Raw genomic sequence first — 57671 nt, 5'->3', positions numbered from 1 at the left:
CGCAAGCTGCCGGTGCTGGTCACGGTCAGCGTGCTGGCCGGCTGCTGGATCATGCGCTTCCACCTCGCCGCCGAGATGTTCCCGGACAAGCTGGTCCGCTACTGGCCGCGCACCACGTCGGTGATCATCTACTGCTTCCTGATCCTGGCGGTCTTCGCAGTGATCGCCGCTTCGGAGAAGCTCCAGGAGTTGTACGCCACGCTGGTCGCGCGGGCACAGCCCGCGACGGCGGCCTCGGAGTCGGAATCGGTCTCACAGGACGACGGTGAAGCCCCGAAGGGCCCGAACGTCCCGGCCGCCGCGGGTCCTGTGCGTGCCATGGGCACTGCGGGCACCGTGGGCACCGTGGGCACCGGCCTGGTCGCCGCGGGCTTCGCGCTGACCCTGTTCGCGGGCATGGCGGGCTCGGCGAACGCCGACAAGTTCATGCCGAAGAACGACGGCTCCCCGGGCCAGCTGGCCTTCAACGCCCACCACGACAGTCCGCACAACCTCCGGCTCGGCGCGACCCTGGTGAACGGCAAATGACCCGATGCCGATGAATCCGACAGGTAATATGATCGCCGCTCCCGGCGCCCGCCCCCGGCCCGACCAGGCCGCGCGGCCGTCCATCCACCGAAAGTGACACCATGTCCGCAGACAAAGTCGACATATTCGTGCCCTTCTACGGTGATCCGGGGCTTCTCAAGCAAACCGTGCAGAGCGTACTGAAACAGGACAATCCGAACTGGCGGCTCACCGTCGTCGACGACGGGTACCCGGACGAGACCATCCCCGGCTACTTCGCCGACCTGGCCGCGCAGGACCCCCGGGTGCGGTACGAGCGCAACGAGAAGAACCTCGGCGCCAACGGGAACTTCCGCCGCTGCCTGGAGATGGCCGAGTTCGACCTGGTCGCCATCATGGGCGCCGACGACCTGTACCGGTCCGACTACGTCGACGTCGTGCTGCGCGCCTACCGGACGTTCCCCGACGCCGCGGTCGTGCAGCCCGGCGTCCAGGTCATCGACGAGCACAACGCCCCGGTGCGGCCCCTGGTGGACACCGCCAAGCAGCGCATCTACATGCCGAAGGTCAGCAAGCCCACCCGGCTGTCCGGCGAGCAGCTGGCGGCCAGCCTGCTGGCCAGCAACTGGACCTACTTCCCCTCGCTGTGCTTCAGCCGCGAGCGGGTCACCGCCATCGGCTTCCGGCAGGGGCTGAACGTGGTGCAGGACCTGGCGCTGCTGCTGGACCTGGTGAAGTCCGGCGGATCGATGGTGGTGGACCCTCAGGTCTGCTTCGAATACCGGCGGCACAGCGCCAGCGACTCCTCGTGGCGCGCGCTGGAGGGCACCCGGTTCGTCGAGGAGCGGGACTACTTCCTCACCATGGCCGGCGAGATGGAGGACCTCGGCTGGCACAAGGCGGCCAGGGCCGGACGCCGGCACTTCTCCTCGCGGCTGAACGCCGCCACCTTCCTGCCGGCCGCGATCAAGAAGAAGCACACCGCCGGCATCAAGAACCTGGCCCGCCACGCCTTCGGCCCGGCGAAGCCCTCGACCGGCAAGGAGCGCCCGTGAGCGCCGCGATCGGGGCCGAGCTGGTGGCGGCTGATCTGGCGGAGACCGAGCTGGCAAAGGCCGACCTGGTGGTCGTCGGCTCCGGGTTCTTCGGGCTGACCGTCGCCGAACGGGTGGCCTCGCAGCTCGGCAAGCGCGTGGTGGTGCTGGACCGGCGCGACCACCTCGGCGGCAACGCCTACTCCGAGCGCGAGCCGGAGACCGGGATCGAGGTGCACCGCTACGGCGCGCACCTGTTCCACACCTCCAACAAGCGGGTGTGGGACTACGCGAACGAGTTCACCGCGTTCACCGGCTACCGGCACACGGTGTGGTCGGTCTTCGCCGGGCGGGTCTACCCGATGCCGGTGAACCTGGGCACCATCAGCGCGTACTTCGGCCGGGTGCTGACCCCGGACGAGGCGCGCGAGCTGATCGCCGACGAGGCCAAGGAGATCGACTCGGCGAACGCGGCGAACCTGGAGGAGAAGGCGATCTCGCTGATCGGCCGCTCCCTGTACGAGGCGTTCATCCGCGGCTACACCAAGAAGCAGTGGCAGACCGACCCCACCGAGCTGCCGGCCGAGGTGATCACCCGGCTGCCGGTCCGCTACACGTACGACAACCGGTATTTCAACGACGCCTATGAGGGGCTGCCGGTCGACGGCTACACCGCGTGGCTGTCCCGGATGGCCGACCACCCGAACATCGAGGTGCGGCTGAACACCGACTTCTTCGAGGTCCGCGACCGGATCCCGGCCGGGACCCCGATCGTCTACACCGGCCCGCTGGACCGCTACTTCGGCCACTCCGAGGGCGAGCTGGGCTGGCGCACGCTGGACTTCGTCCAGGAGGTGCTGCCGGTCGGGAACTTCCAGGGCACGCCGGTGATGAACTACGCCGACGAGGACGTCCCCTACACCCGGATCCACGAGTTCAAGCACTTCCACCCGGAGCGCGAGAGCCCGGACGACCGGACGGTGATCGTCCGCGAGTACTCCCGCGCCGCCGGCCCCGGGGACGAGCCGTACTACCCGATCAACACCCCCGAGGACCGGCGCAAGCTGCTGGCCTACCGCGAGCTGGCGGCCCGCGAGGCCGACGTGCTGTTCGGCGGCCGCCTGGGCACCTATCAGTACCTCGACATGCACATGGCGATCGGCTCGGCGCTGAGCCTGGTGGACAACCGGCTGACGCCGTACTTCACCGAGGGCGCTCCGCTGAAGGCCGGCCTGGCGGACTAGGCGGACCCCCAGCGTGAACCTCACCGCACTGCGCCGGCTGCTGCTGAGCTCCTCGGTGGCCATGAGCGGCTCGCTGGTCATGGTCGCCGTGGCCGGCTACGCGTTCCTGTCCCTGGCCGGCCAGCTCCCGGACAGCCGCGACAAGGCCGCCATGGCCTCCTTCTACGTGGTCGTGAACACCCTGGGACAAGGCGTGTTCATCGGCCTGGAGCAGGAGGTCAGCCGATCGGTCAGCCACGCGACGGCCACCGGCGGCCGGCTCGGACCGGTGGTGCGCCGTGCCTTCCGACAGGCCGGCCTGCTGCTGGCGGTCTGCCTACTGCTGATCGGCGCCATCTCCCCCCTGCTGGTGGCCGGCCCGCTCCACGGCGCCTGGCCACTGATCGGCGCGGTGATCCTGGGCACCTGCACCGCGACACTGTCCTACTGCGCCCGCGGCCTCCTCGGCGGCACCCAGCGGTTCGGCGGCTACGCCCTGACCCTGCTGGCCGAGGGCGGGACCCGACTGCTGCCCTGCCTGGCGCTGGCGGCGCTCGGCGCGGGGTCGATGCTCGCGTACAGCTACATCTACGCGGTCGGCCTGCTGTTCGCCGCCTCGGTCGGCTTCTGGCAGCTGCGGCCGTTCCTGCGCGCGGCGCTCGGGGAGGCGGGGGACCGAGTCGACGCCGAAGCAGCGAGCCGGGTCGCGGATGGCGGGCTGAACGGTCGGCTCGGGCAGGCCGACCTCGGTGCTGGTGTGGTTGATGCCGATGGTGTTCGTGCGGACACGGTCCACGCCGACACTGTTCGTGCCCAAGCTGCCCACTCGGAAGCCGCACCGGCCGCCCCGGACCCCGGCCACCGCTGGATCTCCGCCGGGCTGCTGTTCCTGGTCGGCGCCGGGCTGCTGACCCAGCTGGTGGCCAACCTGCCGGCGCTGGCTGCCAGCGCCCGGCTCAGCCACGCCACCACCACCGCCGCCGCGTTCGTCCAGGCCGCGAGTCTGTCCCGGATCCCGGTGCTGCTCACCCTCCCGGTGACCGCGCTGCTGCTCCCCCGGTTGACCTCGGCCGCCGCCCGGGGCGCTATCCACCAGGTGCGGACCACCGTCCTGGTCGGGGTGGCGGCGATGCTGGGCCTGGGCGCGGCGACCGCGGCCGGGCTCGCGGTGCTGGGCCCGTGGGTGCTGTCGACCTTCTTCAACGCGCACGGCATCTCCGCCTGGTCGCTGGCCCTGATGGGCATCGGCACCGGCGGCATGATGGCGGTCAGCGTGCTGCAGCCGGCCCTGGTGGGCCTGGGCCGGCAGCGGCTGGTGCCGATCGCCTGGGGCGCCGGGGCGGCGGTGATGACGGCCGCCGTGGTGTGGCCGTCCGACCCGGTCGCCGCGGCCGTCGCCGGATCGCTGATCGGCCCCGCGGTGGTGGCCGCGGCGATGGGCGTGGGGGTGGTGCGCGGGGTGTCCGCCCCGGTCGTCCCCACCGACTCCGCCGCCAACCCCACCGATTCCCCCGCCGTCTCCCCCACCCTCGCTGTCGATGCGTGACCGGGACGCGCCCCACGGTGACAGGATGCTCATGCCTGCCGCGCTGTCCGGCCGGGTCATGGGATCCTCCCGCTTGACGACGGGGTAAGGTCTACTGTCGCGTTTTCCTCCTCGCCGGTGACGGCGCCCCGCATCCGCCCCCATATAACTGATCTGCGCAGCCCCGAAGAGGTTCTTTTGTCCACTGCGAGTCAGGAGACGGCCGGTCCCTCGACCACGGAGGCAGTCCCTCCGGGTCGACCCGGCCGAATACGAGCCCTGCTGTCCCGGCGGGTCGTGGAGCCGGTGTCCGTGGCGGTCGGCGCGGCCGTGCTGCTGTTCGCCCGGTTGATGCTCCCGACCCCGGTCGGCGTCGCGGACAACTACGACGGCAGCCGGCTGCTGTGCCACCTGAGCCTGAAGTCGATCGACTCCTCCGACATCATGCGGCGGTGGGTCACCTGGCAGTACGTGTCCAAGGCCGGGAACACCTGCAGGACCACGCCGTACTTCGGGGCCGACCTGCCGCAGCCGCCGTACTCCTCCAGCCAGCTGGTGCTGATCCACATCGCGCACCAGCTGACCATGGCGCTGGGCCTGACCAACAGGAACGGCGCCTCCGCCCTGGACCTGCGGGTCCTGGGCGCGGTCGGCTGTGTGTTCATCGGCGTGGCGATCGGCCTGCTGTTCGCGGTGCTGCGCACCCGCCGGCTGTTCCGCTACCTGCTGTGCGGCGCCGTGCTCGCGGTGGTCGCCGACGCCAGCTTCATCGACTTCGCCGCCTCGCCGCTGAGCGAGATCTCGGCGGTCATCGGCCTGCTGTTCCTGCTGCCGGCCGTCCTGCTGCTGTTCCGGGGCGGCCGGGCGCGCTGGGCCGGGCTGGCCCTGGCGGTCACGGCCGGGCTGTTCCTGACCACGTCCAAGGCGCAGATGATAGTGCTGCTCGCGCCGCTGACGCTGCTGGTGCTGGCCTTCCCGGTCGCGGTGGGACCGCTGCGGGGCCGGATCGGCTCCCGGGTGCTGCCGATCGGCGCGGCCGCCGTGCTGCTGGCCGGCTCCTCCGCGCTCACCCCGCAGCAGGACCCGCACTTCACGCTGCAGACCAAGGCCGACTTCCTGTTCAACGAGCTGCTCTACGTCAGCCCGGACCCGGCCGGGGACATGAAGGCGCTGGGCGTCCCGTTCTACTACATCGACCAGGTCGGGCACGCCGCGTGGTGTCCGCCCTACCTGGTCAGCCTGCGCGACACCGGCACCTACGACCCCAAGACCGACAACGACAAGCTCGTGGCCCGGGACAAGGCGGCCGAGCCGGCCCTGGACAACGCGATGGACTTCGGGAACACCACCAAGTTCCTGCTGACCCACCCGGACCGGGCGGTCCGGGTCGCGAACGACGCCGCGAACTCGTTCTTCTACGTGCGGCCGACCTACACCGGCTCCTGCTACACCGGCAAGACCGCCACCCCGCACGACCAGCAGGCGATCCCGCTGGCCAACTACGACCGGTACGGCTCGCGCGCCGCCCGGCCCAACCTGGTGGACAAGCGCTTCACCCCGGTGACCAGCACCCTGGGCCTGTTCCGGAACACCGGCCTGATCCCGCTGGTGCTGCTGTGGCTGCTGCCGGCCGCGGTCGCGGCCCGGCTGCTGGCCCGCCGCCGGGACCGGGCCGCCGGCGAGCGCAAGGCCCTGGCCTGGACCACGCTGTTCCTCACGTCGGTGGCGCTGCTGCAGTTCTGCGCGGCGGCCTACTTCGACGGGATCGACACCAGCAAGCACATGAACCTGAGCATCTTCGCGTCGGTGGTGGCCGTGGTCACCGCCGTGGCGGCCGCCCGGCTCCGTCCCGAGCCGGTCACCGTCGCCGAGCCGGGCGCGGGCACCGTCCCCCTCCACACCAGAAAGAGCGAAGCCGACGTGGAATCTGCGGCCAAGGACCTGAGCGTCCTGGTGATCATTCCGACCTACAACGAGGCGGAGAACCTGGAGAAGATCGTCAGCCGGGTGCACGCCGCGAACCCGCAGGTCCACATCCTGGTCGCGGACGACAACTCCCCGGACGGCACCGGCAAGCTGGCCGACAAGCTGGCCGAGAAGGACGAGCGCGTCAAGGTCCTGCACCGGGCCGGCAAGGAGGGCCTGGGCAAGGCCTACCTGGCCGGGTTCGCCTGGGGCATCGAGCACGACTACGACGTGATCTGCGAGATGGACGCCGACGGCTCGCACCGGCCCGAGGACTTCCCGGCGCTGCTGGCGGCCCTGGTCGCCGAGGACGCCGACCTGGTCCTGGGCTCGCGCTACGTGCCCGGCGGCAAGACGGTCGGCTGGCCCAAGCGCCGCGAGGTGCTCTCCCGCGGCGGCAACACCTGGGTGCGGATGGTGACCGGGATGCGCCTGAAGGACGCGACCGGCGGCTACCGCCTGTTCCGCCGCGCCACGCTGGAGAAGATCGACCTCGCCAGCGTGTCCTCGGCCGGCTACACGTTCCAGGTCGACCTGGCCTGGCGCACCAACCGGGCCGGGCTGAAGATCGTCGAGGTGCCGATCACGTTCGTGGAGCGCGAACTCGGCGCGTCGAAGATGAGCGGCAACATAGTGGCCGAGGCGCTGTGGCGGACCACGGTCTGGGGTACGAAGTACCGGCTGGGACGCCTGGTCGGGAAGAAGTAGCGCGGCGCGGGAGCGGCTCCGGGGGTCGCTCCGGAGTGGTTCCGATCCGGAGTGGTTCCGACCCGGAGGGTTCCGGTCAGTGAGTCGCGGCGGTGGCCGGTGGCGGGCGAGTGTCGTCCGCCACCGGCCACCGGCCGTTTCCGCCCCGGGCAGGTCGATCCGTACGATGAACAGCCCTACACTGGCCTGATGCCGTCCGCCGCCCCGCTCCGCCCCGTCCTGCGCCTGCTGCCGCGGTCCACGGGGGCCCGGGCCTTCCTGGTGGCCTTCCTCGGCTTCTTCCTGCTCGGCGCGGCCTGGTCGGTCGCGCTGCCCTACGACGGCTCGCCGGACGAGTTCCGGCACGTCGTGCGCGCCTACGGCGTGGTCGACGGGCAGATCGCGGCCCGGGCCGACGCCCAGGTGACCGTGCCCAAGAGCCTGGTGCCCCCGGGCGCCGGCGACGCCGACGAGGACTCCTGCACGCGCTGGAAGCTCGACGTCTCAGCGGCCTGCCTCGGCTCTCCCGCCCCCGGCGACGAGTCCCGGCGGGTGGTCACCACCAGCGGCGCGGCCAACTACAACCCGCTCTACTACGCGGTGATCGGCTGGCCCCTCAAGCTCTCCCCGACGTTCGGCGGCGTGATCGCCGCCCGGCTGCTGACCTGCCTGCTGACCAGCGCGCTGCTGGCCGGCGCGGCGGCGGTGGCGGTGCGGCTGGCGCGCGGCCGGGGGCCGCTGGTGCTCGGCGGCGTGCTGCTGGCGGTGACGCCGGTGGTGCTGAACCTGGCCGGCGCCGTGAACCCGGCCGGACCGGAGATCGCCGCCGGGGTGGCGGTGTGGACCGCGCTGATCGCGATCCTGCTGGCCGGCGACGACTCGAAGTGGACGCTGGCGCTGTTCGGTCTGGGCGCCGGGGCGCTGGTGGTGCTGCGCGAACTCGGCATCGGCTGGCTGGTGGCCGCGCTGGTGGTGGTCGCCTTCGGTGCACGGCGGGAGCGGCTCGCGGAGCTGGCCCGGCGGCCGGCGGTCCGGCTCTGGGCGGCGCTCGTGGCGGCGGCCGCGGTGTTCGGCGCGGCCTGGATACTGCTGTCCACGCAGGGCGGCATCCCGACGGCCGGCAAGACCACCACCGCGATCCCGCAGGGCACGGCGCTGCTCGTCAAGGAGCTGACGCACCGGGTGCCGTTCTACACCTCCGGCCTGGTCGGGCTGACCTCCTACGGCGACGTCGCGATCCCGTTCCCGCTCACCCTGGCCTGGTTCGCCGCGGTCGGCGCGCTGCTGATCGCGGTGGCCCGCCGCGCCGGATGGCGGGTGCTGCTCCAGCTGGCGGCGATCGTCGGCGGCGGCTACGTGTTCCTGGTCGGCGCGGATCTGCAGGCCGCGGCCGGCGGCTGGTGGTTCTCGCAGGGCCGCTACGCGCTCCCGCTGCTGGTCGGGGCCCCGATCCTGGCCGGATACGTGGCCGCCGACCGGGGCCTGGTCACCGTCCCGCGCCAGGTCAGCACCATGCGCTGGGCCGTCTGGGTCCTGATCCCGACCCAGGCCGTCGCATTGTGGATCACGATGCTGCGCTACGAGCACGCGTTCACCTCACGGCATCCGAATCTTTTCTTCCTCTTCAGCCAGACGCCCTCGGTCAACCCCTTCTCCGGACCCTGGACGCCGCCGGGCGCGGCGGTCCCGGCGGTGCTCCTGGGAGTGGCCGGGACCGTGGCCTTGCTCACGTTCGCACTGCGCGCGACCGGCCCAGGTCCCATATCAGACGTCGATTCGGTCACAATCCGTGAACGGTACATAAGGATTTCCTGAGCGGCGGCGCCCGGGCCCGGAACAGGTCGGTAGCATGGGGGGACGCCCAGGGCCAGCGGGGGAGCGGCCGGTTTCGTCGCGGGGCGGAACACGGACGAAGGAGTACGGATGCGTCGGCGGCTGGCTGCGGGGTTGACGCCCGGCACCTGGAGCCCCCTCCGCGTCTGGCTCACCGCCTTCCTGGCCTTCTTCGCCCTCTCCGCCGCCTGGGCCCTGGCCTCGCCGCTGACCTCGGTCCCGGACGAGCCCGCGCACATCGTCAAGGCCGCCGCGACCGTCCGCGGCCAGCTGCACGGCACCCCGATCGCCGTCACCACGCACAGCTGGAACCAGACGCACGTGGTCCCGATGACCGGCTACCGCCTGCCCAGCGCCTACGCCGCGCTGAACAACCTCCACGAGTGCTACTTCGCCAACGCGCACATCCCCGCCTCCTGCGCCCAGGGTCCGGGCAACCAGCCCGGCACCGCGATCGCGGGCACGACCGCCGGCGCCAACAACCCCCTGTACTACCTGGCCGTCGGCTGGCCCAGCCTGCTGTCCGGCGGCACGGTCGGCATGTACGCGATGCGCCTGGTCTCCGCCGCCCTGTGCGCGGCGATGCTGGCCAGCGCCGTGGTGACGGCGTTCCAGTGGAGTCGGCGCCGCCGCTACCCGCTGGCGGCCGTCCTGGCCGCGGCCACGCCGATGGTGATGTTCCTGAACGGGTCGGTGAACCCGAACTCGCTGGAGGCCAGCGCCGCGATCCTGCTGTGGACAGCGGTCCTGAGCCTGCTGACCGACCCAAGACCGGAACTGGCACCCCGGCTCCTGACCCGCGCCGGACTCGCGACACTGGCCTTGGTGTCGGTGCGCCAGCTGGGTCCCGCCTGGGCGCTGGTCATCATCACTTGCGCGGTCCTGGCCGGCCAGCGCCGCGCACTGCGCGACGTGCTCAAGCGGCCCGCGGTGTGGCTGTGGGGCGCGGCCATTGGAACTGTTGGACTCGGAGCGTTCGCGTGGACGGCACGGTTCAGCGTGCTGGGCAGCACTGCTTCGACCTTCCCGTACCTGACGTTCTCGGTCGCGGCCAAGCACACGCTCGGCGCGAGCGTCGAGTACCTGCGGCAGATGGCCGGGTTCTTCGGCTGGCTGGACGTGCGGCCGCCGTACCACCTTGAGGAGCTGTGGTTCGTCCCGGTCCTGGCCCTGGTCGGCGCGGCCTGCGCGGTCGGCAAGGTACGGGAGGTCCTGGCGATGGTGCTGCTGGCGATCTCGGTGGTCGCGATCCCGGTACTGGCACAGGGCCGCCAGGCACAGACGCTGGGCTATATCTGGCAGGGCCGCTACATGCTGGCGGTGGCAGTCGGCCTGCCGCTGCTGGCCGCGGCGATCCTGACCAAGCGCGAGCCGGGACCGGAGCGGCTGGGCCGCGCAATCCGGCGACTGCCGGTAGCCGTGACGGTGACGACGCTGGTGTTCGGGTTCTTGATGTTCTATACGACGCTGCGGCGATATGCAGTCGGCGCTTATGGGGCGTGGATTCCGCTGCATCCGGATTGGTCGCCGCCGGGGTCGCTGGTTTTGGTGGTGGTGTTGTATTTGGTGGGGGCGGGGTTGGCGGGGCTGGTTGTGCTTGGGGGGCGGGGGCCGTATTTGGTGGAGGTTGTTGATGAGGGTGGTGTTGGTGGAGATGAGCCGGTGGCGGTGCCGGACGGGCCTGACGAGGTTGGGGTGCCGGAGCCGGTCAGTGTGACGACGGCGGCGAATGGCGGGTTGGGGGCTGTTTAGGGATCGGGGCTGTGGAAGCACAGTCCCTGCTGACTTGCTGTGGTTCAGCGAGGTCTACGGGCCGGGGTCGGTCGCGGAGTAATTGAGCATCCTGCCTCCGCTGCCGGCCTCCGAGGTCGGCAGGGCCCCCGGCCGTGGCACCGATGTCCGCCGAAGCTTAGATCTCGGCCCCGGGCGGCAGGTAGCGCCGACTGGTCCGGCCCCGAAAGCCGTCGCGGAAACCACGCAACATCGCCAACGCGCGTGGGCCGCGCGGCGCTTCGATCAAGGTCCGCAGCAAGAACCACCAGACCAGATAGGCACCGGTGTTGCGACTCCACGCCGGGGCATCCTTGCGGTGCTCGCGGATGAGGATGGTGCCGTTGCGGGCGATCCAGTAGAGACGCCAGGTGGGGTGCCGCGAGGAGGCCACCGAGACACCGGGAAGCTTGTGCTGATTGCGCTGGCCGAGGCTGTGCGCGAGCTTGTGGCGCTTGTCGCGGAGGATGCGGAAGCCGGCGGCGCGGACGCGGAGGCAGAAGTCGTTGTCGACGTGGTCGACGAAGAAGTCGGTGCGGAAGGGGCCGACCTGGTCCAGGACTGTGCGACGGACCAGCATTCCGGAGGTGATGACCGCGTCGCGGTCGGCCACGTCGGGGCCGGCTTCGGTGCCGGGTTCGTAGAAGCGGCCCTGTTGCTCGTCCCAGGGGGCCGGGGCTGCGATGCCCACTGTGGGGGTGGTGAAGTGGGCCGCGAGGCCTTGGACGAGGTCCTCGGGGAGGACTGAGTCCTGGTCCAGGAAGAGGATCAGGTCGGGGAGGGTGGGGAGGTCGGGGAGAGCCGCGGTGTCGGCTTCGGCTTCGCCGTTGATGCCGGTGTGGGCTTCGCCGTTGGTGCCGGTGTGGGCTTCGCCGTTGGTGTTGCGGTCAGCGGGCTTACAGAGTTCGGCGACACCGGCGTTGAGGGCACCGGCCAGGCCACGGTTGCGACCGTCGCGGAGCACGGTGACCCCGGGCAAGTCGGACAGCGTCTTCACCAGTGCCTCGGCGTCGGCGGAACCATTGTCGGGAGCGCCGTCGGGAGTGTTGTCCACTACTACTACGCGCGAGCAGCTCTTAAGCGCCGCCTCCACAACCGCGGTCAGACGCTCGTCGGGGTGAAAGGCCGTGGCTACCGCGGCAATAGTCGGCATTCCGTCATCCTAAACGAGCGCCCTCGGAGCCCGGCGCCGCTGCGGTAGCCTCAACCGTCAAGCACCGTTCACCCGGGGGCGGAACCGGGGTGGAAAACGTGGGAGCGGTCTGTGGACCGCTGAGGGGGCTTCGAACGTGGCAGTTGTCGCCGACCGCATTCAGATGCCGTCTTTCGCGGCGTTAAGGGCGCTGCGGGCGCGGGTCGATAGTCAGGTGATGAGTCAGGCTGCTGTGGTGCTCGCAGTGGTGGCGACAGGTGCTGTGGCGTTTCTGTCGCTGCGGCGTACCGGGGGTTATGGGGCGCCGGACACCATATGGGCTGAGGACGGGCGTCAGTTCTACCAGGGATCGTTGCAGCTCAACTTCTTCGATGCGCTGTTCACGCCCTATAACGGCTACCTGCACTTCGTGCCGCGCGTCCTTATAGAGATCGTCCGTATCTTCCCGCTGGCGTGGGCCTCTACGGTGATCGCCACTATGGGAGCGCTGGTGACGAGCTCCTGTGCGTTGCTCATCTATAGGGCCAGCGCCAAGCACCTCCACTCCCCCGCTCTGCGGATCGCTGTAGCGGCGCCGGTTGCGTTGCCGTACGTCGGACAGTTAGAGCTCGCTAATAACTTCGCGTGCTTGCACTTCTTGTTACTGTATGTGGCGTTCTGGCTGGTCATCTGGAATCCGGCGCGCGGGTCGTTGAGGATCCTCGCGGCGTGTGTGCTGTTCGCGACGGTGGGGAGCGATCCCGTTGCGGGGATCTTTCTGCCGTTGGCGCTGTTGCGGTTCTATGCGGTGCGGGGGTGGCGTGGGGCGTTGCCCGCGGTTGGTATTGGGGTGGGGCTGGCGTTCCAGGCTGTGGGCATTGTGTTCCGCAACGCTTTGCATGGACGCGGGATATCGCCGCACTATGACATCTGGTGGGCGACTGACCAGTACTTTCAGACGGTGCTCGGACAGGGGCTCTATACCGAACAGCTGAACGAGCGGCTTGGGTTCATCATGCCGGCGGGTGATGCGCACTACTTGGCGTGGGCGGCGGCCGGGGTGGTGTTGGTGCTGGCTGTTGTGCGGGTGACGCGGCCGAACTGGCCGGTGGTTGTTATGGGGGTTCTGCATAGCGTGCTGTTGTTCGATGGGCTTGCGATGCAGGGTGGTAGTGATGCGCCGCGGTACGAGATGCCGGCGATCTGTTTGTTGTTGGCTGCTGTGGGTGGGGCGTTGACGTCGGGTGAGGGCTTGCGAGCCGGGGTGGAGCGGGAGTCGACGCGTGGCTCGTCGAGCGTGGTTTGGAGCGCGGTCTGGAGCAGGGTCTGGAGCACGGTCTGGAGCGTGCTGAGGGCTGTGCCGGGGGTGGTGGCGCTCGGGTTTGTGGTGGGATGCATCTTCGGCGGCTATACGCAGCCTACGAACGTTGACTGGCGGTCGAAGGGGCCGTCGTTCGATGCGCAGCTGTCGCAGGCTGCGGCGGTCTGTGCGGACAAAGCGCGTTCCGACGTGCAGATCGCTATGGCCCCGTCGTTCGCTTCGTGGACTATGACGGTACCCTGTGACCTTGTGCGGAATCGGGATGACTTCTTCCAGCTGAGCCCGTGATGACGCCCACGACGACGCCAGAGGTGACGCCTGAGATGGCGCCGGCGAAGACGTTTGCGGGTGTGCGGTTCAAGTATGCGGTCCACGTTGTCCTGGGCATGTGCGCGGTCACGTTCGCGGTGCTGCTGGTTGCGGGGCGCAAGCTGGACTTCTTCTATGACGAGTGGGACTTCGTCGACAAGGCTGAGCGGTGGCGGTTCGGCGACTACTTCGTTCCGCATCAGGAGCATTGGTCCACGGTGCCGATGGTGATCTACCGCGTGCTGTTGGGGTTGAACGGGATGCATAGCTATTTGCCGTTCATTGGTACGTTGTTGGTGTTGCACTGTGCGAATGCGTTTTTGATGTTTTTGCTGGTGCGGCGGCGGGGTGGGGATGCGTTGGGGGTTGCGGCGGCTGGGGTGCTGTTGGTATTGGGGCGGGGGTCGGATGACTTTATTTGGGCGTTTCAGATTGGGTTTTCGTGTTCGGTGTTTTTTGGGTTGATGGCGTTGTGGTTGTTGGATGGGGGTACGGGTCCGGGTCCGGGTCCGGGTCCAGTTCCGGTCGCGGATTCTGAAGTCGACGCCGATGCTGGCGTCCATGCTGGAGTCGATGCCGATGCCGATGCCGATGTCGATGCCGACGCTGATGCTGATAGCGATGCCGATGCCCGTATCGGAGTCGGCGCCAAAGCCGAGCGGCCTTCGCGGCGCGCATTGGTGGGTGGGTCTGCGGCGCTGGTGTTGTCGCTGGCGTCGTCTGGTGAGGGACTCTTCTTCGTGGCTGCGGCGGCGGCACTGTTGGTGGTGCGCGCTCCGGGCACTGGGTGGTCACCCGCGCGGTTCCGAGTCGCGGGTGCGACGTTGGTGGCGCCGATCCTTGCGTATGCGGTCTGGTACGCGCTCTACGGTGCGAAGCATGCCGATGTCGCGCAGTCGCCGATGTCGCTGCATGCGGTCCGCGGGCTGTTGACCTTCGTGCCGGTCGGGATCGGGGCCGGGGTCGTGGGGATGGTGGGGCTGGACTGGCATCAGGCTTGGTTCGGGTTCGTGGTCTTCGTGGCGATGTTCGTCTACGTCTGCCGGCGAGGGCGGAGCGCCGCGTTGGCGATCGCGATGGGGGTTGGGGTGGTGGCGCAGTTCAGCGCTACCGGGTTGGTGCGGGCGCAGTTCGGCCTCCACTTGGCGGGGGCGTCGCGCTACGTCTACATCGCGGCGGTGTTCACGCTGCCGATAGTGGGCGAGGCGCTGCGGGAGATCGCGTGGAAGCCACGAGCGCGGGCGGTGTTCGCCGGGGCTGTGGCGGTGAGCTGTGTTTGTGGGGCGTTGGTGCTCAGCAGCGCGATCAGTCAGCGGACGCGGCAGTTCGAGCGGCAGAAGGCGATGTTGCAGACGGTGTGGTTCCACCGCGATGATCCGCGCTTGGATCTCGATGCGGTGATCGATCCGGAGGATGCGCCGACGTTGACAGTGCGGCTGTATTTGCAGACGCGGAGGGAGTTGGGGAGTCCGTTGCCGGAGGTCGACGCTCGGGGGTTGGGGTTGATGGATGCGGGGGCGGTGGCGCGGGCGCAGGGGAATGTTTTGCGGGTGGGGAGGTGAGGGCTGGGAGGGTGTGTGCGGTTTGGGTGTAAGTGCGGTTTGGAGGGTGGGTGCGGTTTGAGGGTGAGGTGCGGTTTGGGGGGTGTGGGTTTTGGTGGTGGTGCGGTTTGGGGTTAGGTGCGGTTTGGGGGGTGTGGGTTTTGGTGGTGGTGCGGTTTGGGGTTAGGTGCGGTTTGGGGGCGGGGTTAAAGGCTTTTTTGACGACCTTCGGCCACGGTGCTGACTGGTCAGCTGCGGTCCTTGGGTGGGTGGTGCTGTCGATCTCCGAGAGCTGTTGCGGGGGTGGGGAAAGGCCAGGTCAAAGGCCAGATCAAGGTCAACTGCGCCTCCGGCGGCCCCTCCGGGGAGGGCCTCGCTCTGGAAAGAGTGGGCCGGGCGGCTACCTTGCCTTAGCGCTGTGGTTCCGGTTTCGGTCCCGGTCTTTCCGTCGCATCGTCGCCTGAAGGAATCACACCGCCCAGGCGGTATCAAGGCGACCCTTCAGGCTTGTGCCCCGGCTGATGCGAGCCTTGACACCGCCTGGGCGGCGCGATTGGCTGCGCCCGCCGAAGCGACGGAAAGACCGGAACCGAAGACCTAACTTTGGGGCAAAGCAAAAAGCGAGGCAATCGGTTGCGATGACCACCGGTCCTACTGGCCGCCGCCGGTTGAGGTGGTGGCGGGGCGATCGGTCGCGATGGTGTCCGGTCCTGCTGGCCGCCGCCGGTTGAGGTGGTGGCGGGGCGATCAGTCACGATGGTGTCCGGTCCTGCTGGCCGCCGCCGGTTGAGGTGGTGGCGAGGCAGCCTGCGCACCATCCGGGCCGGCGAGCGTGCGGCCTGGGATGCTCGCCGTGTCGACCCGCTGCCCACCATCGCCTTCGGCGGCGATGTCGTCCTGCTCTCCCCGGAGCTGGCGGGGATCACGGATGCGCACTACGGCGACTTCATCGCGGGCAACGTCCTGGAGGAGGGTCTCGGACCGATCCTGGCCCGGGCCTGGCAGCTGCTCTATGTCACCGAGTTCATCGACGGCCTGGCCGCCTGCCGCGCTACCTGCCGCTTCTTCGACTTCTGCCGGGGAGCCGCAGCCGGGAACCGCTACTCCGAGAACGGCGCCTTCGACTCCACCGAGACCAACTGCTGCCGGGTCCCTCGCTAAGGGCAGGTCAATGCCCTGATTGACACCACACGCAAGGAGTAACCATGAGCTTGCTGGTCGCACTCACCGAATCCGCGTGACCGCAGCGTCTGCCCCAGCTCCGCCAAGCAAGGCAGAGCAGACGCCGATCCGCCGAGACGATCAGCCCTCGACCATAAAGTGAGTCCATGGACACCCTGACCATCCGTGCCACCACCGCCGAGCTGCCGGTTCTCGATGCCGACGAGCTCACAGCCGTCCGCTCACTGGGCGACGACGGTGGGCGGCTGTCATTGTTCGAGTTCGCCGACGTAAGCCTGCGGACGCTGGAGTTGGCCGACGCCCAGCTGTTCGACGGCCGGATCAGTGCGGTCATCGCCGAGCGCGGCCATCTGCGTGACCTGCACCTGTCCTCGGTGGAGTTCATCGGCTGCGACCTGTCCCAGCTGCGCTGGGAGAACAGCAGGCTCCACCGGGTGCGGTTCGCCAACTGCAAGCTGCTCGGCGCCGCTCTGACCGGGCTGAGCCTGGACGATGTCGTCTTCGAGCGCTGCCGCCTGGACTTCGCCGAGTTCGCGGCGGCCCAGGCCAAGGGGGCGGTCATCTTCTCTGGCTGCTCTCTGCCCGAGGCCACCTTCGAGGGCTGCGACCTGTCCGGGGCCGCTTTCGATGACTGCAATCTGCGGGCCACCACCTTCGGCTCGGGCACCTACAAGGCCACCGACCTGCGCGGCAACGACCTGTCCGGCCTTTCCGGAGCGGTCAACCTGCGCAAGGTCGTGATCGACCGGCACCAGCTGACCGACCTGGCTGCCGCCTGGGCCGAGGACCTCGGCATCGCCTTCGGCGACGAGCGCTGACCCCGCACCATCGGCCAGTAGGAGAGCAGCCATGGCAACCCGCATCGCGTTCATCGACCCCGAAGCCCTCGTCGAGCGTTGCGACGTCGCCACGGGCGTCCGCCTCACCGCCGATGACGCCGGCTGGGAGGACGGCGCGGTCGTTCCCCTCGACGACTGGCAGCCCCTGACCACTGAGCAAGCCGCGCAGCTGCGGGCCGACTCCACGACGGATCCGAACACGGTCGTGGAGGTCGTCCGAGTGCCGATAGACCGCGCCGCCGCACACGTTAGTTGGGCTGAATAGGGGCCTGGCAGCCCCTCACCGCTTCCGCGCCGTCACCATCGCGAATCCCAGCAGTTCGCCGCCATCGGCCTCCAGCATCTCGACCACTGCCTGCTGCTCCTGGGCCTGCTCCGGGCGGTGTTCCGCCAGGGCTCGGGTCCATAGCAGCCAGTCGTGCCAGCCTTCGGGGTGGGGGCGGGCTGTGGTTACTGTCACCAGGTCGGTGATCTCCCAGTGGAAGCGCCACCAGTCCGGGGTGTGCCAGGCTGCTGCTTCCCAGCCGACCACTGCTTTGATGTGGGCGGGGATCGTGCCGAGGTCGCGGGGTTCGCGGTTGAGGGCTGGGGTCGCTATGCCGAGTTGGCCTTTGGGGCGGAGGAAGCGGGTCAGGTAGGGCAGGTAGCTGTCGGCTGTGCCGAAGTATTCGTAGGCGTCGATGCAGAGGATTGCGTCGAAGGCTTCGTCGGGGAAGGGGAGGGTGTGGGCCTCGGTGTGGACTGCTGTTACCTGGTCGGCGACGCCTGCTGCGGTGAAGATCTCTTCGGCGGTGCCTTCGGGGAGCCACCAGTCGGTGGACACGACCTCGGCGTCGTATTCGCGGGCGAGGAAGACTGAGGTGGCGCCTTTGCCGGCGCCCAGGTCGAGGATGCGCATGCCGGGGCGGAGGTCGAGGTCCTGGAGGAGGTCTTCGAGGAGCCAGAGGGGGTGCGGGCCCATGTCGAGGGTGAGGAGCCAGTGGGGGTCGTAGCGGGAGGAGCGGGGGTAGCGGTCGGGGCGGGTGAGGGCGGCTATGGCGCTGTCAGCGGTTGCCACGGCGGGTCTTTCCCGCGCGGCGGGTGGGTGTCAGTTCGGCGCCGGTGGGGAGGTAGCGGAGGGTGTGTTGGCGGGTCACCGCGTCGCGGACGCCGCGGAGTACGGCTCGGGCGTGGGCCGGGCGGTTGTCTTCGAAGACGACGGCCTGTACGGCGGCGCGGCCCAGGTACAGCACCGCCGTCACGGCCCAGGCGGGTGAGAAGCGGCCCTGTTCGCGGATGGTGATCAGGCCGTTGCGGACCTGCCAGTAGTCGCGCCACGGCGCTTTGTGGGTCACGGCCACGCGCATGCCGAGGAAGGTGTGGGTGCGCCGCTCGCCGATGGAGTGGGGCAGCTTCAGGCGCTTGTCCTGGATGATGCGGGCTCCGGTGCGGCGGACGCGCAGGGAGTACTCCAGGTCGGCGTAGTCGACGAAGAAGTCCTCGCGGAACTCACCCACGCGTTCCAGGAGGGAGCGGCGGATGAGCATGCCGGAGGTGATGGAGATGGCCCGGTCGGAGACGTCGCCGTGGCGGCCGGAGAAGGTCTCGTAGAAGCGCTCGTGGACCGTGTCCCAGGGGGCCGGGGTGGCGATGCCGATGCCGGGGTCGGCGAGGTGTTCGGCCAGGCGCGGGACGACGTCGGGGGCCAGGACGGAGTCCTGGTCGAGGAAGACGACGGCCTCGGTGTCGCGGGCCAGGCGGGAGATGCCGAGGTTGAGGGCGTGGGCCAGGCCGCGGTTCACACCGGGGCGCAGGACGGTGGCGGTGTCGGAGGTGATCCCGTCGGTGATGGACGGCACGCCTTCGGGGGTGTTGTCCACCACGAGCGTCTGGGCGCAGGCGTCCCGCACCGACTCGACCACGGCGAGCAGGCGCTCGTCGGGGTGGTAGGCCGTCACTACGGCGGCGATTCTCACTGCGTGTCCTCTCAGACGGCCGGAGCCGCTGCCGGTTCGCTGCCGGGTTCGGGGACGCGCCCGGCCGGCACGGCGAGCGCCGGCACGGGCGTGGTCCGGAGGCGCGCCGGGCGGTGCGGCGTCCAGTTCTTGAGTTTCAGGAAGTGTTTCTCGACCAGGTGCCAGGACAGGAAGGCGGCGGTCCAGGCGAGCCCGACCGACAGGGCCAGGTAGGGCCAGTAGCCCCAGCGGTTCCATCCGAAGCTGGCCAGTACCTGCTGGCCGACGAGGCCGTATATGTAGATGCCGTACGAGTAGTCGTTCTTGCGCCCGATCCAGTGCACTTGGCGCGGGAGGCGGCAGGCGGCAGGCGGCCCAGACGATCAGGTAGGTCAGGACCGGGTAGCCGATGGCGAACCAGCCGCCGAGGATCAGCGTGCCCAGGCATATCAGGAGCGCGGCTATGCCAAGGCCGTCGTGGATCGGGATGCGTTCGCGGTAGAGCTCAAGGCTGGCGGCGGCGAGGAACAAGAAGCCGAGGTAGACGACCCAGCGCACGTCGATGCTGCCGAACAGGATGGTGTCGAACCGGGTATAGGTGGCGACCACGCCCCCGCCCCAGCCGTGGGTGAGGCGGAAGTCCAGCAGGATCCGGGCATAGAGGAGAACAGCGAGCAGGGGCACAAGGCGGCGAGCGGTGCGCAGGACGCCGGAGATCAGGAGGGCGCCGACGACCATGTAGCAGAGCAGCTCGTAACACAGCGACCAGAGGGCGCCGTCGAAGGCGCTGGCCTTGGTCAGCCGCCCCCAGGGGGTGCTGCTGGCCAGCAGGTCGTGGATGCCGGACTGGCGGACGCCGGTCCACATGTTGTTGCGGACGTAGCCGAAGGGGCCGCCGTCGGGGCCGGGGCCCCAGAAGCCGCGCAGGGTGCCCCACTCGTGGTAGGCGATCAGCGGCGCGACACCGAAGGCGGTCACGACCAGGCACACCCAGAGGCCGGGGAAGATGCGCAGGACGCGGTGCCAGCAGTAGCGGCCGAAGCCGGTGCGGCGGGCGCTGCGGGTGATGAGCATGCCGGACAGGATGAAGAAGCCCGCGACGGCCAGCCCGCCGAGCGCCTGCTGGTTGCGGAACTGCTCGCCGAGCAGGTCGGTGCGCCCGAAGCCGAGTATCCCGCTGTGGGAGACGACCACGGACATCGCCATCGCGAAGCGCAGGAAGCCGACACCGTTCTCGCGGCCGGAGAAGGTCTCGTCCAGGGTGCCGCGGTAGCCGCGGCGGGTCCAGGCCGGGAAGTGGGCGATCAGGGCCGTCACGGCCCGGGAGGCGGCCGTGCCGGGGGTCCGGTCCGCGGGGTCCGCCGGGACGGGGCCGGACGCCGCCGAGCCCCCCGCCGTCGTCATCGTTACCGGCCCGGGTCGGCCGCGACCGCCGCCGTCCACAGCTCGGCGATCGCGTCGGCGAGCGTGCGGCGCGGGGTCCAGCCCAGCAGGTCGGCGGCCTTGGCGATGCCCATCTGCTGCCAGTCGGTCTCCGGGCCGGGCGCCTCGGACTCGGTCAGGGTGGTCGGCACGCCGCTGGCCTCGATCAGCATGGTGACGAGCTGGCGGGCGTTGTGGGCGTGCCCGGTGCCGATGTTGACGACCTCGCCGCCGGCCGCCGGGGCGGTCACGGCGGCGGCCACGGCCTCGGCGGCGTCGCTCAGCGGCAGGAAGTCGCGCAGCGAGACCAGGGCGCCGAGGGTGAGGTCGGCGTGCCCGGCGGCGCGCGCCGCCAGCAGCCGGTCGGCGACCACGCCGAGCAGGCTGTGGCCGGGCTGGCCGGCGCCGACGACGTTGCCGACGCGCAGCACCACGGCGTCGGCCTCGCCGCGGGCCGCGGCGTCGAGGACGAGGTTGGAGCACTCCAGCTTGAGCTTGCCGTAGGGCATCACGGGCTCGGGCACGTAGGTCTCGGTCATCGAGGTGCCGAGCGGGGCCAGGCCGTACTCGTGGACGCTGCCGAGCTGCACCACGCGGACCCGGCCGGGCAGCGCGGCGACGGCTTCCAGCAGGTGCGCGACCAGGGTGACGTTGGCGTCGACCATCTGCGCCTCGGTCAGTCCCCACATCCCGCCGGCGGCGTTCACCACGGCGCCGACGCTGTGCTCGCGCAGCAGCGCGGCCAGGTCGGCGGGGCGGGCGGCGGCCAGGTCCAGGGCGGCGAAGACGGCGCCGTCGGCGACCGGCCGCGCGGTGCGGGCGACGGCGACGACGGGGTGGCCGCGCTCGATCAGGGCTTTGCTGACGGCTTTGCCGACGAAGCCGGTGCCGCCGAGGACGGCGACGGTGACCGGGGGCGCGTCCGGAGCGGGCGCCGACGCCGAGTTCGGGGCCGACCCCGGAACCGCCGCCGATTCCGGCGCCGGAATCGCGGCCGAAGGCGAGTTCGGGACCGTCATCGCTGCTGCTCCGCGCCCACCTGCTCCGTACCCACCTGCTCCGTACCCGCCCGCTCCGCGCCGGCCCGCTCAGGACGCGGCGCCGGCAGGAACGCATGCCGTGCCAGGTTCCTGACCCCGGGCATCGAGCGCGCCTTGAGCGCCGAAGGCAGCAGGGTCACCGCGTGCAGCCGCGAGGCGGTGTAGCGGCGGGCCGCCTTGGCCGCGCGCGGCCAGCCCATCGCCTCCATCTGCGCGGCGGCGCCGACGAAGTAGCGGCGGGCCTCGGCGAACCGCTTGCCGGCCATCGCCTCGGCGGCGCTGTAGCTGGCGGCGTGCCGGCGGTACTGGAACACCAGCTCGTCGGACAGCGCCATGGTCTCCCCGGCCTCGATGAGGTCGATGACCAGGGCCAGGTCCTGGATGATGTCGAGGTCGTCGCGGAAGCTGGCGTTCTTGATGGCCTCGGAGCGCCAGCACAGCGACGGGAAGTAGAACCAGCAGCCGCGCAGCAGGCTGGCGGCCAGCTCCTCGCCGGCCATCAGCGTGGTGCCGGTGAAGCGCGGCAGGTAGATCCGGGCCTTGGCCTGGTCCGCGACGGTGTTCACGACCTGCCCGGCGCCGTCGATGACCTGCACGCCGGGCTGGATGACGCCGACGCCCGGGTGCTCCTTGACGATGCGGCGGATCAGCGCGATGTAGCCGGGCAGCATGATGTCGTCGGTGCCCATCATGACCATGTACTCGGCCTCGACCAGGCTCAGGCACTTCTTGTAGTTGCCGGTGGCGCCGAGGTTGCGCTCGTTGCGCTGGTAGCTCACCCGCGGGTCGTCCAGCGCGGCGAACCACTCCGGGACGCCGGGCTCCTTGCCGTCGTCGACGACCGTCAGCCGCCAGTCCGGGTCGGACTGCGCGATGACGCTCCGGACCGCGGTCTGCATCAGAGCCACGTCGCCGTAGTACGGGAGCATGATGTCGATGGTCGTCATGGGTCTGTCGTTGGCCTCACGAATAGGGGAACGTCAAGCTATCAATATAAGGACGCCGCTCACCGGCGATTCACCGCCAGGAGCAAGGTGATCATGGCGCGACCGAGGTAGATCATCGCCTTGACCGGCGAATTGCTGGGCATTCCGGCCGTGCGCGGACGCATCGCGACCGGGATCTGCGCCACCGGGTGCCCCAGGCGGATCACCCGCACCAGGGTCTCGACGGTGTCGCCGAGGTACTCCACCGGGTACCACTGCGCGAACAGCCGGATGATCTCGCGGTCGCAGGCGCGGAAGCCCGACGTGGTGTCGTTGAGCGGGGTCTTCGCCATCCGGGAGAGCACCCGCGACAGCAGGCCCATGGCCCAGCGCCGGGGGCCGCGCACCTGGTAGTCGCCCTCGCCGGCGAAGCGCGCGCCGATCACCAGGCGGTACTCGTCGAGGGCGTCGATCAGCTTGGGGACGTAGCGCGGGTCGTGCTGGCCGTCGGCGTCGATCTGGATGGCGACGTCGTAGTCGTTCTCGTCGGCGTAGCGGTAGCCCAGGCGCATGGCCCCGCCGACGCCCAGGTTGTAGGGGAGCGACACCACCCGGGCGCCGGCGGCCAGCGCCACCCGCTCGGTGTCGTCGGTCGAGCCGTCGTTGACGACCAGGACGTCGTAGGCGGGCAGCTCGTCGCGCACCTCGGCGATGACGGCCGCTATCGACGCGGCCTCGTTCCAGGCCGGGATGATGATCAGGACCCGCTTCTCAGCGTTCACCGACGACCGCCTTCCCGTCGCGCTGGGCGACGATCGGGACGGCGTGCCCGTTCGCGGTCCCGGCCGCGAGCTCGGCCCGCAGGCCGGCCTGTTCCGCCTTGACGTCCCGCAGCTCGGCGCGGATGAGCGCCACCTCCTCGGCCAGGGCCCGGGTCTCGTCCTCCAGCCGGGACGCCTCCCAGCTCAGATGGATGCACACGAGCAGCAGGAACACCACGGCCAGGAACAGCACCAGGCTGGCCCCGCTGGCGACGCCCAGCCAGCTGGAGACGTTGTCCAGGGACCAGGGGATGAAGCCGAGCGGCAGCGTCACCAGTCCGACGACGAGCCACAGCACGGCGTACTTCTCACGCAGTTGGCGGCGGCGCAGCAGCTCGAAGATGAGTGCCAGGAGCAGGAGCGCGACGACACCGGTCATTATGGCCAGCTTCATGCGGATCCACTCCCGCCACTGTGGCTTGTCCCGAGCCGGCGGCTGGTTCGGGCGGGCCCCGGCGCGTCGGTAGTCGGCTGATCCCGATGGGTGAACCAGGGAAGTCTATCGGGTCGTATTCCGGGATCGGCGCGCCACGGTCCATCCCGCCAGGGCATAGCGCTCATGAGCGCACCCCCTCCGCGACGGCTGCAGGGCGCGTCGCCGCGCCGTCACCCGGTTCGACGACCGGTCCGGCGGGTCCGGCCGACCCGACACGGCCCGCGGGTCCGGCCGCCCCGGCGGCCCCGGACCGGGTCACCAACGTCACATCGACGGCCGCGACCACGGTCACCACGAGCGGCCCGGCGATCCCGGCCCAGCCGGCGGCGTCCAGCGGCGCGAGCGGCAGGGCGAAGACGACGCCCATCGCGACCAGGCCGACCAGCCACGAGCCGAAGACGACCCGGTGCCGGTCCAGCGCGACCTGCGCGGACTGCAGGACGAACGCGGTCATCAGGAACGCGGTGCTCAGCGCCAGGGCCGACAGGAAGGTGCGGGACAGCGGCGCCTCGGTGGCGAAGTAGGTCTTCAGCAGCCACGGCCCGGCGGCGACGACCGCGGCGATCCCGGCCGCGCCGGCGGCGAGGCAGGCCCCGACCAGGAAGCCGGTCTTGCGGCGCACCTCCCGGAAGTCGCCCCGGACGGCGGCGGCGGCCAGCAGCGGGAGCAGCGGCGCCTGGAGCGGGAAGAGGCAGAGCAGGGCGAGCCGGGACAGGCCCATCGACGAGCTGAGGGACTTGTTCAGCTGGTGGCTGAGCTCGTCGCCCCCGGCCAGGCGCGGACCGATGATCAGCGGCACCGCGTTGATCAGGAGCTGGCTGACCAGGGTGGCGAGGGTGAGCAGGACGAGTTTCTGGCGCGGGCTGCCGCCGGGCTCCGGCTCGGCCTCGGGCTCCGTCGTGGTCGTGGCCTCGGTCGTGGCCTCGGTCGTGGCCTCGGTCGCGGTCGTGGTAGCGGTTGGGGCCGAGGCCGTGTCGGCGGAAGGTGCGGCGACAGAAGCAGCGCTCGGCGAAAGCTCCAGTGCGGCCAGGTCGGGCTGAGTCCCAGCCAGCGCCGCGGCGGCCTTCGCGGCCTCGTCGTCCGCGGCCTGGCCGTCGGCGCCGGACTCGCTGGAAAAGCCAGAAGCACTGGAAGAACCGGGAGAAGCAGAGGAACCAGCGACCGCCGCCGTCGCCCGCCACGAGTGCCGCAGCGCCGGCGAGACCAGCCCGCTCGCGGCGGCGACCACCGGCGCGAGCGCGAAGACGAAGGCGTACCCGAGCAGGTGCCCGGACCCGGCCAGCGTCAGCACCAGGCTCGGCACGATCGTGGCCACGCCCTGCACCACCAGCGTGCCGCTGTAGAACCGGAAGTCCTGGCAGCCCGCCAGCACCCCCCGGACCAGGAACGAGGCCCAGGTCGCGGCCAGGCCGGCGAACAGCGCCAGCAGCAGCGGCCAGCTGCCGCCGAGCCAGTGCGAGACCAGCAGCGGCGAGGCCGCCACCAGGATCACGACGGTCACCGCGGCCAGCCCGGCGGCCTGCCGCAGCTGTCCGCGCACCGCGGCCCCGACCGGCCGGCCGGCCGCGTGGGTGCGTGCGACGGTGCGGGTCATCTCCTGCTCCAGGCCCGCCAGCACACCGGTGCCGATGGTCCCGACCAGGAAGTAGAAGGCATAGAGGGCGTTGGTCGCCTCGACGCTCAGGCCGCGGTTGGCCGTGGCGATCCAGACCGAGGCGGCGACCGTGGTCACGCCGAGCCCCACCGCCAGCAGCGGGCCGGGCGCGGTCAGTCGGCTCAGGACAGAGCGGACGGCGCTCGGGCGCGCGGCACTGTGAGGGGACACGAGATTCGATGGTAGTCGATGCCAATCGGCACAATATACGCTTGTAGATTCCGTCACTGAAAGGTGGGCTTCCCGCAATGGACGAGTCCGGCGAACCCGGCGCCCCGCGCGTCGTGGCCGTGTTCACGGCGTACCACCCGGACCACCGCCTGGCCGCGGCGGTGGAGTCCGCACTGCTGAGCTGCTCGTCGGTGATCGTGGTGGACAACACACCCGGCGGCGGGTCGACCGCGCCGGAGCTGGCCGGGCCGCGTGTGACGGTGCTCGCGCACGGCCGCAACGTCGGCCTCGGCGCCGCGCTGAACCTCGCGGTCCGGGAACTCCCGTCCGACGCCGAGGCCGTGCTCTTTCTGGACCAGGACTCCGAGCTCCCGCCGGAGATCGTCCCCGGCCTGGTCGCCGACCTCGCCGATCCGGCCGTCGGGATCGCGGCGCCGAGCCCCTGGGACCCGAGGCACCAGCGCTACTACTGCTCGGACGCGCGCCGGAACGACTCCGTCTCCGACGAGGAGGCGGTCATCACCTCGGGCATGCTGGTCCGCCGCGAGGTCCTGGAGAAGGTCCCGTTCGACGAGGACATGTTCATCGACTGGGTCGACGTCGCGTTCTGCCTGGCGGTGAAGCGCGCCGGCTGGCGCATCGTGATCGACTGGCGCCTGCGCCTGCCGCACGAGATCGGCGCCTGCGAGGTGCACACCCGGTTCGGCCGCACCGTCCACTACAGCCACTACCCGGCCTGGCGCCTGTATTGGATCGGGCGCAACGTCTCGATCCTGCACCGCGGCCACTTCGCCGGGCGCCCGCGGGCCCTGGCCTCCAGCCTGGTGTTCCTGGCCGAGCGCCTGACCAACACACTGCTGTTCGAGCCGAAGCGCCGGACGCACGTGCCGGCCTTGCTGCGCGGGTTCCGCGACGGCTTCTCCGGCCGCGTCAGTCCGCGGTATCTGCCGCCGGGCGCCGAGCACCCGAAGGTCTGAAACGCCCCGGCCGGAAACCTACTGGCCGGAAACACACCGCCCGGCGGCGCCCCGCCGCGCATCGCGGACGGGGCACCGCCGGGCGGCGGGTGAAGCGTCAGACCGTCGCGTGCCGGCCGGAGCCGACGTGCTTCACCTTGTTGCGCAGGCTGAAGGCGTGGATCACCTCGACCAGGCCGATCGCGATCAGCCAGATGCCGGTGAACACCGCCAGCGTCACGATGGACCCGATCGGCCAGGAGATGACGATGATCCCGCCGACCGTGGTCAGCACGCCGAGGAACACGCCCCAGCCCTTGCCGGAGACCCCGCGCGGGGCCGAGGCGCTGGTCACGATGGTGGCGATGCCCCACATCAGGAACCCGATGCCGATCCACAGGCTGAGCAGCAGCACCGAGTTGGCCAGCGAGTTCCGGAAGCAGAACACGCCCAGCAGGATGGACAGCGCGCCGACGATCACGTTCAGCACACGCATCCCGGCGCTGATGTGGTCGCCGAACGCCGCCACGATCTCCATCACGCCGCTGATCAGCAGGTAGACGCCGAACAGCACGCCCAGCACCAGCAGCGTCTGCCCGGGCCACACCAGCGCGATCACGCCCACCGCGATGGCGGCCAGCCCGAGCAGCAGCAGCGCCTGCCACGCGGCCTGGCCGAGCATCCGCAGCGGATTGTCGACATCTCCCCGGTCGGGGTCGTCCGCGTTGTACATGTCGGTCATATGACCAGTATGTCCCTTTTTGGGACAAAGGATGCGGTGACCGACGCGGGGATTCGGCTGAAGGAGGGAGCTACACCGCCGAGGCCGCCGCCACCCCGCTCGCCGCCAGCATCGCCCGCCAGTCCTCCTGCTCCGGGATCCCGGCCTCGGCCCACCGCTCGTGCCCGAGCACGCTGTACTTCGGGCGCTCGGCCGGCCGCACGAACTTGTCCGACGTCGTCGGCCGCACCCGCTCGGGGTCCAGGCCGGCCTCCTCGAACACCGCGCGGGCCAGGCCGTACCAGGTCGTCTGCCCGGCGGCGGTGCCGTGGTAGATGCCGGACGGCGCCTCGGGGGCCTGCCCCAGGGCGATGAGCTGCGCGGCCAGGGCGCCGGTCCAGGTCGGCTGGCCGTTCTGGTCGTCGACCACCTCGACCGTCTCGCGGTCGGCGGACAGCCGCAGCATGGTCCGCACGAAGTTCTTGCCGGAGGCGCCGTAGAGCCAGGCGGTGCGGACCACGTACCCGGACTCCGGGAGCACCGCCAGCACTGCCTGCTCGCCGACCAGCTTGGTGCGGCCGTAGGCGTTGATCGGGTCGGTGGCGGCGTGCTCGGGGTAGGGCTCGGCGCCCTTGCCGTCGAAGACGTAGTCGGTCGACAGCTGGATCAGGCGGGCGCCGGTCGCGGCGCAGGCCGTGGCCATGTTGGTGACGCCGCCGCCGTTCACCGCCGTGGCCTCGGCCTCGTGGGTCTCGGCGCCGTCGACGTCGGTCCACGCCGCGGTGTTGATCACCACGTCGTGCCCGGCCACCGCGGCGTTGACCGCGATGCTGTCGGTGACGTCGAGGTCGGCCCGGGTCAGCGCCGTGACCTCGGCGCCGGGCGTCGCGCGCAGCAGCGCCACCAGGTCCGAGCCGAGCATCCCGGCGGCGCCGGTCACCAGCCAGCGCCGGGGGGCCTGCCGGCCGGGGACGATCACCACGGGGCGGCTCATCGGTCGGCGCCCCGGCCCGGGTCCGCGCCGTCGGTCGCGGCGGTCGCGACGTCGGCGGCGGGCGCGGCAGACGCGGTGCCGGCAGCGGCCGCCTCGGCGACGGCGGCGGCGACGCCCGCCGCTTCCAGAGCGGCGCGGCCCTTCAGCGGCTCCCACCAGTCCCGGTTGTTCTTGTACCAGTCGATCGTGCGGGCCATGCCCTCCTGGAACCCGACCTGCGGCTCGTAGCCGAGCTCCTGCCGGATCTTGTCGATCGACAGGCTGTAGCGGCGGTCGTGGCCCTTGCGGTCCTCGACCATGCGCACCGACGACCAGTCCGTGCCGGTGCCCTCCAGCATCAGCTGGACCAGGTCGCGGTTGGTCATCTCGGTGCCGCCGCCGATGTTGTAGACCTCGCCGGCCCGGCCGGAGCGCAGCGCCAGGTCGATGCCCCGGCAGTGGTCGGAGACGTGCAGCCAGTCCCGCACGTTCGACCCGTCCCCGTACAGCGCGACCGTGCCGCCGTCCAGCAGGTTGGTCACCGACAGCGGGATCATCTTCTCCGGGAACTGGTAGTGCCCGTAGTTGTTGGAGCAGCGCGTCACCACGACGTCCATGCCGTGGGTGCGGTGGTAGGCCAGCACCAGCAGGTCCGAGCCGGCCTTGGACGCCGAGTACGCCGAGTTCGGCGCCAGCGGCCACTCCTCGGTCCAGGAGCCCTCGTCGATCGAGCCGTAGACCTCGTCGGTGGACACGTGGACGAAGCGCCCCACGCCGTGCTTGCGGGCCGCGTCCAGCAGCACCTGGGTCCCGACCACGTTGGTGGTCACGAACGGCCCGGCGCCCAGGATGGAGCGGTCCACATGGGACTCGGCGGCGAAGTGCACCACCGCGTCCTGGCCGGCCATCACCGAGTCCACGACTTCCGCGTCGCGGATGTCGCCGCGGCGGAACACGAAGCCGGGGTTATCCCTGACCGGCTCCAGGTTGGCTTCGACGCCTGAATAGGTCAGCGCGTCCAGCACCGTCACCGAATCGGCGGCGTTCGGCCGCGTCAGCAGCTGGCGTACGTACTCCGAGCCGATGAACCCGGCACCGCCGGTCACGAGAATCCTCACGGCCGCGAGCTTACCGGCAGCGAATGGACGTCTCTCCTTATGTCTGGCCATTCTGCCGACTATTAGAGTGGTGGCCATGCGAGGCATCATCTTGGCCGGCGGCACCGGCTCCCGACTGTGGCCGATCACCAAGGGCGTCTCCAAGCAGCTCATGCCGGTGTTCGACAAGCCGATGATCTACTATCCGCTTTCCACGCTGGTCATGGCCGGTATCTACGAGATTCTCGTGATCACCACGCCCGAGGACCAGGAGCAGTTCAAACGGCTGCTCGGCGACGGCTCCCAATGGGGCCTGGACCTGGCCTACGTGGCCCAGGAGCGGCCCGACGGGCTGGCCCAGGCGTTCATCATCGGCGAGGAGTTCATCGCCGGCGACTCGGTGGCGCTGGTGCTGGGTGACAACATCTTCCACGGCGTGGGCCTGGGCCGGCAGCTACGCACGCTGACCGAGCCGCGCGGCGGGGTGGTGTTCGCCTACGAGGTGGCCAACCCGCGCGACTACGGGGTCGTCGAGTTCGACGACGCCGGGCGGGCGGTGTCGATCGAGGAGAAGCCGGACAAGCCCAAGTCCCGGTTCGCCGTGCCCGGGCTGTACTTCTACGACAACCAGGTCGTGGACATCGCCAAGAACCTCAAGCCGAGCGCGCGCGGCGAGCTGGAGATCACCGGCGTCAACGCCGAGTACCTGTCCCGCGGCGAGCTGACCGTTCAGGTGCTGGAGCGCGGCACGGCGTGGCTGGACACCGGGACCTTCGACTCGCTGGTGCAGGCCGCCGAGTACGTGCGCGTCATCGAGCAGCGGCAGGGCTACAAGGTGGGCTGCGTGGAGGAGGTGGCCTGGCGTTCCGGGTTCATCGACGACGTGCGGCTGGCCGAGCTCGCCGAGCCGTTGCGCAAGAGCGGATACGGGGACTACCTGCTCCACCTGCTCGATCCCGCGATCTGAGCCTGGGCCAGTCCGTACTTCCGCCCGTACTCCCGCCCGTACTCCCGCCCGCACTTCCGTCCGCCCGATCCACACGAAACGAGAGCCACCCGAACATGGACATCACGCCCCTGTCTATCGACGGCGCCTGGGAGATCACCCCGAAGCTGCACGGCGATCCGCGCGGTTTGTTCACCGAGTGGTACCGCTTCGATCTCCTGGCTGACGCCGTCGGGCATCCGTTGGATCTCCGGCAGGGAAACCTCTCGGTCTCCGCGGCCGGCGTGGTGCGCGGCATCCACTTCGCCGATGTGCCGCCCGGGCAGGCGAAGTACGTCACGTGCACGCGCGGGGCGGTGCTGGACGTGATCGTCGACATCCGCGTCGGCTCGCCGACCTTCGGCCAGTGGCAGGGTGTGCAGCTGGACGAGGACACGCGCAAGGCCGTCTACATCGCCGAAGGGCTGGGGCACGGGTTCTGCGCGCTCTCGGACGACGCCACGCTGACGTATCTGTGCTCGGCGACGTACAACCCAGGACACGAGCACGGCGTGCATCCGCTGGACGCGGAGCTGGCGATCGAGTGGCCGGCCGAGGTCCCGCAGCTGTCGGACCGGGATGCCAAGTCGCCCTCGTTCGCGGAGGCGAAGGACAGCGGGCTGCTGCCGGTCTACGGGACTTGCGTGGAGTACACGCGAGGACTGCGGACCGACAGCTGAGCCCCTGAGCGGACTGTCAGCGGACTGCGACCACGATCACCGCGGCCACCACCAGCACCAGGAACACCCCGCCGAGAACGGCCAGGACCCCGAGCCCGGACCCGTCCTTCTTCCCCGGCTTGGCGTACCCGCGGATGTTGTACGCGGGTTTCTCCGGCGCCTTGTGCTGCGACACCAGATAGGCGTGCGGCGTCATGCGCGCGCCGACCGTCTTGGCGACCTTCTCGGCCGCGGCCACGTCGGCGTCGTCGTGGGTGTACCCGCCACGATCGAGGATGATGGCGAGCAGGGCGTCGACGTGGTCGGCCTGGGGGTCGCCGGCGCCGGCCAGTTCGGTGAGGCGGGCGACCGGGTAGCCCCAGTCCTCCAGGCGTTGGCGTTTCGCGCCGGCGAGGTTCTTCAGGCGGCGTTGGACCTCGGCCGTGCCGGCCGTGGACCGTGTCGGGTTCGGCGCCTGGCTCATGAACTCACCCTTCCGGGACCTTCCACTGGAAGCCGCCGCCGATGCCGTTGGCGCCGACCACCGGGATGTGGTGCTTGGCCCAGTCCAGGCCGTTCCAGGTGCTGGCGGTGGACAGCGGATTGTGGTCGCTGTCGATCGCGCCCAGGTTGGACCACCCCAGGGCCACTGGCACTGTAGCCCATGCGAAGTAGCCCGCCTTGCCGCCCCGGGTCATCAACGAGGTCGGATAGCCGGCGATGCCGTCCTTCAGCGCGCCCTTGAAACCGAGCTTGCCGAAGGCCTCGGCGCCGTCCTTCATGCCGTTCCAGTAAGCACTCGGATTCACCGCGGTCTTGCCCATCGCCCAGTAGCGGCCCATGCCGCTCTTGGGCAGGTCGGCGATGAACTTGTTGGCGGTGGCCAGTTTGGCGGCCTTGCCGCCGGTGATGCCCGCGGCCTCGCCGGCCTTGGCGAAGCGCATGGCGCGGGTGACGCCGCGCATGCCCTTCATGCCGTTGAGCACCTCGATGAACTTCGCGCCCTTGGCGGCGTTGCCCAGCAGCCGGCCGGAGCCGCAGGAGACCACGCCCAGGACGTCGATGCCGACGTCGAGCCAGGTCCCGCGGCCGTCCAGGGCGTTGATCACGTCGCAGACCAGGGCCACCACCGAGGCGATCGCGGCCAGCGCCCCGAGGACCTCGCCGACCACCGGCACCCAGCTCAGGGCCAGCGCCAGGACGCCGAGGATGGAGGCGGCCAGGCCGGCCCAGTGGCCGACGACCTGGGCGATGTCCTCGACGGCGGCGCCGACCTTGGTCCAGAAGCCGTCCTTGAGGCCGTCGTTGTTGTAGGCGCCGACGATCGCGTCGGCGAACTTGTTCGCCTGCTGGTCCCGGACGTCGCGGGCGTGCTGGAGGTCCTTCTCGGCCTGCGCCAGGTCCGCGTCGTAGCCGGACTTGGTGTCGTTCAGCTTGCCCAGCACGTGGTCCGGGCCGGCCGGCGGAGCGCCCGGCGGCGGGGGCGGCAGGTCGGCCTGCTGCTGGTTGTGCTGGTCGATCTGGTGCTGCGCGGTGCGGCTGTTGGCCTGTGCCTCCTGGCCGCGCCGGATCGCGTCCTTGGCCAGCTGCTGCGCGTACGCCAGCGACATGGCCCAGGTCGCGGTGGACGGCGGGTAGGCCACGCCGGTGCCCAGTGCGTTGGCCGCGGCGTCGTAGCGGCTGTGGGCCTTCTCCAGCTTGTCGGCGGTCTCGCCGGAGGTCTTCTGGAACTCCCGGCCGGAGTCGGAGTCCCAGCCCTGGCCGTTGACCAGGTTGCGGATCGCCGCCGCCTGCTTGCGGATGGCGTCGGCGGTGTCCCGGTAGTCCCGGCCCAGCGCCGCCACCTGCTCGGGGTCGCCGGGGATGTTGTCGCCGGAGTTGTAGACCTCGTGGTCCCAGTCGATGGCCACGGCCCCTACCCCTCCTTCTTGCTCGCGTCGGTGAGCGCCTTGGCCAGGTCCTGGTCCAGGCCGTCCCAGGTCTTCGCGCTCTGGTCGGCGGCGCTCTGCAAGGTCTGCAACTGCTCCAGCAGCTTCTTCTTGTGCACGTCCCAGTTGGTCGCGAACTCGTGCAGCGTGTCCGCCATCCGGCCGGAGCCCATGGCCCCGGAGTAGTGGTCGACGGTCTTGCCCGCGTCCTGGAACTCCCCGATCAGCCGGGTCAGCGTGGTGGCGATGTTCTCCAGATCACTGGTCTTGATGGCGATGTGGTCGGCCATGGGCCCTCCCCAATTTCCCCTGTGGGTGAAGCTGTTCGCGCTGTAGAGCTGTTAGCGCTGTGAAGCTGTTCGCGCTGTAGAGTTGTTCGCACCCCGGCGCCGCTAGTGCGCCGGGAGCACCTGCACCGTCTGCGCCAGGGCGTCTGCCATCTCCAGCAGCTCCTCGGCCAGCAGGACCGCCGACCAGGTCACGGAGAGCACGACCGCGAAGTCGGTACCGGGCGGGCGCACGGCGTAGACGACGCTGTGCACCAGCAGCCCGTCGCCGAACTCGTCGACGTCGGTGAGCACCTGGCGCACCACCCGGATCGCCGGTCCGGCCGGCAGCTCGCCGCGCCAGACGTCCACCGGCGCGACCAGTTCCGCGCCCGGGACGCTGTAGACCTGCTCCAGCCAGTCCAGCGTCACCGCCGGAACGGTCTGGTCCGGGTTGACGTCGACGACCTCGATCCGGGCCATCTCCACCGGCGAGACCTCGTCCGGGAGCAGGTAGGCCATCGCCACCTCGCGCTTGGAGGAGTCGGCGGCGGCGGCCAGGATCGCCTCGGCGAACCGGACCACGTCGGCCTCCGGCGCGTCATAGCCCTGATGCGCGCGGGCGGTCATCTCCGCCCACGTCGACAGGTCCCCGTCCTCGCCGATCGGCAGCCGGATCGCGATCTCCGGCCGCGCCATGGTGATGCGGTAGTCCCCGCGCAAGGCCATCACGGCCTCCAGACCAGGGACAGCGCCACCGATTCGAACAGCTCGGTGAGCACGTCGGCGAGCGGCGCCACGGGAGTGCTGAACGACAGCAGCAGCTGCGAGTTCGTGTTCGGGACGTCGAACAGCGCGTCGTAGTGCGTGTCCGGATACGTGCTGCCGTCCCCGGGCTGCGGCGGCGTCTTGTAGCGCTGCACCAGCGCCTTGCCGGCCGGCATCTTCTCGACCCGGGCGTCCCGGCCCTCGACGGCCAGCCCCTGGGCCATCGCCTCCAGGCTCGGCTTGACCTGCCCCTCCGGGCGCGGGATCAACGTCACCAGGAGCGAGGCGGCCACCGGTATCCCGCGGATGTCCATGGACACCAGATACAGCTCGACGCCACCGCCCTCCCAGGCGCTCCGGCAGCGGCGGTCCAGATCGGCGCGCATCTCGGCCTTGAGGTGCGGGGCGTTGTCGACACCGCGGAACTGCCGCTCCACGAGCGCCGCGATCCGGCGCGGCCAGACCTCGGGGTCCAGGGCGATGCGGTCCCAGCCCTCGGCCGGGACCAGCAGCCGGTAGTCGCGCGGCGCCGGTGCGGACGCCGTTCCGGGCCGCGCGCCCGGTGCGCCTGGTGCGCCTGGTGCGCCGGACGCTCCGGGTTCGCCGGGTCCGGCGGAGTCCTCGACTCCGATGTGGGGCGGAGTGTTCACGGTGGGTTTTCCTCCGGTGGAGGGCGGGTGGTGCTTCGCGGTCTTCCGAAGCGCTCCAGCTCTTGTCCTGCCCTGGACATGCCCCGGAAAAGAAAAGGGCTCCCTCCGGGTACCCGGAGGGAGCCCGCGTGGACTCGCTGCCCGCCGTGGCGGGCGGGAAATCCTTAGTGGCCGCCGCCGATGGACTGCGCCAGGTTGGAGTCCGTCTCCTGCATGCGGTCCGCAGCGGTGTTCAGGTACTGGTTCATCTGGGTCAGGGCGCTGATCGTCTTGGTCGCGCCCTGGGTGAAGTCGGAGTAGGCCTGGTCGAAGGCCTTCGACGCGGCGTCGGTGACGAAGCCGCTGTGCACCAGGTTCGAGATCAGGTTCTGGGCCTGCTTCAGCTGGTCCTGGATCTGGCCCTCGACGGTGGTCAGCTGGCGGCCAGCGTCCCGCATGTCCTGATATGTGACCGAAAGGTTGCCTGCCATGCTGGCACTCTCCCCTAAGTAGCCGAACGCCCCGTCCCGGAGCGCGGTCTCGGCCGGACAGCTTTTGCTCCCAGCCCCGTGTGTCACTCGCAGACTGCCAGCAAGTACCTGAGGTTTGCAACCAACACGTGGATATCCACCGGGCCAGGCCCGGAATGTTCGCCCCCTTATGTCCGGATCCTGCGAGCCTCCGGAACCGGTTCCGGGGAGCGGTCCCCAGCCGTGCTGAGCTGCCCGGAAGGGCGATTCCGGGCCAAAGCGCCGCCCGGGGCGCGATCTTGGCGGCTCCGGCCGCCGGTCCGCGCGGATTTGTCAGTGCTCTGCACCCGCCGCTGCCCGGTACCCCGGTGCCGCCCGCGCCCCGCCCGGGGAATCCACACGGCGTTCATCGGAGCCGGGCCGAGACAGGGGTCACAGGCCATCCAAGGGCCCGGACACCCGCGCTGACAAGCTCGTCCATCCGACGTTGAGCAAATGGTGAGCCGGGCGGCGGACAGTGGGTCCATGCGAGTTCTCATCACCGGACTGGGTCGGCGGCGCAGCCGGACGCTCAACGGCGGCCTGGCCGCGCTGGGCTTCGACGTGCTGGACGCCGCCGACGTCACCGGGGCCGGACCGCTGCGCAGGCTGCCGGACGTGGTGCTGCTGGAATGCGGCATCGTCGACCGGGAGGTGCTGGCGTTCTGCCGCCGGCTGCGCTCGGAGCTCCAGACCCCGATCATCGCCGTCACCCACCGCGTGGACCTCGGCGCGTGGCTGCGCGGCCACGACCACGGGATCGACGACTACGTGGTCCAGCCCTTCGGCCTGCAGGAGCTGGCCGCCCGTCTGCGCCTGGCCGTGGCCCCACCGCGACCGCCGCTGACCCCGGGGCCGCCGCGCCGGATCACCGCCGGGCCGCTGGTGATCTCCGAGGACTCCCGGACCGTCACCGTGCACGGGCAGCGGGTGGCGCTGCGCCCGAAGGAGTACCAGCTGCTGGTGGTACTGGCCCGGCAGGCCGGCACGGTGCTGGCCCGGGACCAGCTGATCGCCCGGCTGTGGCCGGCCGGCTGGGACGGCGCGGAGCGCTCGCTGGAGGTGCACGTCGCCTCGCTGCGCTCGAAGCTGGCGCTGCCCGGGACGATCGCCACGGTGCGCGGCGTCGGGTACCGGCTGGTGGCCCCGGAGCCGTATCCGCGGTTGGACGCCGAGACCGTGCGGCAGTTGCGCGAAGACGCCCTGGACCGGGAGCGGGAGGCCGCCGCCGCCTGAGGAGGTGTGAACCAGGGATGAACAGCACAGCACTGATCAGGTAAAGATCACGAAGCGCCCCTCCCCCGGTCCTTGCAAAGACGGTTACGATAGCCGCTCGCAGGGGGAAGCGAACCGTTCACCGCCGCCTCGCCGGCCGGGTTCCGAACACCCGGTATCAGGGTTCTGACGAGGCGGCCTGACGCGTAAGCGGGGCAGACAGCAGTGAGCAAGGACCGTACGACGCCGGGTGCGACCGCGACGGCGGGCCCGGGCACGTTCGCCGGTGCGCGCGGGGCCGGTGCCAGCCGCCTGCCCTCGGCCCCGCGCGAGCGCAAACCGGCGCTGGCCGCGCTGGCGGTGCTGCTGATCCTGGCCGGCGCGCTGGCCACGATGCTGCTGGTGAACAAGTCCGGGAACCGGATCTCGGTGGTGAAGGTCGGCCACAGCTCGATCGCGGCCGGCTCCAAGCTGAGCGCCGGCCAGTTCGTCGAGGCGAGCGTGGCGGCCGACGCCGGCATCAACTACGTGCTCTGGAGCCAGGTCGGCGACCTGGAAGGGCGGATCACGTACAACACGCTGGTCCACGACGCGCCGATCACCCGCGACATGCTCGGCGACCAGGCCGGCGGCAAGACCGACTTCCCGCCCGGGACCTCGCTGATGGGGATCCAGGTGAAGCAGGGCCGGTATCCCAACGGCCAGATGGCCGTCGGCGACAAGTACACCCTGTACACGGACACCGTGACGGCCGCCGGCAGCGGCCAGAGCAGCACCTCCACCGGCTGGCAGCCGCAGGGCACGGTCACGCTGGTCAGCGGGGACAACTCCGGGACCGCGACGCTGACCGTGGCCGTGCCCACCGACAAGGTGCTGACCATCGCGAACGCCACCGAGCTGATGCTCACCAAGACCTACGGGTGAGGCAGCCGACCGCATGTCCCTGATCGTTCTGGCCTCCGACAAGGGCTCCCCCGGCGTGACCACCACCGCGGTGGCGCTGGCCGGCGTCTGGCCGCGCCGCGCCATCCTGGCCGAGTGCGACCCGTCCGGCGGCGACCTGGTCTACCGCACGCCGTCCGAGAGCGGCGCGCCGCTGAACCCGAACATCGGCATGCTGTCGCTGGCCACCACGGCCCGCCACGGCCTGTCCGCGCACCAGCTCGAAGCCCATCTGCAGCGCATGCACGGCGGCCTGGAAGTGGTCGCCGGCCTGGCCACCGGCGACCAGTCGGCGGGCCTGGCCGGCCTGTGGACCGCACTGGGCCGGGCCTTCGACAGCCTGCCGGAGGCCGACGTGATCGCCGACTGCGGCCGGGTCGACGCCGCCGGTCCGGCGCTGGACCTGATGGCCGGCGCGGCGCTGGTGGTGCTGGTGGCCCGGACCTCCGCCGAGCAGATGGCGCACGTCCGCGACCGCGCGCTGTCCCTGGTGCAGCGCGTCGGCGGCGGCACCGCCACCGCGGGCGGCGGCCTCGGGGTGCCGATCGGCGTGGTGCTGATCGTCGACCCCAAGCAGCGCACCCGGGCCACCGCGCAGGTCGACGAACTGCTGCGGAACAGCGGCCTGCCGGTGAAGGTGATCGGCACCATCGCCGACGACCCGGACGGCGCCGACCTGATCAACGGCCGCGGCCGGGGCCGCCTGGACCGCACACTGCTGATCCGCTCCACCCGCGAAGTCGCGCTGGAACTGTTCCGGAACCACTCGCGCGGTTCGCAGGGTCCTGCGGCGCCGGGCGGGCAGATACCGCCGCAGCAGGTCCAAGCGCCGAGCCAAGCGCCGACTCAAGTGCCGCCGCAAGGCCCGCCGCCAGGAGCCTGGCAGGGACCGCCGCCGCCACAGACCGCTCCCGGCACCGGATACACGCCGCCGCCGAGCCGACCGAACCAGCCGACCGCCGCACCCCGGCCGCCGCGCCCGAGCCGCCCGGCTGAGCCCACCGTGTGGCCGAGCGAACAGCCGCATCCGGGCGAGGCTTTGCCGCCGCCCGCGCAGTCGGCTCCCGCCTACAGCCAGAACGGCTATCCGGTGCCGGGCGAGCCGCATCCGGGCGAGGCCCTCTCGCCGCCCGCACAGCCAGCTCCCGCCTACAGCCAGAACGGCTATCCGGTGCCGAGCGAGCCGCATCCGGGCGAGGCTTTGCCACCGCCCGCTTCTGCTCACAACCAGAACAGTTACCCGGCGCCGCACCACCAGCCGTCGGCCCACGAGACCTTCACCTCCGTCACCCTCGGCGGCGGCCCCGACCCGCGGCCCGCCCCGAGCGCGCCGCCCGGCGCCGAGCGCGATCCGCGTGATCCGCGCGATCCCCGCAATGCGCGGGAGAACCGCGACCCGCGTTCCCACGGCGAGATACCGCCCGGCACCGGCAGCCGTCGGGCCGGTCCGCCGAACGACGGGGGGCGCCCGTGACCGCCGTCGACCACGGCCTCGTCAAGCGCCTGCGGCAGGACGTCGGCGACCGCCTCGCCGAGCAGCGGCGCCTGGACCAGGCTTCCGGCCTGCCCGCGATGACCGGCGAGGACGAGCGGCAGTTCGCGCGGGCGCTGGTGGCTCAGGCGCTGGAGGACCACGCGCGCGCCGAGATCACCTACGGGCGCACGCCGCCCAACGCTATGGAGGAGGAGGCGCTCGCCGCGGCGGTGCACGCCGCCCTCTACGGCGTGGGCCGGTTGCAGCCGCTGCTGGACGACCCGGACATCGAGAACATCGACATCAACGGGTGCGACCGCGTCTTCCTCGGCTTCGCCGACGGCCGCGAGGTCGCCGGGGAGCCGGTCGCGGACAACGACGAGGAGCTCATCGAGCTGATCCAGGTGCTGGGCGCCTACTCCGGCCTGTCCTCGCGGCCCTTCGACACCGCGAACCCGCAGCTGGACCTGCGGCTGCCGGACGGCTCCCGGCTCTCCGCGGTCATGGACGTCACCCGGCGCCCGGCGCTGTCCATCCGCCGGGCGCGGCTGGGCAAGGTGTTCCTGCGCGACCTGGAGCACAACGGCACGGTGCTGCCGGATCTGGCGGCGTTCCTGCGCGCGGCGGTGGGGGCGCGCAAGAACATCATGATCGCCGGGTCCACCAACGCCGGGAAGACCACGCTGCTGCGGGCGCTGGCCAACGAGATCGCGCCGCACGAGCGGCTGATCACCGTGGAGCGCGCGCTGGAGCTGGGGCTGGACCAGTTCCCCGACCTGCACCCGAACGCCGTCGCGTTCGAGGAGCGGCTGCCGAACTCCGAGGGCCACGGCGCGGTCTCGATGGCCGAGCTGGTGCGCCGGTCGCTGCGCATGAACCCCTCGCGGGTGATCGTCGGCGAGGTGCTGGGCGACGAGATCGTCACCATGCTGAACGCCATGTCGCAGGGCAACGACGGTTCGCTGAGCACCATCCACGCGAACTCCTCGCTGGAGGTGTTCAACCGCATCTCCACCTATGCGCTGCAATCCCGGGAGCGGCTGCCGGTGGAGGCCAGCCAGATGCTGATCGCCGGCGCGGTCAACTTCGTGGTCTTCATCACCCGCCGCAACGCCTGGCACCACGGCGGCACGCTCCAGCGGATGGTGACCTCGGTGCGCGAGGTGAACGGCATCGACGGCCGGGTGCTGTCCTCGGAGGTCTTCGCCGAGGGCCCCGACGGCCGGGCCGTCGCGCACGCCCCGATCGCCTGCCTCGACGAGCTCGCCCAGTACGGCTATCAAGGACCGACCCAGCTGCACCACGCCCCGGGATGGAGGTGAGGCCGTGGAATCCGCGCTCTACAACCTCTCGACGCTGGAAGCCCTCGGCGTCGGGGCGGGCATCGGCGGCGGCGCCGCGCTGCTGATCGCGGCGATCCGGGGCTTCCCGGCCAAGGCCGAGCCGGCCGCGCGCCGCGACGCCGGCGACCTCATCAGGTTCCTGTCGACCCGGGCCGCGGCCGCCACCGTGGCCGGCGCGCTGGTGCTGGCCGCCACCCGCTGGCCGACCGCGGCCGTGGCGGCCGGCGTGCTGATCTTCTTCTGGAACCAGCTGTTCGGCGGCCTGGGCGCCGAGCGCGCCGCGCTGGCCCGGGTGGAGGCGCTGGCGAGCTGGACCGAGAGCCTGCGCGACACCATCGCCGGCGCGGTCGGCCTGGAGCAGGCGATCCCGGCCACCGCGCGGGCCGCCGCCCCGGCGATCCGCGAGCACCTGCACACCATGGTGGACCGGCTGCGCGCCCGCATGCCGCTGCCGCAGGCCCTGGAGTATTTCGCCGACGACATGGACGACGCCTCGGCCGACCTGGTGATCGCCGCGCTGATCCTGAACGCCCGGCTGCGCGGCCCCGGCCTGCGCGAGGTCCTCGGCGCGCTGGCGCAGTCCTCGCGCGAGGAGGTGGACATGCGGCAGCGGGTGATGGCCCAGCGCAGCTCCACCCGGCGCAGCGTGCAGATCGTGGTCGCGGTCTCGGTGGCGGTGGTGCTGGGCCTGGCGATCTTCAACAAGTCCTTCGTCGAGCCCTACGGCACGGTCACCGGCCAGCTGGTGCTGGTGCTGGTGATCGCGCTGTTCGCGGCCGGCTTCTTCTGGCTGCGCCGGCTGTCCTCGATCGAGACCCCGGCCCGGTTCCTGCAACGGGCCCGCGGCCCGGTGGTGCCCGAGCAGCGGGGCGGTGAGCCGCGATGACCTATCAGGTACTGGCCGGGGCGCTGGTCGGGCTGGGGCTGTTCCTGTTCATCAGGGCACTGATCCCGAGCAAGCCGGACCCGATGCAGGCCGTGGCCCGCATCGACGCGCTGCGGCAGCAGACCACGTTCGCCCCGCACACCGCGGCCGAGCCGCCCCGGGGCCTGGCCAAGATGCGCCAGGACCTGGGCGTCTCGGTCAACGAGTTCTACCTCCGCCAGGGCTGGCAGATCCGCTCGATCCGCGCCGACCTGGCGATCCTGGACCGCTCGGTGGAGCAGTTCCTGGCCACCAAGCTGCTGCTGGCGGCGCTGGGTGTGGTCTTCGGCCCCTTCGTCTTCGCCGCCTTCTACCTCATCGGCCTGCACCTGACGCCGACCATCCCGGTCTGGCTGGCGCTGCTGTTCGGCGCGGTGTTCTTCCTGCTGCCGGACATGGAGGTGAAGGGCCAGGCCGCGGACAAGCGCCGGGACTTCCGCCGGGTGCTGGGCGCGTACCTGGACCTGGTGGCGATGAACCTGGCCGGCGGCCGCGGGCTGCCGGAGGCGCTGATGTCGGCGGCCGAGGTGTCCGACGGCTGGGCGCTGCGCCGGATCCGCGACGCCCTCACCGACGCCCGGGTCACCGGGATCACGCAGTGGAACGCGCTGTCCCAGCTCGGCGACGAGCTGGACGTCGACGAGCTCAAGGACCTGGGCGCGGCCCTGGCCCTGGTGGCCGAGGACGGCGCGAAGGTGCGCGAGTCGCTGGCCGCGCGCGCCGAGACGATGCGGCACCGCGAGCTGTCCGAGATCGAGGGCGCGGCCGGCGCGAAGTCGCAGTCCATGCTCGTGGCGCAGATGCTGCTGTGCGCGGGCTTCATGGTTTTCCTCCTGTACCCGGCCATGGCGCGGGTCATGGGTTCTATCTAGGAGAGACGCGAAAGATGAAAGCTCAGGTCGTCACCACCGAGTACGCGGACCTGTTCCCGCTCCAGCCGTGGCAGCACGTCGTCCGGAGCGCCGCGCAGGCCCCGGCCGCCGGCACCGTCCCGGTCTCTGTCTCCGTCGACGGCGGTTCGGGGTCGGCCGCGGCCGACGCCGCGCCGCGCAAGGCCTCCGACCGCGGCGCGTCCGCGGTCGAGTGGGTCGTCATCACCGGCATCGTGGTCGCGATCGTCGCCGGCGTCGGCTGGGGCATCAGCCAGGCCATCAGCAAGAAGGCCGACCAAGCCTGCAACAAGATCAACAATGCCGGGAGCCTGAACGCCTCAGGCGGCACTGTCTCGACCGACGGCGACGGCTGCGCGAAGTAGCCGGCGGCGGGGAGCGGACGAGCGGCGAGGAGCGGCGGCAGTCGGATGGCCGACGACGCGGTGGAGACGGAGACGGAGACGGGGTCGCGCGGCGAGGGCCGGCTGCGCGACGACCGCGGCATGACCGCGATCGAGTTCGTCCTGCTCACCCCGCTGCTGTTCCTGCTGCTGATGCTGACCGTGCAGTTCGCGCTGTATCTGTTCGCGAAGCAGGCCGCGACCGCGGCGGTCCAGAACGGCGCGCGCACCGCGCGCGAGGAGGCCGCGGCGAACGGCTGCGAACAGGCCACGGCCGCCTGGCCGCAGCACGCGATCGAAGCGGTCACCGGCCGGGCCAAGGACCTCGGCGGCCAACTGGTGGTCGATCCGGTGGTGAAGACCGCGTTCACCCTGGATCCGCAGCTGAACGCGGACTGCAAGATCTCGCTCGTGACAGTGTCGCTGCACTCGAACGTGCCGTCGGTGTTCCCGGGTTTCGGGCTGACGATCGACGTGCACTCCGGAGGTCCGCTGGAGCAGCCGGTGAGGCACCCGTGACGGCGCGGCGGGCCACGGACGCGGGCGTCTCCTCCGTCGAGGTCGTGCTGCTGACCCCGCTGATCGTCATGATGATCCTGCTCATCGTCTCGCTCGGCGTGATGGTGAACGTCCGCAGCGAGGTCGCGGGCGCCGCCCGGGACGCCGCCCGTGCCGGATCGTTGCAGGGCAACGGCACGGACGCGGAGCAGCAGGCGCGCAGCGCGGTGCTGGCCGACCTCGGATCCCGCTGTGCGGGCCAGCCGACCGTGACCAGCGCCTATGTGCCGCCGAACGGCACCGGCGGGGGCTACTACCAGGTGACCGTGTCGTGCACCGTCGACATGTCAGGGTTCGGTGTCTTCGGCGCGCATCAGACCTATACCAAGACCTTCTCCTCGCCGATCGACCCGTTGCAGCACTTCGAGCCGGGTCCGGTGCCGACCACCACGTACGCCCCGCCGACCGACCAGCCGGCTCCGACGAACACCCAGTTCACCACCGCGACCTGGGACTCGCCGACCCCGCCGCCGTCGACTCCCACGACTTCCACGACGTCGTCGGCTCCGACGACGCCCGCCTCCACGGCCGGTGTCCCCACTCCGACCACCCCTGCGGGGCAGTGATGAGTACCCGGCGGGAGCGACTGCGCGCGGCCCTGCGCGACGATCAGGGCTCGCTGAGCATGGCCGTGGTGATCTGGGCCCCGGTGGTCGTGGTGCTGATGGCGTTCCTGGTGGACGTCGGACTGCTGATCTCGGACCGCACCGACGCCTCGGACCTGGCCGACCAGGCGGCCCGCAAGGTCGCGCAGAACGTCGACCAGGGCTGGCTGAAGACGCACAACGTCCGGAGCCTGAAAGGCGAGAACCCCGGGATCATGGTGGACGTCGATCCGACGACCGGGGACTGCGTACCGATCGCCCGGCAGTATCTGGTCGACAACGGGATTCAGGACGCGACGATAACGGCCTGCCGGGTCGACGGGAACCCGACCGAGCAAGACCTTTACGTCAATCCACGGATAACAGTCACACTACGAATGCAGTACAAGCCGCTGTTCGTCGGGTTCGCCCTCAAAGGGGACAGTACTGTCACCGCGACGGGCACGGCCACACCTGTGATACCGAAGTAGGGAAGGGGGCGCGATCACATATGGCACGCAACGATTCGGACCGACAGTACCTCGCGCCGCAGGGTCAGCCGCAGGGCGGCCCGCAGCAGGCACCGCTCGTCCTGAAACGCCGCCGCAGCCTCGGCGACGTCTTAACCGGCCTGGCCGCACTGTTGGCACTGCTGGTCCTGGTGATCGGGGTCCCGCTGGCCCTGGCCTACTTCATCGGCTGGCCGCTGCCGCACTCGATGCCCAAGGGCAACCTGCTGAACGCGAAGATCGACACCAAGACCTTCACCAACGTGCTGGCGGTGCTGGTCTGGCTGGCGTGGGCGCAGTTCACCGCGTGCGTCGTCGTCGAGGCGGTGGCCGCCGCGCGCGGCATCGGCATGCCCGGCCACGTCCCGCTGAGCGGCGGCAGCCAGCTGCTGGCCCGCCAGCTGGTGGCGGCAGTGCTGCTGATCACCGCCTCCGCGGCGTCCTTCGCCCCCGGCCTGTCCGCGCTGGGACGCACCCACGACGACGCTCCCGCGAAGGCCACGACCGTCGCGACCCAGGTGATCCAGCACGGCACCCGCGCCGACCGCCCGGCCCCGCCCGGGGGCGCCCACGCCGGCGCCCACCGCTCGGCGGCGTCCATCGACACGCGGGCGGCGGCGAACACCGCCTCGACCGCGAGCAAGGGCGCGACGAAGTTCTACCGCGTGCAGCCGCCGGCCGGCCGGCACCACGACTCGTTGTGGGAGATCGCGCAGCGGCACCTCGGCGACGGCCGCCGCTACCAGGAGATCTACGACCTCAACAAGGACCGGGTGCAGCCGGACGGCTCGACGCTGACCAAGGCCTCGCTGATCCGGCCCGGCTGGATCCTTGAGATGCCGGGCGACGCGGTCGGCGGCGAACTGGTCGGCGACCCCGCGCAGACTCCGGCGGACTCCGGCGCGCCGTCGCACGGCGGCGCGGCGGTGCAGCAGACGACGCAGAACACCCAGACCCCGCTGCTGGCCTCGGCACCGACCGGACCGCACGGCGCGCCGGCGGGCGCGTTGGACGCGGGGCCGGGCGGATCCGGGGGCTCCGGCGGTTCCGGCCCGCTCGGCAGCACGACCGGCGGCACGACCGGCGGGGGGATCGGCAGCACGACCGGCGGCGGGACGGCCGTGGCAGCCGCCTTCACCGGCGCGCACGGAGCCCACGGCGCTCACGGCGCTCACGGCGCCCCGGCCGGCGCACTGGACGCCGCCGACGGCCAGTCCGGCGGCTCGGGCGACGGATCCGACGTATCGCAGACCACGAACCTGGCGGCGCCGCTCAGCGCGGCCGGCGCCTCGCTCAGCCACATCGCCGACGACCTGGCGAACCTGGCCGGGGGCCCGGGCGGGCGCGCGGACGCGGCGACCATCATGGTCGGCTCGATCGGTCAGAGCCCGCACACGTTCCAGCAGGCACCGGGCGCGCCGAACGCACCCAGCACACCGAACACCGTCAGCATCCCGCTGGGGAGCCAGGTCGCGGCCGCCCCGGACGCCCAGGCGCCCACCGGCGACCAGTCGCCGTTCCGACTGCCCTACGAGCTGGTCACCGCACCGCTGCTGGCCGCCGGCCTGCTCGGCGCGCTGGGCCGCGGCCGGCGCCGGCAGCTGTGGAACCGGGCCCTGGGCCGCCGGCTCAGCGGTCCGGACGCGGCGGCGGCCGGCGCCGAGGAGGCCATCCGGCTCGGCGCGGGGACGGGCGAGGTGCGGTTCCTGAACCGCGCACTGCGCGAACTGTCGGCGACGTTGCAGGCCGCCGACCGTCCGCTGCCGCCGGTGCAGGCCGCGAACCTGACCGCCTCCGGGCTCGAACTCCGGATGGCCGCCCCGGCCTTCGAGGCGCCGGCGCCCTGGCACACCCGCCCCGACGGGCTGGCCTGGTTCGTCGGGCGCTCCGCGGTGGGCAAGCTGGACGACGCCGCGGCCGAGGCCGCGGTGGCGCCGTTCCCGGGCCTGGTGACGGCCGGCCTGCACACCGGACCGGTCGGCCCGAACGGCCCGGTCCGGGCACTGGTGGACCTGGAGGCGGCCGGCGGCGTGATCGCGGTCGGCGGCGACCCGGCGGCCCGGCGCGCGGTGCTGGCGGCGATGGCCGTGGAACTGCTCACCAACACCTGGTCGGACCGGATGACGGTGACCCTGGTCGGCTTCGCCGGCGACCTGTCCGCGCTGGCCCCGGGCCGCGTGCACCAGACCGCGACCCTGGAGGAGGTGCTGCCCGGGCTGGCCACCGAGCTGGCCGAGCGGCGGCGCGGCCTGCGGGAGGCCGGACTGGACTCGGTGCTGAGCGGCCGGCTGGGCATGGTCGGCGGCGCCGGCTGGCCCCCGCACTTCATCATCAGCGCGGCGCCGACCGCCCCGGAGACCCTGGCCCGGCTGGCCGAGGTGATCGGGCAGCCGGCCCGGCTCGGCATCGGCTACCTGATCGCCGGGGAGGTGCCCGGCGCGGCCTGGCAGGCCGCGGTCGAGGCCGCCGGCCGGCTCCGGATCCCGGCGCTGGAGCTGGAGGTCGAGGCGCAGCGGCTGCCCGACGACCAGTACCAGGCGGTGCTGAACCTGTTCACCGCCACGCAGGACCTGCTGGGCGAGCCGATCGAGCCGCTGACCGCCGAGGCCGCGGAGCTGGAGGCGCGGCTGCGCCTGACCCCGACGGTGTCGGTGCGGGTGCTCGGCGACCTGGAGGTCACCGGCGCCTACGGCGAGCTCGACGCCGACCGCGTCGGCCCGGTGGCCGAGGCGCTGACCTTCCTGATGCTGCACCGCGACGGCGTGCATCCCCGGGTCCTGACCTCGGCGCTGTTCCCGCGCGGCGCGGCCGGCGACGTCGCGGACCAGGTGCTGCACCGGCTGGGCACCTGGCTCGGCGTGGCGCCGGACGGCTCGGCGAACCTGGTGAGCCTGCCGGACGGCCGGCTCACCGTGTCCCCGAGCGTGCGCAGCGACTGGGAGATGTTCCAGAACCTGCGGGCCCTGGCCGACCAGGACCCGCGCTATCAGGACCCGAGGAACCGCGACCAGCTGCTGGGCCAGGCCCTGGGCCTGGTGCGCGGCCCGCTGCTGGCGCACCGCGAGGCCGGGCGCTACGGCTGGCTGGCCTACGAGTCGCTGGAGACCGAGGTCCCGGCGCTGGTCGCGGACACCGCCGTCGAGCTCTGCGACCTGCGGCTGACGCTGGCCAACCCGGAGGGCGCCGTCGACGCGGTGCGCAGCGGCATGCGCGGTTCGCCGGCCGACGAGGAGCTGTGGCGGGCCCTGCTGCGCGCCACGCACGCCACCGGGGACCTGGGGCGGCTGCGCGAGGTGGTGGAGACGCTCCAGAAGCAGACGAAGGCTGTCCACGGCGGCCGGGGCCTGCATCCGAAGACCGAGGCGCTCGTGGACGAGCTGTTCCCGACCTGGCGGGAGGCGGTGGCGGTCGGGGCCTGAGCCCGGACCGGCCCGCGCCACGCCGCGCTACGACACGACACGACACGACGAAACGCAACGCGACACGACGAAACGCGACGACGCGAAGCCATAGACGACAACGGGGGAATCGAAGGTGGTGCTCATGAAGCGGAACCGGGTGAACAAGGGGCTCATAGCCGTTCTCGGCGCGGGTCTGCTGCTGGCGGCGGCGGGTTGCTCCAGCAGCCAGAAGCCGGCCGATCTGGGCGCGCCCGCCGGCGCGGCGAACACCGCCACCAGCGGCCCGGCGAGCGGTTCGGCGACCGGCACGTCGGGCAGTCCGACGACGACCGCGTCCAGCTCCACCAGCGCCGCCGGCTCGTCCAGCGCCCCCGGCGCGGCGGCCGCGCCGAAGGCGGTCGCCACCAGCTCCGCCGGATGGTCGTACCAGGCCAGCGTGCCGGGCGACCCGAGCATCGCCGCGGCGATGACGGCCTTCCAGAACTACACGGCCGTCATCCACGACATGGGCGTGAAGGCCCACGACAGCAACGACCTGGCCAAGTACGCGGACGGCACGGTGCTGTCGCTGATGAACGACTTCGTGGCGCAGGAGCGGCGGCTCAGCGTCAACCAGCAGGGCACCGAGACCGTGAAGGTCACCGACGCGAAGCTGGACAGCGCCGCCAAGCCGCCGGTCGTGACGATCACCACCTGCACCGACGACACGAAGTTCTTCCTGGTCTTCGCCACCGGCGCCAAGAAGGGGCAGCCCGCCCAGACGCCGAACAAGACCGCGTATCCCAATGTCTACAAGGTCCACCTGGGCGCTGACGGCAAATGGCGCGTCAACGCCGTGACACCGGAATCGAAGAAGACATGCTGAACGCATCGGTACGACGGCTGCACGCCCTGACCGCGGTCGTGGCCCTGGTGGCCGCGATGCTGACGGTGACCTTCGCCAACGCGCCCGGCGCCCGCGCGGACGACTGCCAATGGGTGCTGGGCTCCAACGGCCAGCAGACCTGCGTCTTCGGCGGCGACCAGGGCGGCGGCGGAGGGGGCGGCAAGGGCACCGGGGTCAGCATCGACTGCAACTCCGGCGGCACCATCGTCTACAAGGGCAAGACCTACGCCTGCTCCTACCACGAGTGGACCTTCAGCGGCGGCTGCTACATCACCCCGATGGTGCCGCAGCCGCCGCTCGACGACCCGCACTGGGGCAGCTACGACCCGGCCACCTACCGCATGCAGTGGGAGGACTGCGACCACTTCCCGCCGCAGTACGCCGGCGCGGTCGAGATCGCGGGCCCCTGCGTCGGCTACTGCGCGGGGCCGAACCCGGTGGAGCGCATCACCAACGAGCTCCAGATCACGATGCCCGACCTCGGCATGGCCCCGCCCGGCAAGCCCAAGGGCGGCACCGGGCCGACCGCCATCGGCTACATCAACACCAACATCTGGCTGTGGACGAAGAACCTCGACACCTCGACCCAGAGCCGCTACGCCGGCAACGTCAGCGGCGTCCGCACCTTCGTCTCCGCCGACTGGAAGATCCTCAAGGGCGGCGCCGAGGTCAGAACCCCCCTGCACTGCACCTCGGACTACGAGTACACGCCGGACAAGGGCGCCGCCGCCTCCCCGGACCCGGACTGCGGCTTCACCTTCACCACCCCGGGGGACTACACGATCGAGGTCACCACCTCGTGGACGCTGGTCATCACGCAGAACGGCGTCCCGGGCGCGCCGCAGCCGATCACGAGCACCGCGAACACCGCGACCATCACCATCCAGGAGGGGCAGACCACCAACGGATGAGCGCCCGACGCGCGCGCAGTCACGGCGTCCCCTGATATCACTGAAGCAGCCGGCGTACACCGGACCGGACGCGGAAGGAGTCGCCGTGACCGCTGCCGACGAACGCCTGTGGCGCCCCAGGCCGCCGTTGCCGCTGGAGCGGCTGACGGTGTGGCTGACGGCCGCGGGGCGGCCGGCCACGGTGCGCGATCCCGCGCTCGGGCCCGGGATCTACGTCATCGCCTCCACCACCAGGAGCAGCGACGCCGCCGACGCGCCCAGCGGGGCGCGACCGGCCGCGCCGAAGGCGGCGGACGCGGTGCTGGCGCTGGTACCGCCGCACCACGGGCTGGTGATCGACAAGGCGTCCGCCGATCCGGTGGCGATCCAGGCCGGGGAGGTGGACCAGCTGCGGCCGCGGCCGATCCCGTTCGGGACCGAGGCGGACGTCGTGTTCCATCTGCCGCCGCCGCACGTGGTGGACTACCTGGCCGGGATCCGGCGGGTCGGGAAGCCGGCCGGGGCCGGCCGGATCACCGCCACCTGGACGCTGTTCCCGGACAGCGTGCCCGCGCTGCTGCTGATCGTGAAGCCGGCCCGGAACGCCGACGGGCCCGCGGCGCTGGACGCCGTCTACCGCGCCGTGCAGGACTTGGCGCCGCCGGAGGCGGTGCGGGTCATCGACGCCGGCACGCTGAGCCGGGGCCAGATGTTCCGGACGCTGAGCGGGCAGCGGCTGGTCGAGTCGCCCGCGCCGGATCCGGACCCGTACGCCGTCTGGCCCGCGTCGGGCCCGGGGACGGATCCGCGGCTGCGGCGGCGGACGGACCCGGGTGCGGGTGCGAGTGCGGGCGCGGGGAGCGGGAGCGGAGGCGGAGGCGGCCCCGCGAACGGAACCGGAAACGGAACCGGCAAGCGCCCGATCAACGGCCGGACGCCGTTCAACCTCGCACTGGCGATGTTCGGCTCGGTGTTCGGCGCGTTCGTCGCGACGCTGCCCCGGCAGTTCTCGCTGTCGTCCTCGGCCGGGTTGCCCGTCGTCATCGTCGGGGTCCTGATCATCGTGCTCTTTGTCGGCCTGGCCCTGTACGACTTCTTCCGCCGGGAGCCTTGAGCGATCCTCCAGCGGTGGTCCGGTACGATCACTGATCACGTGCGCTCGCCGGGACGCAGGGAACAGATCCACCGGAATCCACTTTCGAGTGAAGAACCCCTGATTTTCACCTGTTATCAAGCGAAAAGCCGTCCCGGGCGGATACGGTGGAGCAGTCGCGCCGCACACAGCGTGCACGCCGACGAGTCCCTCCCGCATGCCTGCCCGTCTTGGCTACAGTGGCATCCATGCCGAACCGGGGGACCGTCGCACCGGCCAGGGCCGCCGCCACCGCAGTCGCGGCGGCCCTGGTCTGCGCTGTCTGCGCCTGCTGCGCAGCCTGTGGAAGCAGCGCCGGCTCGCCGCCGGGCCAGCTGACGAACAGCGCCGCCGGGTCGACCGCCGGCGCCGGCTCGGGCTCGGGCTCCCGCAGTGCCGACGACCTGTCCCCGGGCGGCGCGCCGCTGTCGCAGCCCTCGTCGGCGAACCCGGCCGGATCCTCGTCGCAGGGTTCGGGCCGGGAGGCCGGGTCGATCAACGACTCGCCGGCTCCGGCGTCGAAAAGCTCGGCGAAGCCGCCGACGGGCAGCACCGGCAAGGCGCAGCCCAGCACGGCGCCCAAGCCGACGGCCACGCCGCCGAGCACGCCGCACAGCAGCACCAGCTCGCCGTCGCCCACCGGACCGGTCATGGGCTCGCGGTCGGGGGGCACCTCGACCGTGCCACCGCCGTCGATGTCCACGCGCTGACGGACGGTTTCCATGCGCTGAGGGCCGGTGTCCGCGCGCTGAGGGCCGCGGCGCCCGGCCATCGGCACCGGAAAAGACCAAGGGCCCCGGTCATCGACCGGAGCCCGCGACCGCGTCCGCGATCAGCCTTCGAACTTGTACCCCAGACCCCGCACCGTCACCAGGTGCACCGGCGTGCCCGGGTCCGGCTCGATCTTCGCGCGCAGCCGCTTGACGTGCACGTCCAGCGTCTTGGTGTCGCCGACGTAGTCCGCGCCCCACACCCGGTCGATCAGCTGCATCCGGGTCAGCACCCGGCCGGAGTTGCGCAGCAGCATCTCCAGCAGCTCGAACTCCTTCAGCGGCAGCTCCACCGGGCGGCCGTCGACGGTGACCTTGTGCCGGTCCACGTCCATCCGCACCGGGCCGGCCTCCAGCGCCCCGCCGTCCGGCTCGTCGCTGGCCGCCTGGCGGCGCAGCACGGCGCGGATCCGGGCCACCAGCTCCCGGGCCGAGAACGGCTTGGTGACGTAGTCGTCGGCGCCCAGCTCCAGGCCGACCACCTTGTCGATCTCGCTGTCCTTGGCGGTGAGCATGATGACCGGGACGTTGGACTTGGCCCGGATCTGCCGGCAGACCTCGGTGCCGGGCAGCCCGGGCAGCATCAGGTCCAGCAGCACCAGGTCCGCGCCGTGCCGGTCGAACTCCTCCAGCGCCGCCGGGCCGGTGTCGGCGACCGCCACCTCGAAGCCCTCGTTGCGCAGCATGTAGGACAGGGGGTCGCTGATCGAGTCCTCGTCCTCGACCACGAGTACACGGGTCACTTCGGGGTCCTCCCACTTGGTATGTACATGGTTTGCGTGCTCATCCGGCGCGGGCCAGATCGCGCTCCTCGACGCAGACCGGCAGCTTCAGGGTGAAGGTGGACCCGTTCCCCTCGGAGGACCACACCGTCACCTCGCCCCCGTGCGTCGCGGCGATGTGCTTCACGATCGACAGGCCCAGCCCCGTGCCGCCGGTGGCGCGGGACCGCGCCGGGTCGACGCGGTAGAACCGCTCGAAGATCCGCTCCAGGTCGCGCTCCGGTATCCCGATGCCCTGGTCGGTGACGGCGATCTCGACCAGATCGCCGGCGCGCTTGACGGTCACCGCCACCCGGGTCTCCTCCGGGGAGTAGTTGACCGCGTTCTCCACCAGATTGCCCAGCGCCGCCGCCAGCTGCGTCCGGTCGCCGCGCACCGCGACGTCCTCCTCGGCGTCGGCGACCAGCTCGATCCGGCGCGCCCCGGCGGCCTCGTAGCTGCGGTCCAGCGCCTCGGCCACCACCGCGGCGACGTACACCTTGTCCGCCGAGGCGGCCAGCGGGGCGTCGATCTGCACCCGGGACAGGTCGATCAGGTCCTGGATCAGCGAGGTCAGGCGGTGCGCCTCCTGCTGCATCCGGGCGGCGAACCGGCGCACCGCCTCCGGGTCGTCGGAGGCCGACTGCACGGCCTCGGCCAGCAGCGACAGCGCGCCGACCGGGGTCTTCAGCTCGTGCGAGACGTTGGCCACGAAGTCCCGCCGCACCTCGTCCACCCGCCGGGCCTCGGTGCGGTCCTCGACCAGCACCAGCACCAGGGTGGCGCCCAGCGGCGCGATCCGGACCGTGGAGTGCAGGGTGGAGCTGGCGCCGTGCGGCAGGTCCATCTCGACCTGGCGTATCTCCCCGTCCCGGCGCACCTGCCGGGCCAGGTCCAGCAGCTCGGCCGAGGTCAGGCTGCGGGCCTTGACCAGGCCCATGGCGTAGGCCGCCGGCGAGGCCTTGACCACGGCGTCGCTGGCGTCGAGCACGACGGCCGAGCTGCGCAGCACCTGCAGCACGGCGGCCACGCCGGGCGGCACCGGGTCGTCGTTCGGCGGTTCGGGTGGACCCACGCGCTCCCTCTCACTGAACCGGAAGGCCAGTGCCCCGCTGACCCCGGTACCCAGACCGATCAGCGCGGCCAGCCCGGCGGTCGCAGCATTGACGTTCACATCCCCAACAGTAAAGGCGTGGAACACCGCCAACACTCCCACGGATCATTCCGCCGCACCCAGGTGGCCAAGAGTTCACTTTCCAGACCCCGTCGATTCACCGGAGGCATTGGCGCGGGTTGCCTGGACGGACCAGAGTAGGGTCCGTTCGCACAGCCGACGACCCAAGCAGCGACGACAGGAGCGGTAACCCCATGCGCGACGCCTTCCACGAGGAACTCGACTCGATCAGCGGGAGCCTGGTCGAGATGACGCGGCTGGTCGGCTCGGCGATGGCACGCGCCACCACCGCGCTGCTGGACGCCGACCTGACCCTCGCCGAGTCCGTGATCGCCGCCGACGACCAGGTCGACCAGCTCCAGCACGCCCTGGACGACACCAGCTTCGACCTGCTGGCCCGGCAGCAGCCGGTGGCCGGCGACCTGCGCACGATCATCACCAGCCTGCGGATGAGCGCGGACCTGGAGCGCATGGGCGACCTGGCCCGCCACGTGGCCAAGGTGGCCCGCCGCCGCTACCCGCAGTCCGCGATCCCCCCGGAGCTGCGCGGCACCATCGTCGAGATGGGCTCGATCGCCGAGGAGCTGGTCGCCAAGGTCGGCAGCATCATCGCGGCCCGCGACGTCGAGGCGGCCCTGGCCCTGGAGGCCGAGGACGACGAGATGGACCGCCTGCACCGCAGCCTGTTCAAGTCGCTGATGGACGACAAGTGGAAGCACGGCACCGAGACCGCCGTCGACGTGACCCTCTGCGGCCGCTACTACGAGCGCTTCGCCGACCACGCCGTGTCGGTGGCCAAGCGCATGGTCTTCCTGGTGACCGGCGAGCACCCGGACCCGACCACCTGACGGACGGCGCCCGGGCGCGACTGGGGGTGCGCGCCCGTGACTGGGGCGCCCACCCACGACCGGGGCGCACCGACGAACAGCGGTGGACCGACGAACAGCGGCGACACGCCGCCGGCCGGGGGGTCGGCGGCGTGTCGCCGCTGTTCGTCGGGCTGGTCGGCGCTTCGGTCGGGGCTTGGTGCTCCGGCTCGGCGCTGGCTCGGCTCGGTCTTGGTTTCCGGTTCGGTCTTGGTTTCCGGTTCGTCAGGTCATCGGCGCGGCCTGCTCTCTGCCCAGTTTTGCCTCGGCTCAGCGCTGCTCCGGCTGAGTGCTGTTTTGCTTTTGCTTCGGCGGTGCTCCGGCTCAGCCCTTCTCCAGCGCCAAATAGCGCAGGTAGGCGTCCAGGTCGCCGGGGTTCCCGTCGGTCCGTGCCCGGGCTTCGGGCCGGGTCCGTACCGGTCGGTCGCCGGCGGCATGCGACAGCCAGACCGCCTCGCCGCGGGTGAGGCCCGGCAGGACCTTCTCGATCTCCTGCACCGTTCGCGCCGGGAGGCTTCCGCGTAGCGTCCAGGTCGCTGTGCCGCCTTCCGAGGCCTCGATCTCGGCCTCGTGGGCGATCAGCGCGGACAGCACCGGGGACACCGTGTCGGCCGGGATGTCGAGCTCGAAGGCGTGGCACGGTTCGTGGACCGTGGTCCTGGCCGCCGCCAGTGCCCGCATCAGTACGAACGGTGCCAGCTTCCGGTAGTCGCCCGCGACGCTCGTGACCGAGCAGAAGCCGCTGTGGACCATGGTCACCGCCACGTCGGTCACGGCCCAGCCGTCCAGGCCCTGCTCCAGTGCGTGGAGTACGGTCTCCTCGGTGGTGCGGTGGAACACCGGCGGGAGCGCTCCGAGCTCGGTCTCGTAGCGGAAGACCCGGCCGCTCCCCGTCGGTCCCGGTTCGACCCGGAATCCGAGCGTCGCCCGGAAGCGGGTGCTCGGGTAGTGGTTCATGTCCTCCCGGTGCTCGCCGACGCCGATCGGGCGCTCGGTGTAGACCGTTCGGCTCGCCTCGAACACGGCCTCGACGCCGTACTCCTCGGCCAGCGTGGCCGCGATCACCTCTTTCTGGACCTCGCCGTACAGCAGTACCGAGCTCTCGCCGCCGGGTCGTGCGCGCGTGTTGATCAGCGGGTCCTGATCGGCCATCTCGACCAGCGCGGCGTGCAGGCGGGTCGCGTCGCCGTCGGCCGCGCGGACGACGGTCTCCAGGCTCGGGGTCGCGAAATCGGAGCGGACCGCGGCCGTCGACCGGCCCTCGGGGTCGTCCCCGAACCGGTCGCCGACCTGGAGGCCGCCCAGTCCTCGGATCCTGGCGATGTCCCCCGGCCCGGCCACGCCGGCGCCGCCACCACTAGCACCGCCACCGCCAGCGTCCCCACCGCCACCAGCACCAGCACCAGCTCCCCCGCCCCTCCCACCCCCGGACCCCCCGACACCCACCACCTCCAAACCCGTAACCGTCCCGTACTCCGTTCGGTCCCTCGCCCGCAGCACCCCGTCGTGCACCCGCACGTAGGCCGTCTTCTCCCCCGCCCGCCCGCGCTCGATGGCGAACACCGTGCCCCGCAACGCCGCCTCGGCGTCCCCGCCGGCCCGGGGCAGCAGCTCCCGCACCCCGGCGATCAGCTCCCCGACCCCGACCCCGGTCATCGCCGACCCGAAGTACACCGGATACGCCTCGCCCCGCGCGGTCTGCGCCGCCAGCGCGGCCCACAGCTCCCGCTCCCACAGCTCCCGTTTTCCCAGCTCCCGCTCCCCCGGCACCCGGTCCTCGACCAGCGCCGCGAGGATCCCGTCGTCGCGCTCGGCCAGCCGCTCGGCCGCGTCGCCGTCGGCCAGCGCCGCCGGCCGCACCACCGCGGTCCTGGTCCCCACCCCCTCGACCGCGCTCACCGCCACGGCCGCGGGAGTCAGCAGCCGGCGCACGTCCGCCAGCAGCTCCGCCTCCCGGGCCCCGACCCGGTCGACCTTGTTCACGAACAGCAGTGTCGGCACCCGCAGCCGCCGCAGCGTCTTCATCAAACGCCGCGTATGCGCCTGCACGCCCTCGACCGCGGACAGCACCAGGACGGCGCCGTCCAGCACCCCCAGCGCCCGCTCCACCTCGGCGACGAAGTCGGAGTGCCCGGGGGTGTCGATGAGATTCACCCGTAGGTCGCCGACCTCGAAGGCGGCGACGGCGGACTTGATGGTGATCCCGCGGCGGCGCTCGATCTCGCCGCGGTCCGTCTGTGTGGTCCCGGCGTCCACGCTGCCGAGCCGGGCGATCACGCCGGTCTCGAAAAGCAGACGCTCGGTCAGGCTGGTCTTACCCGCGTCGACATGCGCGAGGATCCCGATGTTCACGGTAGGCACGATGGGTTGCGACCTCGAAGACTCGATCCATGGGGGAAACGGAGAATTCGAAGCGTCGGCGCATGCCCGTGCCCTTCCTCGTGAAACGACAGTGCCGCCGCGCAGACTCGCACGGCGGCACCGGTACAGCAACTGGTTTTGGCGCGGGGCTACTTCTTCCCCTGATTCTTCACAGCCTCGATGGACTCCGCCGCCGCCTCCGGGTCCAGGTACTCCCCGCCGGCCGCCGTCGGCCGCAGGTCCGCGTCCAGGGTGTAGAGCAGCGGGATGCCGGTGGGGATGTTCAGGCCGGCGATGTCCGCGTCGGAGATCCCGTCGAGGTGCTTCACCAGCGCCCGCAGCGAGTTGCCGTGGGCGGCGATCAGTACGGTGTTGCCGACCCGCAGGTCCGGCACGATCGCGTCGTACCAGTACGGCAGCATGCGCCCGACGACGTCCTTCAGGCACTCGGTCCGGGGGCGCGCCTCGGTCGGCAGGGCCGCGTAGCGGGCGTCGTGGAACTGCGAGTACTCGTCGTCGTCGGCCAGCGGGGGCGGCGGCACGTCGTAGGAGCGGCGCCAGAGCATGAACTGCTCCTCGCCGAACTCGGCCAGCGTCGCGGCCTTGTCCTTGCCCTGGAGCGCGCCGTAGTGCCGCTCGTTGAGCCGCCAGCTCCGCCGCACCGGGATCCAGTGCCGGTCGGCCGCCTCCAGGGACAGCTGCGCGGTGCGGATGGCGCGCTTCTGCACCGAGGTGTGGACCACGTCCGGCAGCAGGTCGCGCTCGCGCAGCAGCTCGCCGCCGCGCACGGCCTCGGCCTCGCCCTTCGGGGTGAGGTTGACGTCCACCCAGCCGGTGAACAGGTTCTTCGCGTTCCACTCGCTCTCGCCGTGGCGGAGCAGGATGAGACGGTATTCGGCGGTCATGCGGCCAGCCTACTTGGGCGCTTCGTCCGAACTCTCGTCGTGGGCCCCGGGTGTCCGCTCGATGAGATGCCGGAAAGCCGCCAGGTTCGCCAGCGACTCCCCGCGCGCGGTCCGCCACTCCCACTCGCGCCGGATCGCCGAGGCGAAGCCCAGCTCCAGCAGCTGGTCGAAGGACGAGTCGGAGGCCGCGACCGCCTCCCCGAGCAGCTGGTCCACCACCGCCGGGGTGATCTGCGCCAGCGGCAGCCGGCCCACCAGGTAGACGTCGCCCAACCGGTCGAGCGCGAAGGCCAGCGACCCCAGGCGGGTGTTGCGCTCCAGCAGCCAGCGGTAGACGCCCTCGTGGTTCTCGTCCGGGCGGCGGGCCACGAACGCGTTCAGCGACAGCGTGTGGTCGCCGACCACCAGCGAGCAGGTGGTCCACAGCTTGTGCTCGCCGGGCAGCCGGACCACGAACGAGCCCTCGTCGGGCCGCTCGGGCTCCAGGCCGGCGTCGGCCAGCGCGTCCAGCACCGCCGCGCGCGCGGCGGCCTTGAGGCCTTCTCGATCACCACCCATGATGCCGAGCCTATTGCCCGGCGTAGAGCTCGCTAACCCGGGCCAGCCGCAGATCCTCCATCGAGTCGCTGTAGACCTGCGCGGTGGCGGCGGCGGTGGCCGCCCACCCGAACCGGGCGGCGTGCCGCACCGCGAAGGCGCCGTACTCCCCCAGCATCCGCGGCGAGTCCAGCAGTTCGGCGACGGCGGTCGCGTAGTCCGCCGGGTCGTGCCCGGCCACCAGGGTCCCGGACTGACCCCCGGCCACCGCCGTGGCCAGGCCGCCGACCCGGGCCGCCACCACGGGCGTGCCGCAGGCCTGGGCCTCGATCGCGACCAGGCCGAAGGACTCGCTGTAGGAGGGCACCACGGCGATGTCGGCCGCCCGGTACCAGTCGGCCA

General features: G+C 71.3%; 54 protein-coding genes and 1 pseudogene (2 of these 55 cut by a window edge). 31 read left to right on the top strand and 24 right to left on the bottom strand.

Features of this window, described 5'->3' with window-relative positions; all coding sequences use genetic code 11:
• From ABD481_RS02215 to ABD481_RS02185, 8 genes and pseudogenes are all read left to right on the top strand, one after another.
• Positions 1-528 carry the 3' portion of a hypothetical protein gene (locus ABD481_RS02215; protein WP_344663766.1) on the top strand. Its footprint begins 1170 nt before the window's first position, so only the last 528 of its 1698 coding nucleotides appear in the window; the start codon falls outside the window, past its left edge; it ends in the stop codon at positions 526-528.
• A 101-nt stretch (positions 529-629) separates the two neighbouring features.
• Positions 630-1562: a glycosyltransferase family 2 protein gene (locus ABD481_RS02210; RefSeq protein WP_344663765.1), complete on the top strand. Its 933-nt coding sequence runs from the start codon at positions 630-632 to the stop codon at positions 1560-1562.
• An 8-nt stretch (positions 1563-1570) separates the two neighbouring features.
• Positions 1571-2785: a UDP-galactopyranose mutase gene (glf, locus tag ABD481_RS02205; protein WP_344663918.1), complete on the top strand. Its 1215-nt coding sequence runs from the start codon at positions 1571-1573 to the stop codon at positions 2783-2785.
• 13 nt (positions 2786-2798) lie between these two features.
• Positions 2799-4310 carry a polysaccharide biosynthesis protein gene (locus tag ABD481_RS02200; RefSeq protein ID WP_344663764.1) on the top strand — a complete coding sequence of 504 codons (1512 nt, stop codon included), beginning with the start codon at positions 2799-2801 and terminating at the stop codon, positions 4308-4310.
• A 117-nt stretch (positions 4311-4427) separates the two neighbouring features.
• Positions 4428-5756, top strand: a pseudogene (gene wsfD / locus ABD481_RS47600) (glycan biosynthesis hexose transferase WsfD); the annotation flags it as partial.
• 453 nt (positions 5757-6209) lie between these two features.
• The gene (locus ABD481_RS02195; protein WP_344663917.1) at positions 6210-6962 is read left to right on the top strand and encodes a polyprenol monophosphomannose synthase; all 753 of its coding nucleotides are present in this window, start codon (positions 6210-6212) and stop codon (positions 6960-6962) included.
• A 189-nt stretch (positions 6963-7151) separates the two neighbouring features.
• On the top strand, positions 7152-8756 hold the full coding sequence (locus ABD481_RS02190; protein ID WP_344663763.1) for a DUF2142 domain-containing protein: 1605 nt from the start codon (positions 7152-7154) through the stop codon (positions 8754-8756).
• A 108-nt stretch (positions 8757-8864) separates the two neighbouring features.
• Entirely contained in the window at positions 8865-10526 is a 1662-nt protein-coding gene (locus ABD481_RS02185) for a DUF2142 domain-containing protein (protein ID WP_344663762.1), read from the top strand.
• A gap of 157 nt (positions 10527-10683) precedes the next feature.
• Here the strand turns inward: ABD481_RS02185 and ABD481_RS02180 are convergent, their stop codons facing one another.
• Complete coding sequence (locus ABD481_RS02180) at positions 10684-11697, bottom strand: glycosyltransferase (protein WP_344663761.1); 1014 nt, start codon at positions 11695-11697, stop codon at positions 10684-10686.
• Positions 11698-11833: 136 nt separating this feature from the next.
• Between ABD481_RS02180 and ABD481_RS02175 the strand changes: the two genes are divergently transcribed.
• From ABD481_RS02175 to ABD481_RS02155, 5 genes are all read left to right on the top strand, one after another.
• Positions 11834-13285 carry a hypothetical protein gene (locus ABD481_RS02175; RefSeq protein ID WP_344663760.1) on the top strand — a complete coding sequence of 484 codons (1452 nt, stop codon included), beginning with the start codon at positions 11834-11836 and terminating at the stop codon, positions 13283-13285.
• Entirely contained in the window at positions 13285-14868 is a 1584-nt protein-coding gene (locus ABD481_RS02170; protein WP_344663759.1) for a hypothetical protein, read from the top strand. Before ABD481_RS02175 ends, ABD481_RS02170 begins: the two co-directional genes overlap by 1 nt.
• Before the next feature lie 714 nt (positions 14869-15582).
• A complete protein-coding gene (locus tag ABD481_RS02165) occupies positions 15583-16008 on the top strand; it encodes a radical SAM protein (RefSeq protein ID WP_344663758.1) in 426 nt (141 codons plus the stop codon).
• 167 nt (positions 16009-16175) lie between these two features.
• Complete coding sequence (locus ABD481_RS02160; protein ID WP_344663757.1) at positions 16176-16847, top strand: pentapeptide repeat-containing protein; 672 nt, start codon at positions 16176-16178, stop codon at positions 16845-16847.
• A 31-nt stretch (positions 16848-16878) separates the two neighbouring features.
• Entirely contained in the window at positions 16879-17133 is a 255-nt protein-coding gene (locus tag ABD481_RS02155) for a hypothetical protein (RefSeq protein ID WP_344663756.1), read from the top strand.
• A 15-nt stretch (positions 17134-17148) separates the two neighbouring features.
• Here ABD481_RS02155 and ABD481_RS02150 read toward each other — a convergent pair whose 3' ends face one another.
• The 7 genes from ABD481_RS02150 to ABD481_RS02120 all read right to left on the bottom strand — a co-directional run bounded on the left by ABD481_RS02150 (position 17149) and on the right by ABD481_RS02120 (position 25272).
• Positions 17149-17925: an SAM-dependent methyltransferase gene (locus tag ABD481_RS02150; protein WP_344663755.1), complete on the bottom strand. Its 777-nt coding sequence runs from the start codon at positions 17923-17925 to the stop codon at positions 17149-17151.
• Positions 17912-20206 carry an acyltransferase family protein gene (locus ABD481_RS02145; protein WP_344663754.1) on the bottom strand — a complete coding sequence of 765 codons (2295 nt, stop codon included), beginning with the start codon at positions 20204-20206 and terminating at the stop codon, positions 17912-17914. Before ABD481_RS02145 ends, ABD481_RS02150 begins: the two co-directional genes overlap by 14 nt.
• Before the next feature lie 2 nt (positions 20207-20208).
• Positions 20209-21243, bottom strand: coding sequence for an NAD-dependent epimerase/dehydratase family protein (locus ABD481_RS02140; protein WP_344663753.1), 1035 nt, complete (start codon positions 21241-21243; stop codon positions 20209-20211).
• Entirely contained in the window at positions 21240-22211 is a 972-nt protein-coding gene (locus ABD481_RS02135; RefSeq protein ID WP_344663752.1) for a glycosyltransferase family 2 protein, read from the bottom strand. Before ABD481_RS02135 ends, ABD481_RS02140 begins: the two co-directional genes overlap by 4 nt.
• 59 nt (positions 22212-22270) lie before the next feature.
• Positions 22271-22972 carry a glycosyltransferase family 2 protein gene (locus tag ABD481_RS02130; protein WP_344663751.1) on the bottom strand — a complete coding sequence of 234 codons (702 nt, stop codon included), beginning with the start codon at positions 22970-22972 and terminating at the stop codon, positions 22271-22273.
• Positions 22962-23405, bottom strand: coding sequence for a DUF2304 family protein (locus ABD481_RS02125; protein WP_344663750.1), 444 nt, complete (start codon positions 23403-23405; stop codon positions 22962-22964). The genes ABD481_RS02130 and ABD481_RS02125 overlap by 11 nt, the downstream gene beginning before the upstream one ends.
• Positions 23406-23568: 163 nt before the next feature.
• Entirely contained in the window at positions 23569-25272 is a 1704-nt protein-coding gene (locus tag ABD481_RS02120; RefSeq protein WP_344663749.1) for a hypothetical protein, read from the bottom strand.
• Between the two features lie 77 nt (positions 25273-25349).
• On the opposite strand from ABD481_RS02120, the gene ABD481_RS02115 reads away from it, so the two are divergent.
• A complete protein-coding gene (locus ABD481_RS02115; RefSeq protein ID WP_344663748.1) occupies positions 25350-26249 on the top strand; it encodes a glycosyltransferase in 900 nt (299 codons plus the stop codon).
• Positions 26250-26346: 97 nt separating this feature from the next.
• On the opposite strand, the gene ABD481_RS02110 is transcribed toward ABD481_RS02115, so the two are convergent.
• The 3 genes from ABD481_RS02110 to rfbB form a co-directional block, all read right to left on the bottom strand.
• Positions 26347-26970 (bottom strand): HdeD family acid-resistance protein, encoded by a 624-nt coding sequence (locus ABD481_RS02110; RefSeq protein ID WP_344663747.1) that lies wholly within the window; start codon positions 26968-26970, stop codon positions 26347-26349.
• A 70-nt stretch (positions 26971-27040) separates the two neighbouring features.
• Positions 27041-27943, bottom strand: coding sequence for a dTDP-4-dehydrorhamnose reductase (gene rfbD / locus ABD481_RS02105; RefSeq protein ID WP_344663746.1), 903 nt, complete (start codon positions 27941-27943; stop codon positions 27041-27043).
• Entirely contained in the window at positions 27940-29040 is a 1101-nt protein-coding gene (gene rfbB, locus ABD481_RS02100; protein WP_344663745.1) for a dTDP-glucose 4,6-dehydratase, read from the bottom strand. The genes rfbD and rfbB overlap by 4 nt, the downstream gene beginning before the upstream one ends.
• A 76-nt stretch (positions 29041-29116) precedes the next feature.
• Between rfbB and rfbA the strand changes: the two genes are divergently transcribed.
• Together rfbA and ABD481_RS02090 are read left to right on the top strand one after the other, a co-directional pair.
• Complete coding sequence (gene rfbA, locus ABD481_RS02095; protein ID WP_344663744.1) at positions 29117-29986, top strand: glucose-1-phosphate thymidylyltransferase RfbA; 870 nt, start codon at positions 29117-29119, stop codon at positions 29984-29986.
• A 95-nt stretch (positions 29987-30081) separates the two neighbouring features.
• On the top strand, positions 30082-30684 hold the full coding sequence (locus tag ABD481_RS02090) for a dTDP-4-dehydrorhamnose 3,5-epimerase family protein (RefSeq protein ID WP_344663743.1): 603 nt from the start codon (positions 30082-30084) through the stop codon (positions 30682-30684).
• Between the two features lie 16 nt (positions 30685-30700).
• Here the strand turns inward: ABD481_RS02090 and ABD481_RS02085 are convergent, their stop codons facing one another.
• From ABD481_RS02085 to ABD481_RS02060, 6 genes are all read right to left on the bottom strand, one after another.
• Positions 30701-31147, bottom strand: coding sequence for a hypothetical protein (locus ABD481_RS02085; RefSeq protein ID WP_344663742.1), 447 nt, complete (start codon positions 31145-31147; stop codon positions 30701-30703).
• 4 nt (positions 31148-31151) lie between these two features.
• Positions 31152-32573: a putative T7SS-secreted protein gene (locus tag ABD481_RS02080; protein ID WP_344663741.1), complete on the bottom strand. Its 1422-nt coding sequence runs from the start codon at positions 32571-32573 to the stop codon at positions 31152-31154.
• Between the two features lie 5 nt (positions 32574-32578).
• Complete coding sequence (locus tag ABD481_RS02075) at positions 32579-32881, bottom strand: hypothetical protein (protein WP_344663740.1); 303 nt, start codon at positions 32879-32881, stop codon at positions 32579-32581.
• A gap of 102 nt (positions 32882-32983) precedes the next feature.
• The gene (locus tag ABD481_RS02070; protein WP_344663739.1) at positions 32984-33586 is read right to left on the bottom strand and encodes a hypothetical protein; all 603 of its coding nucleotides are present in this window, start codon (positions 33584-33586) and stop codon (positions 32984-32986) included.
• Positions 33586-34275, bottom strand: coding sequence for a hypothetical protein (locus ABD481_RS02065; protein ID WP_344663738.1), 690 nt, complete (start codon positions 34273-34275; stop codon positions 33586-33588). Before ABD481_RS02065 ends, ABD481_RS02070 begins: the two co-directional genes overlap by 1 nt.
• A gap of 164 nt (positions 34276-34439) precedes the next feature.
• Complete coding sequence (locus ABD481_RS02060) at positions 34440-34745, bottom strand: WXG100 family type VII secretion target (RefSeq protein ID WP_344663737.1); 306 nt, start codon at positions 34743-34745, stop codon at positions 34440-34442.
• Between the two features lie 504 nt (positions 34746-35249).
• Between ABD481_RS02060 and ABD481_RS02055 the strand changes: the two genes are divergently transcribed.
• The 14 genes from ABD481_RS02055 to ABD481_RS01990 all read left to right on the top strand — a co-directional run bounded on the left by ABD481_RS02055 (position 35250) and on the right by ABD481_RS01990 (position 49877).
• A complete protein-coding gene (locus ABD481_RS02055; protein ID WP_344663736.1) occupies positions 35250-35999 on the top strand; it encodes a response regulator transcription factor in 750 nt (249 codons plus the stop codon).
• A gap of 204 nt (positions 36000-36203) precedes the next feature.
• Positions 36204-36902 carry a hypothetical protein gene (locus ABD481_RS02050; RefSeq protein ID WP_344663735.1) on the top strand — a complete coding sequence of 233 codons (699 nt, stop codon included), beginning with the start codon at positions 36204-36206 and terminating at the stop codon, positions 36900-36902.
• 13 nt (positions 36903-36915) lie between these two features.
• Positions 36916-38394, top strand: a complete 1479-nt coding sequence (locus ABD481_RS02045; RefSeq protein WP_344663734.1) for a hypothetical protein — start codon at positions 36916-36918, stop codon at positions 38392-38394.
• Positions 38391-39716 carry a TadA family conjugal transfer-associated ATPase gene (locus tag ABD481_RS02040; protein WP_344663733.1) on the top strand — a complete coding sequence of 442 codons (1326 nt, stop codon included), beginning with the start codon at positions 38391-38393 and terminating at the stop codon, positions 39714-39716. Before ABD481_RS02045 ends, ABD481_RS02040 begins: the two co-directional genes overlap by 4 nt.
• A 4-nt stretch (positions 39717-39720) precedes the next feature.
• Positions 39721-40623, top strand: a complete 903-nt coding sequence (locus tag ABD481_RS02035) for a type II secretion system F family protein (protein WP_344663732.1) — start codon at positions 39721-39723, stop codon at positions 40621-40623.
• Entirely contained in the window at positions 40620-41534 is a 915-nt protein-coding gene (locus tag ABD481_RS02030) for a type II secretion system F family protein (protein ID WP_344663731.1), read from the top strand. Before ABD481_RS02035 ends, ABD481_RS02030 begins: the two co-directional genes overlap by 4 nt.
• A 14-nt stretch (positions 41535-41548) precedes the next feature.
• On the top strand, positions 41549-41917 hold the full coding sequence (locus ABD481_RS02025; protein ID WP_344663730.1) for a Flp family type IVb pilin: 369 nt from the start codon (positions 41549-41551) through the stop codon (positions 41915-41917).
• 45 nt (positions 41918-41962) lie between these two features.
• Positions 41963-42454, top strand: coding sequence for a TadE/TadG family type IV pilus assembly protein (locus ABD481_RS02020; protein WP_344663729.1), 492 nt, complete (start codon positions 41963-41965; stop codon positions 42452-42454).
• Positions 42451-43059, top strand: coding sequence for a TadE family protein (locus ABD481_RS02015; RefSeq protein ID WP_344663728.1), 609 nt, complete (start codon positions 42451-42453; stop codon positions 43057-43059). The genes ABD481_RS02020 and ABD481_RS02015 overlap by 4 nt, the downstream gene beginning before the upstream one ends.
• Complete coding sequence (locus tag ABD481_RS02010; RefSeq protein WP_344663727.1) at positions 43059-43568, top strand: Tad domain-containing protein; 510 nt, start codon at positions 43059-43061, stop codon at positions 43566-43568. The genes ABD481_RS02015 and ABD481_RS02010 overlap by 1 nt, the downstream gene beginning before the upstream one ends.
• A 20-nt stretch (positions 43569-43588) precedes the next feature.
• Entirely contained in the window at positions 43589-47005 is a 3417-nt protein-coding gene (locus ABD481_RS02005) for a BTAD domain-containing putative transcriptional regulator (RefSeq protein WP_344663726.1), read from the top strand.
• Positions 47006-47129: 124 nt separating this feature from the next.
• Complete coding sequence (locus ABD481_RS02000; protein ID WP_344663725.1) at positions 47130-47852, top strand: hypothetical protein; 723 nt, start codon at positions 47130-47132, stop codon at positions 47850-47852.
• Entirely contained in the window at positions 47846-48784 is a 939-nt protein-coding gene (locus ABD481_RS01995) for a hypothetical protein (RefSeq protein WP_344663724.1), read from the top strand. The genes ABD481_RS02000 and ABD481_RS01995 overlap by 7 nt, the downstream gene beginning before the upstream one ends.
• Before the next feature lie 85 nt (positions 48785-48869).
• Positions 48870-49877 carry a hypothetical protein gene (locus tag ABD481_RS01990; RefSeq protein WP_344663723.1) on the top strand — a complete coding sequence of 336 codons (1008 nt, stop codon included), beginning with the start codon at positions 48870-48872 and terminating at the stop codon, positions 49875-49877.
• Between the two features lie 106 nt (positions 49878-49983).
• Here ABD481_RS01990 and ABD481_RS01985 read toward each other — a convergent pair whose 3' ends face one another.
• The 3 genes from ABD481_RS01985 to ABD481_RS01975 all read right to left on the bottom strand — a co-directional run bounded on the left by ABD481_RS01985 (position 49984) and on the right by ABD481_RS01975 (position 52600).
• Positions 49984-50598 (bottom strand): hypothetical protein, encoded by a 615-nt coding sequence (locus ABD481_RS01985; protein WP_344663722.1) that lies wholly within the window; start codon positions 50596-50598, stop codon positions 49984-49986.
• A 129-nt stretch (positions 50599-50727) separates the two neighbouring features.
• Positions 50728-51408, bottom strand: a complete 681-nt coding sequence (locus ABD481_RS01980; protein ID WP_015796763.1) for a response regulator transcription factor — start codon at positions 51406-51408, stop codon at positions 50728-50730.
• 40 nt (positions 51409-51448) lie between these two features.
• Positions 51449-52600: a sensor histidine kinase gene (locus ABD481_RS01975; RefSeq protein ID WP_344663721.1), complete on the bottom strand. Its 1152-nt coding sequence runs from the start codon at positions 52598-52600 to the stop codon at positions 51449-51451.
• A 194-nt stretch (positions 52601-52794) separates the two neighbouring features.
• On the opposite strand from ABD481_RS01975, the gene phoU reads away from it, so the two are divergent.
• Complete coding sequence (gene phoU, locus ABD481_RS01970; protein WP_344663720.1) at positions 52795-53448, top strand: phosphate signaling complex protein PhoU; 654 nt, start codon at positions 52795-52797, stop codon at positions 53446-53448.
• 342 nt (positions 53449-53790) lie between these two features.
• Here phoU and ABD481_RS01965 read toward each other — a convergent pair whose 3' ends face one another.
• The 4 genes from ABD481_RS01965 to mshA all read right to left on the bottom strand — a co-directional run.
• Entirely contained in the window at positions 53791-55827 is a 2037-nt protein-coding gene (locus ABD481_RS01965; RefSeq protein ID WP_344663719.1) for a GTP-binding protein, read from the bottom strand.
• Positions 55828-55976: 149 nt separating this feature from the next.
• Positions 55977-56732, bottom strand: a complete 756-nt coding sequence (locus ABD481_RS01960; protein WP_344663718.1) for a phosphoglyceromutase — start codon at positions 56730-56732, stop codon at positions 55977-55979.
• Positions 56733-56741: 9 nt separating this feature from the next.
• Entirely contained in the window at positions 56742-57290 is a 549-nt protein-coding gene (locus tag ABD481_RS01955) for a type III secretion system chaperone family protein (protein ID WP_344663717.1), read from the bottom strand.
• A gap of 10 nt (positions 57291-57300) precedes the next feature.
• Positions 57301-57671, bottom strand: partial view of a D-inositol-3-phosphate glycosyltransferase gene (gene mshA / locus ABD481_RS01950; RefSeq protein WP_344663716.1) — the end only. 913 nt of this gene lie beyond the right edge of the window; 371 of the gene's 1284 nt are visible here — the last part of the coding sequence; its start codon lies off the right edge, out of view; its stop codon occupies positions 57301-57303.

The organism is Catenulispora yoronensis (assembly GCF_039531695.1).
Classification (GTDB): Bacteria; Actinomycetota; Actinomycetes; order Streptomycetales; family Catenulisporaceae; genus Catenulispora; species Catenulispora yoronensis.
Note: the sequence above shows the minus strand (reverse complement) of the source record. Positions and strands in the feature narration are given on the sequence as shown.

Excerpts from the sequence above, each read along its gene's own strand:
- ABD481_RS02020 (WP_344663729.1), top strand. The coding sequence starts at position 41,963 with ATGGCCGACGACGCGGTGGAGACGGAGACGGAGACGGGGTCGCGCGGC.
- ABD481_RS02115 (WP_344663748.1), top strand. The coding sequence starts at position 25,350 with ATGGACGAGTCCGGCGAACCCGGCGCCCCGCGCGTCGTGGCCGTGTTC.
- ABD481_RS02070 (WP_344663739.1), bottom strand. The coding sequence starts at position 33,586 with ATGGCCTTGCGCGGGGACTACCGCATCACCATGGCGCGGCCGGAGATC.
- ABD481_RS02145 (WP_344663754.1), bottom strand. The coding sequence starts at position 20,206 with ATGACGACGGCGGGGGGCTCGGCGGCGTCCGGCCCCGTCCCGGCGGAC.
- ABD481_RS02075 (WP_344663740.1), bottom strand. The coding sequence starts at position 32,881 with ATGGCCGACCACATCGCCATCAAGACCAGTGATCTGGAGAACATCGCC.
- ABD481_RS02025 (WP_344663730.1), top strand. The coding sequence starts at position 41,549 with ATGAAAGCTCAGGTCGTCACCACCGAGTACGCGGACCTGTTCCCGCTC.
- ABD481_RS02125 (WP_344663750.1), bottom strand. The coding sequence starts at position 23,405 with ATGAAGCTGGCCATAATGACCGGTGTCGTCGCGCTCCTGCTCCTGGCA.
- rfbD (WP_344663746.1), bottom strand. The coding sequence starts at position 27,943 with ATGAGCCGCCCCGTGGTGATCGTCCCCGGCCGGCAGGCCCCCCGGCGC.
- ABD481_RS02110 (WP_344663747.1), bottom strand. The coding sequence starts at position 26,970 with ATGACCGACATGTACAACGCGGACGACCCCGACCGGGGAGATGTCGAC.
- ABD481_RS02055 (WP_344663736.1), top strand. The coding sequence starts at position 35,250 with ATGCGAGTTCTCATCACCGGACTGGGTCGGCGGCGCAGCCGGACGCTC.
- ABD481_RS02190 (WP_344663763.1), top strand. The coding sequence starts at position 7,152 with ATGCCGTCCGCCGCCCCGCTCCGCCCCGTCCTGCGCCTGCTGCCGCGG.
- ABD481_RS02045 (WP_344663734.1), top strand. The coding sequence starts at position 36,916 with ATGTCCCTGATCGTTCTGGCCTCCGACAAGGGCTCCCCCGGCGTGACC.
- ABD481_RS01955 (WP_344663717.1), bottom strand. The coding sequence starts at position 57,290 with ATGGGTGGTGATCGAGAAGGCCTCAAGGCCGCCGCGCGCGCGGCGGTG.
- ABD481_RS02170 (WP_344663759.1), top strand. The coding sequence starts at position 13,285 with ATGACGCCCACGACGACGCCAGAGGTGACGCCTGAGATGGCGCCGGCG.
- ABD481_RS02030 (WP_344663731.1), top strand. The coding sequence starts at position 40,620 with ATGACCTATCAGGTACTGGCCGGGGCGCTGGTCGGGCTGGGGCTGTTC.
- ABD481_RS02090 (WP_344663743.1), top strand. The coding sequence starts at position 30,082 with ATGGACATCACGCCCCTGTCTATCGACGGCGCCTGGGAGATCACCCCG.
- ABD481_RS02140 (WP_344663753.1), bottom strand. The coding sequence starts at position 21,243 with ATGACGGTCCCGAACTCGCCTTCGGCCGCGATTCCGGCGCCGGAATCG.
- ABD481_RS02005 (WP_344663726.1), top strand. The coding sequence starts at position 43,589 with ATGGCACGCAACGATTCGGACCGACAGTACCTCGCGCCGCAGGGTCAG.
- ABD481_RS02210 (WP_344663765.1), top strand. The coding sequence starts at position 630 with ATGTCCGCAGACAAAGTCGACATATTCGTGCCCTTCTACGGTGATCCG.
- ABD481_RS02000 (WP_344663725.1), top strand. The coding sequence starts at position 47,130 with ATGAAGCGGAACCGGGTGAACAAGGGGCTCATAGCCGTTCTCGGCGCG.
- ABD481_RS02155 (WP_344663756.1), top strand. The coding sequence starts at position 16,879 with ATGGCAACCCGCATCGCGTTCATCGACCCCGAAGCCCTCGTCGAGCGT.
- ABD481_RS02085 (WP_344663742.1), bottom strand. The coding sequence starts at position 31,147 with ATGAGCCAGGCGCCGAACCCGACACGGTCCACGGCCGGCACGGCCGAG.
- ABD481_RS02060 (WP_344663737.1), bottom strand. The coding sequence starts at position 34,745 with ATGGCAGGCAACCTTTCGGTCACATATCAGGACATGCGGGACGCTGGC.
- ABD481_RS01960 (WP_344663718.1), bottom strand. The coding sequence starts at position 56,732 with ATGACCGCCGAATACCGTCTCATCCTGCTCCGCCACGGCGAGAGCGAG.
- ABD481_RS02135 (WP_344663752.1), bottom strand. The coding sequence starts at position 22,211 with ATGACGACCATCGACATCATGCTCCCGTACTACGGCGACGTGGCTCTG.
- ABD481_RS01995 (WP_344663724.1), top strand. The coding sequence starts at position 47,846 with ATGCTGAACGCATCGGTACGACGGCTGCACGCCCTGACCGCGGTCGTG.
- rfbA (WP_344663744.1), top strand. The coding sequence starts at position 29,117 with ATGCGAGGCATCATCTTGGCCGGCGGCACCGGCTCCCGACTGTGGCCG.
- ABD481_RS02180 (WP_344663761.1), bottom strand. The coding sequence starts at position 11,697 with ATGCCGACTATTGCCGCGGTAGCCACGGCCTTTCACCCCGACGAGCGT.
- ABD481_RS02010 (WP_344663727.1), top strand. The coding sequence starts at position 43,059 with ATGAGTACCCGGCGGGAGCGACTGCGCGCGGCCCTGCGCGACGATCAG.
- phoU (WP_344663720.1), top strand. The coding sequence starts at position 52,795 with ATGCGCGACGCCTTCCACGAGGAACTCGACTCGATCAGCGGGAGCCTG.
- ABD481_RS02160 (WP_344663757.1), top strand. The coding sequence starts at position 16,176 with ATGGACACCCTGACCATCCGTGCCACCACCGCCGAGCTGCCGGTTCTC.
- ABD481_RS02185 (WP_344663762.1), top strand. The coding sequence starts at position 8,865 with ATGCGTCGGCGGCTGGCTGCGGGGTTGACGCCCGGCACCTGGAGCCCC.